Genomic DNA, 57,671 nt, shown 5'->3' on the forward strand with positions numbered 1-57,671 from the left:
AACCGCATACTACAATGCTGAATAAGCTTCCTATCGCTGATAATATTCTCTAAATACCCCACCAAACACAACTTAAAAAATACAACGGGATCAATACTTTTTTGCCCACTTTCACCATAAAAAGGCTTGGTTAACTTATACAAGTAATTTAAGTCTAAAACCGACTTCAATTGTCTATAAAAGTTATGTTCAGGTACACGTTCACTCAGCAAAAACTGAGTAAATAACTTCTCTTGATATGTTTTTTTACCCTGCATACCTAAAAATACGAAATTCAGGCTTTTACTTAAAATCTAATTAATTATATTTATCAACAGATTAGTTGTGCAACAGGCACAAAATAGAAAGTGAACAAGCAGATTTAAATAAAAAAATAGTCGAAGCTTTTCAGAATAATTTTGACTTTTGTCCAACCTACTTTTTCTTTAGTGATTATTCTTCAAGTATTAGAAAGGGTGATTTTAACAATGTAGAGTTTCTTAACGAAAAGTTACTTCCTGACACAACTATATTGCTCAGTAATAGAAGTTTTTTGATCGCAGAGTTTGGGAGAATAGAACAAGATACAGCAAAATATTTTGATGGTTATTATTATACATCAGGAGATAATGGACTTGAGAGAAAGACAAGCTATTATGGTGGTCCAAATATGAGATTTGGCGCGTTGGTTATTAAAAACGACCAGTTTATGCAATTAAGACGACCATTCCCGTATTATGTTAGAACATTTGACTCATTACCAATTAAGCGAAGCCCCAAAAATGTTGTAAAAAGAATGAATAAGAAACTACAACGGTTTTATAAGAAGAATAAATAACTGGTACTAACCGCATATTTGAAATAGCCTAGGTCTCGTGCTTAGGAGATAGTTTATTGGTTGAAAAAGGATTGGAACGATTTTGAATTAGATAACTTAAAAATATGCGTGGGTTTTATCTATTAAAGTCTATGAAATTTACAGCAAGGACAACTATTCCAGATTTAATGGAGATTTGTGGTGTAAAATAGTGCGCGTTTTAAACTTTGCCTTAATAATTACCATTTGATTTCCCGTATCGGGCAAATTTCTTTCTTCTTCATCCAACTCCGCAATGCGCCGACCATCCAAACCAAATATCTCCACCGACATTAAATGTCCGTCATTCATTATTTGATTGTTGCTGATTTTTAATGATTCGTTTTGAACCGGATGATTAATTAATCCAACCACAGATTCAATGGATAAAAGATAGGATTTAGCAGAAACTTCTTGATCTACATGCATTCCACCAGCTATAATCCAACTTCGCGGTCCTATTTGAGCAACTCCCCTAAAATCCATTACGCCGTAGGGTGAACTTTCGGCGAGATACCAATCACCAACCCTTGTATTGTAACGGTTTATACTTGTTAAGGGGTCAACTCCTTCGCCTCCGTCATAAGCAATGCCATTGTAATTATATGAAATAGAAGATCCTCCAAGCCAATAAATCATATCATCTGCTGTTAAACAAGCCGACCGATATTTTCTTACTGGTCCATCTTCCAATTCCGACCAGGTGATGTCAGTTGGGTCGCTTGGGTTAATAATTCCTTTGCGTAATTTCTTTTGAGCGGGAAATGAAATGCCATTACTTGCTCCTCCATAATAAAATATGGTATCTCCAATGATTGTTCCAGAGCCTCCGAATACTTTATAAACATAAGTGTCAGGTGTCGTCGTTCCCATACTCCAATTGTCAAAGGAAGGATTGTAAATTTGAACATTTGGCACGTTACCGGTATTACTCCAGCCGGTAATCACATAGATTAAACTGTCTTTCCAAACGCATTGAACTTGGTCGTCAATCGGTACAGGAATATTTGCGCCATTTTCTAAGTAAGTATCTGTCGATGGATCGTATCGAATAACTTCGTTGGATGAGACTTCGGTACCATCTTCCAAAACAGTATATCCGCCAATGATGTAAATTTTATTTTTAACTGTACTTGCCGCGGATGCAATATTATTTGCGCTGAACGGAATCGGGTCTATTGCTGTCCAATTATTTGTAGAAACATTATATTTATAAGAACGATTAGTGATGCCTGATCCTAATTTAGTTGAATCGATTCCTCCGAAAGAATATACAAATGGTTCACCATCAATCAAAGCAGATTCTACAGCGTTATTACTTATTTTTATTGGTAAATCTGCCAAAGGTGTCCATGTCCACCCTGTTTGACTAATTGTTATCGTTGAAATTGAAAATAAACAAATTAAAAAGTAGATTTTTGACATGGTTCAGTTTTTAATAGTTGAGTTCAATATGATATCCTTCATGTTTCCGCATATTCAAAACACGATCGTTGTCTAATAATAAATATTGACCCTTAATTCCGTTTAAAATTCCTTCAATATGGTGTTGTTTATCAAAGCCAATACTTTTTACCTTAACCGGATATTGATTGACAGGATAATTAATCTGAATGATTTCGTCATCTTCCGACATATATTGAGCCAAATCGGCTGGTAACATTTCTTCAATGGCCCATTTTTCTTCTTCAAGATCATAGTCAGCAACTTCATTTTTTAACATCCTTCTCCAATTCGTTTTGTCTGAGAATTCTTGTTTTAATGCGACCTCAATTTCACCAGCCAATTGTCGGTAAGGCGTTTCGGCTACTCGAATCGCAAAAGATGCGCCTTGATCAATCCAACGAGTAGGTACTTGTGTTTGTCTTGTAACACCAATCTTTAAGCCTGAAGCTACAGCCAAATAAACAATATGAGGTTGTACGTGATTTTTTTGTTCCCATTCAACATCGCGTCCTTCACCTAAATGCCCGACACATAATTCGGGATTGATGATGCAAGGACTTGCCGATGGAGCACTTGTAAAACACGAATAACAGAATCCTTGAGCGAAAAGTTTTTTCATTTCGTTACAATTGGCACATTGCGTAACGGCTTCAAAATTTAAGCTGATTTTTTTTCCAATTAAATCATTCATGAAAATTTCTTCTGTATCGCCTAAAAAGTAATGCACATTTTCGGCTAACTCCGTTCTCATTTTTCGTATTCGTATATTCATTGTAAGTCGCTATAAATGGAATAATTTGTTGTTTTTATCTCTTCTTTGCGAAAGTATAAAAAAATAAGATTTAAATTCTTGTTAGTAAATCTTATTAAACCTTTGGGATGTGTAGCAATATTGATTATTTTAGCGGCTGAATGAATCTATTTGAACATATAGGACGATACTTTGTGATGCTCAAATCGGTATTTGCGCGCCCTGAAAAATGGAAAGACTTCAGTAAGAGGTTCTTTAGCGAGGTGAATGAAATTGTCATCAAATCGATTCCTTTGGTTGCATTCTTATCCTTTTTTATGGGTGCAGTTATTTCATTACAAACAGCAGCGAATATGAGTTCGCCATTATTACCTGATTATACAATTGGGTATATAACAAGACAATCAACGATTTTAGAATTTTCTCCTACTATTATATCATTAATTATTGCCGGTAAGGTCGGCTCTAATATCGCCTCAGAAATTGGCACCATGCGTGTGACCGAACAAATAGATGCCCTCGAAATTATGGGGGTCAACTCGATTGGCTATTTAATGCTGCCAAAAATATTAGCCACTTCAATCTTCTTTCCTTTCGTGATTGTAATCTCAATGGTATTGAGTATCGTCGGAGGTTGGGTAGCAGGTGTACAAAGTGGATTGTATTCTACTCAGGTTTATGTTTTAGGATTGCGTGCGTTTTGGGCAACAGATCAGTACTATTTGTATTATGCTTTATTAAAAACAATCATTTTCGCCTTCTTGATTACTTCTATTGCTAGCTATTATGGATATTATACTAAAGGTGGTGCTTTAGAAGTAGGTCGCTCTAGTACTAAAGCTGTTGTAGCTTCTTCTGTTGCCATATTATTAGCCAATTATGTATTAACTCAATTAATTTTAGGTTAAGATGATTGAGGTAAAAAATCTATCTAAGTCCTTTGGTGATACGCAAATATTATTTGACGTTTCAAGTAAGTTTGAAGCAGGTAGGGTGAATTTAATAATTGGTGCTTCAGGACAAGGTAAATCAGTTTTAACGAAGTGTATAGTAGGTTTACATGAACCTGACGAAGGTTCTGTAATTTATGATGGCCGTGACTTTTCTGCCATGGGTAGAAAAGATAGAATTGAAGTTAGAAAAGAAATAGGGATGCTTTTTCAAGGTAGTGCCCTGTTCGATTCAATGACCGTTGAAGAGAATGTTAGTTTTCCGCTGAAATTGTTTACCAAAATGTCTAAAGAAGAAATTCGTGATAGAGCAAATTTTTGTCTGAAAAGGGTAAATATTATTGATAAAAACGAATTGTTGCCAGCAGAGACAAGTGGTGGAATGCAAAAACGTATTGCTATAGCACGGGCAATTGCAATGAATCCGAAATATTTATTTTGTGACGAACCCAATTCAGGACTTGATCCAAAAACTTCTATCTTAATAGACAATTTAATCAAGGAAATCACGTATGAATATAATATGACTACGATTGTCATAACTCATGATATGAATTCTGTAATGGAGATCGGGGATCATATAATTTTTATCAATCAAGGTCGAAATTGGTGGGAAGGTGATAATAATGAGATTTTAAGAACAGAGAATAAAGAGGTGGTAGACTTTGTCTATGCATCATCTTTTATGAAGAATTTACGAGATAAAATGATCAACAATTAAACTATAAATTATGAGCGAAGAAGAAGAAGGAGGAAAAACCTTCATTAGTGCTGCAAACTCTGGAGGTAGTTCGTTACCACCAGTTCAAAGTGGCGAAACAAAAAAGAAAGATGGAATGTATATTTTCATCATTGTTCTCTTGTTGATTGGAGCAGGTATACTAGGTTATATGCTTTCAAGTAGTAACAAGAAAGTGAATGAGTGTTCTAACGCTAGAGCTGAATTAGAACAAGAGTTGTTCGGAATGAATGAGATGATGCAGTCAGAAGGATTGGCAATGGGGGATAATGTGCAGCAAAATTTGGAAAACATGTTAACCATGTATGGTCAAATGGAAGGTGATAATGCTGATATGAATGATAGTATTACTGCTCAAAAAGCGAAAATACAAGGATTGATTGATGAATTAGAAGCATCAAAAAAATCTGGTAAAATTTCAGCATCTCAAGTATATAAATTACGTAAGGAAACAGAAACTTTACGTTCAATTATGAAAGATTACATTCGTACAATTGATTCGTTAAATACAGCGAATGGTGTGTTAACTGAAAGTTTAAATTCGACTTTAATGAATTTAGATAATATGACGGCACAAAGAAATGAGATTCAGTCTAATAGAGATGAATTGGCGAACAAAGTAAGCGCAGGTTCTAAACTGACTGCTTTTGATTTCTTATCTGAAGGAATTCGTGAAAAAGGAACTGGATCATATAAAGAGAATAACCGTGCAAGTAGATGTACACATGTTCGTTCTTGTTTCACTTTAGGAGAAAATGCAATTGCTGAAGCAGGTAACAAAACTGTTTACATGCGTATTATCACACCTGGTGGATCAGTGTTGAGTTCTAGTAATTCTAATACACTTAAAACCGAAGGTGGTCAATCCTTATTGTATTCTGATAAGAAGGTTGTAAACTATCAAAACATGGCGGTTGATTTATGTATTTTCCATGAACTAACGGTTGAGTTAGAATCAGGGAATTATATAACAGAAATATACTGTGACGGTGTAAAAATTGGTACTGATAATTTCGTATTGAAATAGTGAAAATAATTATAGTTTTATTAATGAATCTGCTTGCCTACAATGTTGTAGCGCAAGCAGATTCTGTTTTATACCAATCCATTGTCGAATTTCAAAAGCAGGAAGATGCTTTTTATAAAGACAAAAAGACTCCTCCTTTATCAAAAAAGGAACGGAAACATTTTACAGGGCATAAGTTTTATCCGATTGATCTTGATTATGTCGTCGAAGCAAAATTGGAGTTGTTCGAAAAAGAAGACACTGTTGTAATGGCGACTTCTGCAGGGAAGGAGAAATTATATACTCCTTACGCTAAAGCGGTTTTTGAGATTCATGATACAGTTTGTGAATTGATCGTTTATCAAAGTCTAAGCCTGAGAAAATTAGAAGAATATAAAGACTATCTATTTCTTCCTTTTAGAGACTTAACATCCGGTAAAACTTCGTATGGCGGGGGTAAATATTTGGATTTGAAGATCTCAGATGGTGACACTGTAGTATTGAACTTCAATTTGGCGTATAACCCTTATTGTGCGTACACAACAGGTTATAGCTGTACCATTCCGCCTAAGGAAAATACATTGAAAATTGGTATATACGCTGGCCTAATGGCTCCAGAAGATCATTAGGAGGCATTCTTGGAAACCTAAAAATGTTCGATTCTAATTTTAACAATTCTATAACAGCTATTTAGCTGTAATTTTCGTTACTTTAGAAGAGTTATATTATTAGGATATATTGAAAAAATAAATTAAAATGAAAAAAGTATTTGGAATTGGAGCTGTAGTTTTCTTATTGATCTCAGCATTTACATATAGCAACGAATTTGTAGAGGTGACTGCTGGTGAGGAAATAAGTAATGGTTTAGAATGGCATACAGATTTGAAAAAAGCACATGATTTATCTCAGAAAACAGGTAAACCTATTTTTGGTTTCTTTACGGGTAGCGATTGGTGTGGCTGGTGTATTAAATTACAAAAAGAAGTTTTTGCAAAAGAAGATTTTGTTACTTGGGCGAATGATAAAGTAATTTTATTAGAGTTAGACTTTCCAAAACGTACTGCACAACCAGATGATCTAAAAATTCAGAATAGAAATTTACAACAAGCTTTAGGTGTAAGAGGTTATCCAACTGTTTGGTTGTTTAATTCATCTGTTAATGATAATGGTGTATTTAATATCGAACGAATTGGTAGTTTAGGTTACCCTTCTGGCGCGGTTAAAGGCAAGGAAGAAGAAAAATTTATTTCTTCAGCTAATATGTTATTGAAAAAATCAACAACTGCTTCAGCAACGTCTGCAAACTAAGTTATTTTAAAATAAAGTTTTATTGAATGTCTTGTCGCTTTGCGATGAGACATTTTTTTTGGTGCAACTTTTCAATTAGCACGCTTTATATGCAGTCATTCTGTATTGAATGTTGCGTGAATACAATTATTACTTGAATTAAGCTGCGAATTAATAGATAGGAGTGTGCTTATTAAGCCAACTTCTCGCTTAGGATTCTTATCTCAATAACAGGAGAAATACGCTCGTAAAGGATGTTGTTTACAGCTTCTAGAATAGGCATTTCAACACCATACTCTTTATTGATTTCTACTAAACATTTAGTCGCATAATATCCCTCAGCAATCATGTCCATTTCCATTTGTGCAATCTTAACAGAGTATCCTTTGCCAATCATATAACCAAAGGTTCTATTTCTAGAGAATTTCGAATAGGCTGTAACCAATAAATCTCCAAGATATGCAGACGATTTTACATCGCGGTGAATAGGATTAACTTCATCTACAAAGTTCTCAATTTCTTGAATAGCATTGGAGATTAATACGGATTGAAAATTATCACCATAACCTAGACCTGCACAAATTCCACTTGCAATGGAGTATACATTCTTTAATACAGCAGAATATTCAGTTCCAAAGATATCGTCAGATACCGTAGTTTTAATATAGCGAGACTCTAATCGCTCAGCTACATATTCAGCCATATCTTCGTCTTGTGAAGCTATCGTTAAATAAGATAGTCGCTCTAAAGCAACCTCTTCTGCGTGACATGGTCCACAAATGATTCCAATATTATCATAAGGCACATCAAGGTGATTATGATAAAATTGTCCAGGAATCTCGTTGATTTCTGGAATGATTCCTTTTACCGCTGAAAAGACATATTTGTCAACCAACAATTCTTTTGGAAATTTTTCGAATAATTCGTATAGGAAAGCAGACGGAGTAGCGATGATAATAATGTCAGATGGCTCAATTATTTCTTTGAGATCTGTACTTACATTAATTCGTTCTAAATCGAATTCTACTGCCTGCAAATATTTTGGATTGTGCCTATATTTTATAATATGTGCCGCTGAAGATTCGTTGTGCATCCACCAATTTACAACCTGTTTTTGACTGGTTAAAATTTTAACTAATGCTGTTGCCCAACTACCTCCTCCAATTACTGCTATTTTTTTATCTGTATCTGCCATGCTCGGTAAAACAAAAATATAAAATTATAGCAATAACTTAACTTCTATTTGTTTTATTCGTCATTCCTTTAACAATTTGTCACGTAGATTTTTGTCTGTTTTTTACCGGATATTATCATGGTTGTTTTAATTTAGAAATTTAACTTCGTAGCATGCAATTGATTATGATTCGAAAAATAGCTGCGCTTATTTTACTATTAACTTTTTCTTCCACTTTCTTATATGGTCAAGACCAGCAGGTGTATAAAGAGATTCGAGGGAAAATTACAGATAAAGAAACCTATCAACCTTTAATTGGTGTTAGGGTTGTACTGCTGGGTGTCGAACCTTTTAATGCGGCAGTGACTGATCTAGATGGTGCCTTTCGATTGACAAATGTTCCTTTGGGAAGACAGTCAATAGAAATTTCTTATATCGGTTATGAAAGTCAGGTAAAAAGTAATATTGATGTCGCTTCTAAGGATATTATTCTAACAATAGAGTTGGTGGAATCTGTGAGTATGATCAATGAAGTAACTGTTGAAGCGCGAAAAAAAGGGGAGGTCATTAATCAAATGGCGACGGTAAGCGCAAGAACGTTTTCTATTGAAGAATCAAACCGGTATGCTGGGAGTAAGAATGATGTGGCTCGAATGGCGCAAAATTTTGCAGGTGTTCAAGGTGCTGACGATTCAAGAAATGATATTGTAATTAGAGGAAATTCTCCTGCAGGTGTCTTATTTAGAATGGAAGGAATTGATATTCCGAATCCAAATCACTTTGCTCGATTTGGAACCTCTGGTGGACCAATTAGTATGTTGAACAATAATATGTTGTCGAATTCTGATTTTATGACGGGGGCTTTTCCTGCAGAATATGGAAATGCAATCGCAGGTGTATTCGATTTGAATATGCGCAAAGGAAACAATGAAGCACATGATTTTATGTTCCAGTTTGGATTTAATGGCGCAGAATTAATGGCTGAAGGACCTATTTCTAGGAAAAAAGGATCGTCTTATGTTGTCAATTACCGTTATTCAACGCTCGAATTGTTTAAATTGATGGGGATTAATTTTGGTTCGTCTGCAACACCGAATTATCAAGACGCTAGTTTTAAATTACATTTCCCTACCAAAAAAGGTTATACCTCTGTTTTTGGAATGGGTGGCGTAAGTGAAATTAATATTTTAGCTGAAAATGCCGATAGTTCTGATTTATTTGCGCTGGATTTTAGCAATACTAGATTTAAATCAAATGTCGGAATTGTTGGGTTGACACATAAAAGAAGGGTAGGGTCTAAGGCTTTTTTGAAGTTTTCAACTGGATTGCAATCAAGTCTGAATAATATTATGAATGATACAGTAGATGAAGCGTATCAAAATGCTTTCACAACCTACAATAGTAATTCAACCATTTCTAAACAGACCAACGATATATTCTATAACCATAAAATAAATGCAAGACATTTTTTTAAAATAGGATTCCATACAGATCTTTATCTTTTAAACTTAAATGATTCAGTCTATAATTCCGGAACGGATAGCTATATAAGTCTGCGCGATTTTAAAGGGAATACCTTCTTTTGGCAACCGTATTTTCAATATCAATTAAGGGCAAGTGATAAGATTAGAATTAACCTTGGTTTACATGCGCAATCTTTATCATTGAATGAAGATTTTATGCTGGAGCCACGTGCAGGTATGTCATGGGATATTACCAAGAAAGATCGTTTTAGTTTAGGATATGGTTTGCATAGTCAAATGCAACCAATCGAATTGTATTTCTATCAAAAAGCAGAGGGTGATGTAACGACAATGCCGAATAAGAATTTAGACTTCACAAAATCACATCACGCGGTTTTGGGATATCAGCATCGTTTTAACCTAGGAATTAATGCAAAGTTTGAAGCTTATTATCAATACTTGTACGATGTGCCGGTCGAACAAAATTCGAGTACTTATTCTATCTTGAATTTTGGGGCGGACTTTGCGAGCATCATTCCTGACAGTTTGCAGTCAACTGGAACAGGTGAGAATTTTGGGGTCGAATTAACGATAGAGAAATATTTGAAAAAAGGGTTTTATTTTCTGATTACAACGTCAATTTATGATTCTAAATATACAGCAAGTAATGGTGAAAGCTATAATACCGCATTCAACGGAAACTTTACTTTTAATACGTTGGCAGGCTACGAATTCCGTTTTAAGGACGGTAAAAATTCGGTGACTTTAGATGCGAAATTCACCCTAAATGGCGGTAAAAAGTTCACGCCAATTCTGCTTGAAGAAAGTAATTTAGCAAAAACAGAAATACGTGATTTTGAAAATGCTTATAGTGCAACTTATCCCAATTACATTCGTGGAGATTTTAGAATAGCCTTTAAAACCATTGGCAAGAAAATCACACAAGAATGGGCGGTGGATATGCAAAATATTACCAATTATAAAAATGTGTTTTACCAAGAATATAGTGTAGCGAGACAAAGTGTGAATACAATTTACCAAACAGGGTTTCTGCCAATTGCACAATATCGACTTTATTTTTAGGCTTATTATAATTGAATCTGTTCTTATTCTTTTATTAATAGCAGCCAAATAGCTATACTTGCAATATGGCTAGAATATTCACTTCCAACTGGAAAGATTACGAATTAATTGATGCGGGTAACGATCTGAAATTAGAACGTTGGGGGAAGATTATCACCATCCGGCCAGATAGAAATGCCTACTTCACACCGCAGTTATCAATGGGTGAGTGGAAGGAGAAAGCACATTTCGAATTCAAAGAAATTACACGGAACAAAGGCGAGTGGAAGGTTTTAAAAAACGATGTTCCACAAGAATGGCAATTGTCGTTTAAATCTTTGGTCTTCAATATAAAATTAACGCAGTTTAAACATGTTGGTTTATTTCCAGAGCAAGCTGTGAATTGGGAGTTTATTCAAGATAATTTAAAACCTGAGGGACGCTTTTTGAATCTGTTTGGTTATACTGGTGGCGCTTCAATTGCTGCAAGAGCTGTTGGGGCAGATGTCTTTCATTGTGATTCTGTAAAACAAATCAATGCATGGGCTAAAGAGAATATGGAATCGTCTAATTTAAATGACATTCACTGGGTACATGACGATGCTTTAAAATTTGCGCAACGTGAACTAAAAAGAGGAAATAAATATGATGGTATCATCATGGATCCTCCAGCATTTGGTTTAGGAGCAAAAAAGGAACGTTGGAAAATTGAAGATAAATTTGCGGAATTATTAGAGACGACGATGGGGTTGTTAAGTAATGATGGCTTCTTGATCGCAAATACCTATTCGCCTCGTTTAAAAGCCAAGCAAATCAATGAAATTGCCAAACAGTATACCGGTGGCAAACGGAAAGTTGAAGTGAATGTATTAGCGAACAAAACAACCTCAGGTAAGTTTATAGAATACGGAGATTTAACACGGATTTACTAAATTATTCTCAATAAAAAACCCGTAACTACTTATTCAAAGCAATTACGGGTCGTAAAATTTATCTTGTCAGACTAGAATGTCCAGCCGTGTTCTTTTTCTAATAATTGTTGAATCAATTCAGTGATTGTTTCATCTTCATAAGACTCAATTACTTCTCCAATAAAAGCGCTCACTAGAATACGTTTTGCGTTTTTCTTCGAAATACCTCTTGCTTGTAAATAGAACAAAGCATCTTCGTCTAATTGACCAGTAGTTGAACCATGCGAACATTTAACATCATCAGCATAGATCTCTAACTCTGGTTTAGAATTAATAGATGCGTGATCAGACAATAAAATATTGCCATTATTTTGGTAAGCATTGATAACTTGAGCGTCTTTTTGCACAACAACACGACCATTAAATACGCCTGTAGATTTACCATCTAAAACATATTTATAGTTCTCATTGCTATAACAATTCGGTACGCGGTGATCAACGAAAGTATGGTTGTCAACATGTTGATTGTTTTTACCAATCACTGCACCGTTCATATAAGTAGAACAGTTTTGACCATTTACCGCGATGTTGATATTGTTTCTAACCAATAAACCATTTAAAGTAACCGTATTAATTTTAAAAGTTGAATTGTCACCTTGCGCTATTTGTTCAGTGGCAACTTGTGTATTACTATCGTTGTCTGACTGAATTTTATGTATCGTAAAATGAGCATTATCTTCAACAATAACCTCAGTAACAAGGTTGTTGAAACAGTTCTCTCCTGATTCTCCTATTTGTGTAATAACAATAGAAGATTTTGAAGATTTACCAGCATGAATAAATAATCTATTATTTGCAAGTACAGCATCGCCATTACTCACATAGATCAATTGTAATTTCTTTTCAATTACAGCCTTATTGTCAATTGTGATTTCAATTCCTTCGTCAAAAAATGCTGTATTTAATTGCGTAAATACATCTTCGTTATTCAGGTTAGCATTAAAATCAGCAAGTTCAGATAAGCCTTCAGCATCTTTAAAGTCAATATTAAATTCCGAAGAATTAAATTGACTTAAGTCTAAACGAACCAAACCATTTTCAATCACAATAAATTGATCAGAAACGATATATTGCTCAATAGATAAATCACGAATGCTTTTTTCAGGTAAAGTATATTTTGAATTCGATATTTTACCGACTCTTGTATATTTCCAATATTCGTCTCTAGTTGTAGGGAAGTCAAGTTCAATTAACCGGTTGTAAGCGGCTAATTGCAGGCTATTTTCAGGGGTTGGAAAACCGTCCAGAAAACTTTGCATTTTTTCAGATAAAACGGTTGTCATCATTATAGTGCTTTTTCTTCAGTTAACCAATCATATCCTTTTTCTTCTAACTCTAAAGCTAGATTTTTGTCACCTGTTTTAACGATTTTTCCATCAGCTAAAACGTGAACAAAATCAGGAATGATATAATCTAATAAACGTTGGTAATGTGTAATTAAAACAACAGCATTATTTTCGTTCTTCAATTTATTTACACCTGCAGCAACAATTCTTAATGCATCAATATCTAAACCAGAATCAGTTTCATCTAAAAACGAAACTTTAGGTTCTAACATAGCCATCTGGAAGATTTCATTTCGTTTCTTCTCTCCACCAGAGAAACCTTCATTTACTGAACGAGAAGCCAATTTAGCATCCAATTCAACCAATTTAGATTTTTCTCTTACCATAGACATAAAGTCTTTTGCAGAAACTGGATCTTCTTTGCGGTATTCTTTAATTTCATTAATTGCTGTGCGCAAGAAATTGATATTTGAAACTCCTGGAATTTCAACTGGGTATTGAAAAGCAAGGAATAAACCTTCTTTTGCACGTTCGTCTGGATCTAATTCCAAAAGATCTTTACCGTCCATCTCAATTGAACCTTCAGTTACTTCATAACCATCTTTACCAGCAACAACTGATGCTAAAGTTGATTTACCAGCACCATTTGGTCCCATAATCGCATGGATTTCTCCGGCTCTTACTGTTAAGTTTAATCCTTTTAAGATTTGTTTTCCTTCGTCTTCAATCTCCGCATGAAGATTTTTAATATCTAATAATACTTTACTCATTTTATCTTATTTCTGCGCTAAATGCAATTATTAAATTAAATTTTTGGTTCACTTTAAGTTGGATTAACCAACACTGTTTTCAAGTGAAATAGCCAATAGTTTTTGTGCTTCAACAGCAAATTCCATCGGTAATTTATTAAGTACTTCTTTTACGTATCCGTTAACAATTAGTCCAATCGCTTTTTCTTCTGTTAAACCTCTTTGTTGACAGTAGAAAATTTGATCTTCACCAATTTTAGAAGTTGTTGCTTCGTGCTCTAACTTCGCTGAATTATTGTTGCATTCGATATATGGGAACGTATGTGCTCCACATCTATCCGACATCAATAAACTATCACATTGCGTGAAGTTTCTTGCATTGGTTGCGTTTTTACCAATGTGTATTAAACCTCTATATGAGTTTTGAGATACGCCAGCTGAAATACCTTTAGAAATCACAGTACTTTTCGTGTTTTTTCCAAGGTGAATCATCTTCGTTCCTGTATCTGCTTGTTGGTGATTATTGGTTACTGCAACAGAATAAAATTCACCAATTGAATTGTCTCCTTTTAATATACATGAAGGGTATTTCCATGTCACTGCAGAACCTGTTTCAACCTGTGTCCAAGAAATTTTAGAATTGGTTTGACAAATACCTCTTTTTGTTACAAAGTTGTAAATTCCACCTTTTCCGTCTTTGTCACCAGGGAACCAGTTTTGGACAGTTGAATATTTTATTTCTGCATCATCCAAAGCAATTAATTCAACAACTGCTGCGTGCAATTGATTCTCGTCTCGCTGTGGAGCGGTACAACCTTCAAGATACGATACATAACTACCTTTATCGGCAACCAATAATGTTCTTTCAAATTGACCAGTTCCTGCTTCGTTTATTCTAAAGTAAGTTGATAATTCCATCGGACATCTTACCCCTTTCGGGATATAACAGAATGAACCGTCAGAGAATACAGCTGAATTTAGAGCAGCATAAAAATTATCACTCGATGGAACAACTGTTCCTAAATACTTTTGAACCAATTCAGGGTGATCATGAACTGCTTCGCTAAACGAACAGAAAATAATTCCTAGCTCACCTAATTTTTCTTTGAACGAAGTAGCAACAGATACGGAGTCCATTACAAAATCAACCGCAACACCAGTTAATTTCTTTTGTTCATCCATAGAGATGCCCAACTTGTCCATGGTTGCTTTCATTTCCGGATCAACATCATCCCACGATTCGTACTGCTTTTTTGGAGCCGAAAAATAAGAGATGTCTTGAAATTTTGGTTTTTCATAATGAACATGTGCCCATTCGGGCTCTGTCATTTCTTCCCAAATTTTGAATGCCTTTAAACGGTAATCTAATAACCATTCTGGTTCATTCTTTTTAGCAGAAATGATACGAACAACTTCTTCACTTAAACCAACAGGTATCTTGTCAGATTCAATTTCTGAAACGAAACCAAACTTGTATTCCTGGTTTTTTAATTCTTCTGCTAATTCTTCTTCTGTATATCCAGCCATTTTATTCCTTAAATACTGTACAATTGATTAAACTATTTGTACTGTTTAATTTTTACTTTTAATTGAGTTTTATGAGACGTTGTTATAATGAAAAACTTTCACCACAACCGCATGTTCGGGTTGCATTAGGATTTGTAAAGACAAAACCTTTTCCGTTTAGGCCTCCACTATAATCTAAAGTTGTGCCTGCAAGATAAAGTACGCTCTTTTTATTCATTACTATTTTAATGCCGTTGTCTTCAAATTCCTTGTCGTCTTCATTAAGTGATGTGTCAAATTTTAATTGATACATTAAACCTGAACATCCACCACCTTCAACACCTACACGAATAAATTGACCGTCTATATTGTCTTCGCGCATCATTCTTAATGCGGTCTCTTTTGCTAAATCTGTTACTGCTATCATGACTTAATTGTTTAGAATTGTTATAAATAAGCTCAATTCATTGTGCAAAAATACCACTTTTAAGGTATAGCAGCAAAGAAAATCTTATAAATCTACACCTTAATTTTTCGACTTTGTATTTAACTTATTGTTTGACAATAAGATACTCGTTATCATTAATTTAGAACCATTCTAAACAGATGGTCTAATTGACATATAAAAACCAATTCATTGGGATATTTTAAAAACACGCCTAATTTTGTAAGACAAATTAGTATTAGATTCACATTATATGAAAACATCAATCGCAAGGAAAGTGCTAATGGCACTGTCGGGTTTTTTTCTCCTATTATTCTTATTGCAACATTTTGTCATCAACTTCTCGTCGGTAATCAGTGTCGAGGGTTTTAATAAGGTGTCTCACTTTATGGGAACCAATCCAATCATTCAATACGGTATTCAACCTATTTTACTTATTGGAGTTTTATTCCACTTAGGAATGGGTATTTATTTAGATGTGGCTAATAGAAAAGCTAGAAATGTGAAGTATGCCATGAATAAGCCAGGTGAGAATTCTAGCTGGTGGTCAAGAAATATGATCATTACTGGAATTACAATCATGTTGTTCTTAGGTCTTCACTTTTACGATTTTTGGTTTCCAGAAATTAATACCAAATTCATTTTAGGCGATATGTCGGGATTGAATGGACATGGTGAATTTAGATATTGGGAGGAGTTACATCATAAATTTGTAGATCCAATTAGAGTTGGTATTTACTGTTTATCATTTGTATTCTTAGCATTACATTTGTTACACGGATTTCAATCGGCATTTCAATCAGTTGGATTTAACCATACGAGATATACGCCGGTGATTAAAAAATTAGGAAATATTTATGCAATCTGTATTCCACTTGGGTTTATATTCATTGCAGTATATCATTACGTTTCACAATAATAATATTTTAAGATGTCAGTTTTAGATTCAAAAACACCAAAAGGCCCCATTAAAGATCAATGGACTAATCATAAGAACCACATCAATGTTGTGAACCCGGCAAATAAACGATCAATTGACGTGATTGTTGTTGGAACAGGTTTAGCAGGAGGTGCTGCGGCAGCTTCATTAGCAGAGATGGGCTATAAAGTAAAAGCATTTTGTTTTCAAGATTCTCCTCGTAGAGCGCATTCAATTGCGGCGCAAGGTGGTATTAATGCTGCAAAGAATTATCAAAATGACGGTGATTCAACTTATCGTTTATTCTATGATACTGTAAAAGGTGGAGATTATAGATCAAGAGAGTCGAATGTATATCGTTTAGCAGAAGTATCTGCGAATATAATTGACCAATGTGTTGCGCAAGGGGTTCCTTTTGCACGTGAGTATGGCGGTTTATTGGATAATAGATCATTCGGTGGTGTATTGGTTTCAAGAACTTTTTATGCTAAAGGTCAAACAGGACAACAATTATTATTAGGTGCTTATTCTGCCATGAACAGACAGATAGGTAAAGGTAAAATTGAAATGTTTAACCGTCATGAAATGCTAGATGTAGTAGTTGTTGATGGAAAAGCAAGAGGTATTATCGCAAGAGATCTTGTAACAGGTAAGTTAGAAAGACATGGAGCACATGCCGTTGTCGTTGCAACAGGTGGATATGGTAACGTATTCTTCTTGTCAACTAACGCAATGGGTTCTAATGCAACTGCTGCATGGAAGATTCACAAAAAAGGTGCATACTTCGCAAATCCTTGTTATACGCAAATTCACCCGACTTGTATTCCGCGTTCAGGTGATTATCAATCAAAATTAACCCTTATGTCCGAATCATTGAGAAATGATGGTAGAATTTGGGTTCCTAAAAATATAGCAGATGTTGAAGCAATTCGAGCTGGAAAGAAAAGTCCAACCGAATTGTCTGAAGATGAAAGAGATTATTATTTAGAAAGAAGATATCCTGCATTCGGTAACTTAGTACCGCGTGATGTTGCTTCAAGAGCGGCTAAAGAAAGATGTGATGCTGGTTATGGTGTAAATAAAACAGGTGAAGCTGTTTATTTAGATTTTAAATCAGCGATTGAACGTTATGGTAAAGAAGCTGCAACGGTTCATGGTGAAAAAAATGCATCGCATGAAAGGATTATAGAATTAGGAGCTGCTGTTATCAAATCAAAATACGGTAACCTGTTCCAAATGTATGAAAAGATTGTAGATCAAAATCCTTATAAAACACCAATGATGATTTACCCAGCGGTACATTATACAATGGGTGGTATTTGGGTTGATTACAACTTGATGACAACTATTCCTGGTTGCTATGCAGCTGGTGAAGCAAACTTCTCTGATCACGGAGCGAATAGATTAGGAGCTTCCGCTTTAATGCAAGGTTTAGCAGATGGATACTTCGTATTGCCTTATACAATGGGTGATTATTTAGCGGATGAAATTCGTACTGGTCCTATTGCAACTGATTCGAAAGAATTTGATGAAGCTGAAAAGAATGTAAGCGGAACAATTGAGCGATTGATGAATATTAAAGGAACTAAATCTGTGGATCATTTCCATAAAGAATTAGGGAAAGTAATGTGGAACAATGTGGGGATGGCACGTAATGCAAAGGGACTTGAAGAAGCGCAAGAGCAAATCCGTAAAATTAGAGAAGAGTTTTGGAAAGACGTTCGTATTCCTGGTGATATGAATGAATTGAATACTGAATTAGAAAAAGCAATTCGTGTAGCTGACTTCCTTGAATTAGGTGAGTTATTTGCTAAAGATGCTTTACACCGAAACGAATCATGTGGCGGACACTTTAGAGAAGAGTCAGTTGAAGTTGGTGGTGAGCAGTCAGGTGAAGCGAAACGTGATGATGAAAACTTTAAATACGTTGCAGCTTGGGAGTGGACAGGTGATCCAAAAACTTCTGTACTACACAAAGAGGAATTAGAGTTTAATGATATTGAATTGAAACAAAGATCTTATAAATAGAAAGCTATGTCAGAATTAGGAATGAACTTAACCTTAAAAATTTGGCGTCAAAAAGATGCTAAGGCTAAAGGTAAAATGGAGACTTATAAGGTGACAGAAATTTCTGAGCACATGTCTTTCTTAGAAATGTTGGATGTATTGAACGAACAATTGATCAATACTGGACAAGAACCTGTCGCTTTCGATCACGATTGTCGTGAAGGTATATGCGGTATGTGTTCTTTATACATTAATGGTGAAGCACACGGACCGGATAGAGGTGTTACAACTTGTCAATTACACATGAGAATGTTCTATAATAATGATACGATTTATATCGAGCCATTTAGAGCAAAAGCATTCCCAGTCGTGAAAGATTTAATTGTAGACAGATCTTCTTTTGATCGTATACAACATGCTGGTGGTTTTATCTCTGTAAATACTTCAGGAAATACGCAGGATGCAAATTCATTGCCTATTCCTAAATTAGATGCTGATAAAGCATTTGATGCGGCAACTTGTATTGGTTGTGGTGCATGTGTTGCGACTTGTAAAAATGCTTCAGCAATGTTGTATGTTTCTGCTAAAGTATCTCAATTTGCGTTATTGCCTCAAGGTAAAATTGAAGCGAAAGACCGTGTTCTAAACATGGTTGAACAAATGGATAAAGAAGGTTTTGGTAACTGTACAAATACAGGTGCTTGTGAGGTTGAATGTCCAAAAGGTATTTCTTTAGAGAATATCGCTAGAATGAATTCGGAATATTTAAAAGCTTCGCTTGTTAGAGAGAAGTAAAATATAAAAAAAATGACTTATTTTAGCCTATTCGATCTTTGTATCGAATAGGCTTTTTTTTGATAGTATGAATAATTTACCCAAACATCCAAATGAAATTAGAAATGCAACTGTTTTACTTTCTGCATTAGATTGGGGTTTTGGCCATGTTACAAGGCTTGTTTCCGTTATAAAAATTTTAAGAGAGCAGGATAATCACTTAATATTTGCTGGTAATACCGCACAAATAGAGTTTCTAAGGAAAGATTTTCCTTTTTTAGAAACTTATAATCTCGACGGCTACAACCTTGATCTAGATTCAAATAAATCTACGTATTGGCAAATTATTAAACAATCTTTTAAGTTTAGAGGCGCTATTAAGATGGAGCATCAATGGTTGGAAGATTTTATTGCTTTGCATCCTGTTGATTATACTATCTCCGATAACCGTTATGGTTTTTATCACGAAGATGTGAATAGCATTTTAATAACGCATCAATTGAATTTGCAATTGCCTTTTTTTGCGAATAGGGTTTCTAAAAGTATACGGAATTATATCAATAAATTTAATGTTTGCTGGATTCCAGACACAAGTGATAGAAAATTGTCGGGTCGTTTATCAAGAGGTAAGTTAAATATCCCAATGGCTTTTATAGGTCCTTTAAATCGTTTCAAAAACTTGAAAAGGGAGAAAAAATACGATCAATTAATTATTCTTTCCGGTCCAGAACCTGAACGAACGAATTTCAAGAATTATGCTTTGCAAGAATTGGAAAAATCGAATAAATCAACTTGCTTTGTTGGTGTTGAAGTTGCTGGTTATGATTCGGTTTTAAATCCTTCAACTTCCGAATTGGAAGAATTAATTGCAGCAAGTGATCTCGTAATTTCTCGTGCTGGCTACACAACCATTATGGAAATGGAAGGTTTACAACAAAAAGCAGAACTTTATCCTACCAAAGGCCAATTTGAACAAGAATATTTAGCGAAGACAGTTGTTTCGTCGGTTATTTCGTTTGAGAAAGTTTAGAAGTTTTTTAATAAGAATACTATTCCTTATAATGAATATAATTGTTCTCAGGATATGGTTTAAAATAATACGCCAGCTTCTTTACTTCCCATGAAATATTTGTAGTTCCATTTACTTCTGGATTATCTTGCCAATATCTGCGAGGTAACCAATTTTCACTTGGCTCTACAGTTTGTCCAGTTTTAAAAATATCCCATGTTGGTCTTGATATGTTTTTATAATGTTCACCAAATATTAATGGATTTGGATTTAAAGGGGTTAGGAGTGTAACTTGTCCCCCAGCTATAAGTTGCTCATCTTTAGCGCTGAAATATTTAACAACAAGAGCTGGGTAAGTTTTTCCATTCGAGATTATTTCTAATTTTTCACGTACATTAATTCCTGTTTGGTTCTCTAGGTCGAAAATCCAATTTTCGGTTGTTACTAAATTAAAATCCATGATTAACGTTGGGTTTTTATCGTTTAGACTTGAGTAGATGTATGATTGTTTTTTGTCAGCAATATAAACATAGAATTTATTAGTACTTGTCCATTCTTGTTTTCTTTGCCAGTCCTCCTTAATTTCGGTTGGTTGAACTGAATTATCGGAAATACTTCCTTTAACAATCCAGCTTTTTAGAATTGGATAAAAAGCTTCGTTATTATTTATTTGAGCTTGTCCCAATTTAAAACGAATATCCCATTTAAATTTTGAAGTTGGGCCTTCATATACAGGTGGTTCTTGGTATTCGCCCCCACCACCACGTGCAAAGTCTCTAATCAGAAAAGTATGAGACATACTAATTTCAGTCTCATACATGGCCGGATCAACTATTTCTTTTGATGTATCGTCTTCAACAATCTTTTCATCCTTGCGGCATGCAGAAATTAGAATGATTACTGAGAGGATGAATAGGTTTCTTTTCGCGCTCATAACTAGTTGGTTAGGTTGGTTATTGAAAAGAACGATAAAGTTTTTAATTTATTGTGTGTGCATTAATACATAAGGTAAATCAATTCGAACAAGAATATTTAGCGAAGACAGTTGTTTCGTCGGTTATTTCTTTCGAACAGGTTTAATTGATTGTTAAATTTTATTGAACGCCTTAGCGTTATTGATGTTCCTTTTGCGATTTATAATTAATACGCACAATTACAAGCCAAGTCGAATTCGAATGTGCACCAAGGCATGGCCGAATGCCATTTTTTTTGAAAGGCCTCATTATAATTATACCCGCGTAAGTCAAGGAATTTCAGCTTTTTTAGGTTGACTAAGTTTTCAGGTAAATCCTCAACAGGATTAAACCATAATTCTAAAATCTCCAGACTTTTTAACGAATCGATGTCCTCAGGTAAAGCAGCCAAATTATTTTTACCCATATAAATTTCTTTTAACTGCGTCATTTTTAATAACTCCACAGGGAAATCATAAAAATCATTCTTTGATAAATCGATGATCTCAAGCGCAGGAAAATAAAAGTAGGGAGGAAGGGATTTTAATTTGTTTTTAGTCAGCCTTAATTCTTTAAGTGAAGTAAATGCAAGAATTTCTAAAGGTATTTCAGTTAATTTATCTTTGCTCAGATCAAGAACAATAACAGAATCAGGATGTACATTTTTAGTTTCGTCTAACGATGTATAAACATGATTAGACTGCGTAAAACTATTTAAGCAAAGCCAAATTATTGAAAATGTCAATGCAATTTTCTTCATCCTTTTTTAATTGTGCTTTTAAATCATCAAGTGAACTAAATCTTTCCTCGTCTCTAACCCGATCAAATACCTTAACGTTTAAAGTCTCGCCGTAAATATCTTGATCAAAATTAAAGATATGAATTTCAATCCGATCTTCGCCTAATTCATTTATTGTTGGTCTAGTGCCAATATTCATCATACCGTTAAAAACATGATCACCAAATTTGACTTGTACAGCATAAACTCCCTTTTTAGGAATAAGTTGTAAATCGCTATTCGGTTCGATGTTTGCCGTAGGATAACCAATACCAGTACCAATTTTATCACCAGTAACAACTGTGCCAATGAATTCAAATGGTGAGCCTAAATAAGTATTTGCTGTTGTGATATCTCCGTCAGTAATGGCCGCTCTAATTTTAGTTGAACTTACATTGTGATCTAGTTTTTTAAAGGCTGGTATTTCTTGGACTTTAAAATCGTAAACATCACCGAGTTCTTTTAGCAAACTTAAATTACCTTGCCTATTTCTACCAAAATGATGATTATAGCCAATGGTCATCATTTTAATGCCAATCTTATTGACCAAAATATCTCTGACAAATTCGGTTGCAGTCAATCTAGAAAATTCTTTACTAAAAGGAAATAAGATTAAGTGATCAATACCACTAGCTGCTAATTTTTTTATTCTTTCCTCAATAGGTTGAATTAATTGCATGCCATGATCATCGGGATATAAAACCACACGAGGATGCGGGTGTAAAGTAAATAGAACAGTTTCACCATTCATCTCTTTAGCACTCTTTACCAAGAATTCAATAATTTTTTGATGTCCTAAATGAACACCATCGTAGGTGCCTAGTGTTAGAACAGCATTTTTTATGACCGGTAATTCCTCAACAGAATAGTAAACTTTCAATTCGTAATAAGTTTAAAAAAATAGATTGTTATAGTTCAAAATTAAATAAAATTCTTGCATCATTATTATTTGGAATGAAGAATAATAAAAAGTTTAATTTTTTTAAATAAAAATGATTGTTAATGAACTTGGGAAAATGTGGATAAAAATTCACTTATTTTCGAGTTTATAGTGCTTGATAATAGAAAAAAAACTAAATTTGCACCCAAAATTAAAGTAATTACGCAAAAAATATAGGTAATGTCTACTATCAAAGGTAAGATTTCCAGGGTTATAGGTCCTGTAATTGATGTGAATTTTGAGAACGGAACAGTGCTTCCAGCGATCATGGATGCACTAGAAGTTGTTAAAGAAGATGGAACAAAAGTAGTACTTGAGGTTCAGCAACACATTGGTAATGATGCGATTAGAAGTATCGCAATGGATTCATCAGATGGATTTAGAAGAGGAATGGATGTTATAGCAACTGGTTCTCCAATTTTGATGCCTAAAGGTGATGCCGTAAAAGGTCGTCTATTTAACGTAACTGGAGATTCAATTGATGGACTTCCAAACGTTTCAAAAGAAGGTGGATTACCAATTCACAGAGAAGCTCCAAAATTCGAAGATTTATCGACAGCAACTGAAGTACTTTTTACAGGTATTAAAGTTATCGATTTAATTGAGCCTTATGCAAAAGGTGGTAAAATTGGTTTATTCGGTGGAGCAGGTGTTGGTAAAACAGTATTGATTCAGGAATTAATTAACAATATTGCGAAAGCATATGCAGGTTTGTCCGTATTTGCTGGAGTAGGTGAGAGAACACGTGAGGGGAACGATTTATTGAGAGAAATGTTAGAATCTGGAATTATCACTTATGGTGACGACTTCATGGAAGACATGGAAAAAGGTGGATGGGATCTATCTAAAATCGATACTGAGAAATTAAAAGATTCGAAAGCAACATTTGTTTTCGGTCAAATGAATGAGCCACCGGGAGCAAGAGCACGTGTTGCATTGTCTGGATTAACATTGGCTGAGTATTATAGAGATGGTGATGGCGACGGAAAAGGGAATGATATACTTTTCTTCGTTGATAATATCTTTAGATTTACACAAGCAGGTTCTGAGGTATCAGCACTATTAGGTCGTATGCCTTCTGCTGTAGGTTACCAACCAACATTGGCATCTGAAATGGGTGCGATGCAGGAAAGAATTACTTCAACTAAAAACGGATCTATTACATCAGTTCAAGCGGTATACGTGCCTGCAGATGATTTAACGGATCCAGCACCGGCTACTACGTTTGCTCACTTGGATGCAACGACAGTATTGTCGCGTAAAATTGCTGAGCTAGGAATTTATCCAGCGGTAGATCCTCTTGAATCTTCTTCAAGAATTTTATCTGCAACAGTTGTAGGTGATGAGCATTATGATTGTGCGCAAAGAGTTAAGTTTACATTACAACGTTATAAAGAATTACAAGATATTATTGCTATTCTTGGTATGGATGAATTGTCTGAAGAAGATAAATTGATTGTACAACGTGCACGTAGAGTTCAACGTTTCTTATCTCAACCTTTCCATGTTGCTGAGCAATTTACAGGATTAAAAGGTGTTTTAGTTGATATTAAAGATACAATTAAAGGATTTAATATGATTATGAACGGAGATGTTGATCAATATCCAGAAGCTGCCTTTAACTTAAAAGGAAGTATCGAAGATGTGATTGAGGCAGGTGAGAAAATGATTGCACAAAATTAAGCTTAAAAAATAATGGAATTACAAGTAATTACACCAGACGAAACTTTGTTTCAGGGAAATGTATCTCATGTTGTTTTGCCAGGTTTAGATGGTTCATTCGGAGTTTTAACTGGACATGCACCGATGATTTCGGCTCTTACAAAGGGAACAGTGAGAGTGGAGCAAGTTGTTGCAGAGAATGAAAAACCAAAGAATCCAGGGAAATACAATAAGGAATTTAAAGGGCAACCTACTTTTACTTTTGATATCTTAGGTGGTGTAATTGAAGTAAAAGACAATAAAATTATTGTATTGGCTGAATAACCAATATCTTTAAGAAAAACTAAGGTCCATTCTGGTTTCCGTATGACAGGAATTAGTATGGACCTTTTTTAGTTTATTGAAATAAAATTTAAATGAATTCGTTTTGAAATCGTGCAAATGAAGGTCGATTGCTGTTAACCTTTGTTAATAAAGTAATTTAAACACGGTTAAGACGTATAAAGAGAAATGATTTGTGAAAAAAATCATGCAAATTTGTTCCGCTAAAGAAAATGAACATTAAAGAAAAATTAGATACCGACAATATTCCACAACACGTTGCCATCATAATGGATGGAAATGGAAGGTGGGCTAAGGAAAAAGGTGAGATGCGTCTTTTTGGACATGCTACTGGTGTAGAATCTGTTCGTGAAGCACTAACCGCAGCATCTGAAGTTAAGGTGAAGTATCTAACACTTTATGCATTCTCAACAGAAAATTGGAAGCGTCCCAAAGAAGAGGTTGACGGTTTAATGGATCTTTTAGTGAATACAATCGCTAATGAGGCTGAATCTTTAAATAAGAATAATGTCAAATTAAATGCGATTGGGAAAATTGAAGATTTACCTGATGGTTGCAGAAATGAATTATTGAAGGCAATTGAAGATACTTCAAAAAATACTGGCACAAATTTAATTCTAGCACTAAACTATAGTGCCAAGATGGAAATTAAAGATGCCATCAAAAAAATAGCAAGCGAATATAAAGAAGGTAGTATAGAATTAGATGAAATCACAGATGAATTGGTGAGTGATCATTTATATACTAGTGGTATTCCCGATCCTGAATTGATGATTCGTACAAGTGGTGAAATTAGAATTAGTAACTTTTTACTGTGGCAATTGGCCTATAGCGAATTGCATTTTACTCCTATTTTTTGGCCCGAATTTAAAAAAGAAGATTTCTACCAAGCAATTTACGAATATCAAAATCGAGAACGTAGATTTGGTTTGGTTGGTGATCAATTGAAAGAACAAAAAAATGATGAATAGATTTCTGCTCATATTACTTTTTACACTTACAGGATTAGTTTCAAACGCACAAGATGGACAATATAAAGTTTTGGGTGGTGAGAAATCATTTTTGTCTCCTCAAAAATATACAATTGCCTCTTGTTCTGTTACAGGTGTAGATTATTTGGATGTAAACGCAATTCGTTTAATTTCAGGTTTGACAATCGGTAAAGAAATTACTGTCCCAGGTCAAGATATTTCAACTGCCATTAACTCTCTTTGGGAACAAGAACTGTTTTCAGATGTTCAAATATTTGCACTTAAAACGGTAGGAGATGAGATTTTCCTTCAGATTGATTTAAAAGGTCGTCCTAAATTAAATGGATTTAACTTTTTTGATGAAGATGGAGAACTTATTCGAAAAGGTGAAGCAGATAAATTGAGAGAAGAAATAAACTTACAAAGTGGGAATACAATTACAGAGTCTTTAGTAAAGAATACAGAGAATATCGTTAGAGGTTATTATGCTGAAAAAGGATTCTATAAAGCAAGTGTGAATATTGTTCAAGTATACGATACAACAGCTTTTAATGCAAGAAAGTTTAATATCAATATTGATAAAGGACAAAGAATTAAAATTAAAGAAATTAATATTGAAGGGAATGAAATTGATTCGTTTGATGAGGATGTGAAAATATTTAACAAATACAAAACGATCATCTCAACATCAGATGGAGGGATTCGTAGATCAATGAAGGATACTAAAAGAAAAGGTATTCTTAGAGTGTTTAAACGATCAAAGTTTAATAGAACAGCATACGAACGTGATAAAGCAGCAATAATAGAGAAATACAATGCTTTCGGTTTAAGAGATGCAAATATTTATTCAGATTCTGTTTATTTTATTGATGACAAACATATGGTTATCGATATTAAGATTGAACAAGGAGATAAATATTATTTTGGAGATATTACTTGGGTAGGAAATTCTAAATATACTTCAGGTGCGCTTGATACTTTAATGGGGATTGAAAAAGGAGAGATTTATAATAAAGCTTTATTGGATCAACGTTTATTTATGAGTCAAGATGGACGTGATATTACTTCTTTATACATGGATAGAGGTCACCTTTTCTTCAGTGTTAGACCAATTGAAATGAGTATTGATGAAGAGAATCATATCAATTTCGAAATGCGAATTTCTGAAGGGAAAGAAGCAAGAATTAGAAATGTAATTATTAAAGGGAATAATAAAACGAATGATCATGTAATTCTGAGAGAGATTAGAACGCAACCAGGAGATTTGTTTAATAGAAACGATATTATTAGAACGCAACGTGAGTTGGCAAATTTAGGTTATTTTGATGCAGAACAATTTGGTGTAAATCCAATTCCTAACCCTGCAGATGGAACGGTTGATATTGAATATACTTTAGTAGAAAAATCAAGTGATCAAATCGAACTTTCTGGTGGATTTGGTGGAGGTCGACTAATTGGAACGTTAGGTTTGTCTTTTACGAATTTTTCAACGAAGAATTTCTTTAAAAAAGATGCTTGGGATCCACTTCCAGCGGGTGACGGCCAACGATTGAGTTTAAGAGGTCAAACTTATGGTAGAGGTTATCAATCTTATAATTTATCATTTACTGAACCTTGGTTAGGTGGTAAAAAACCGACTTCATTATCGATCTTTAGTTCTTATTCTTTAATCACAAACGAATTGGAAAAAACTGATGTTTCGTATAGTCAAACGTCAATTACTTCTATTGGTGTTGGATTGGGATCTCGTTTGAAATGGCCTGATGATTATTTCCAAATTTATGGAGAAATAAATTATCAATATTACGATTTGTATCAATCACAATATTTCGAATTTACTGATGGTTATTCTAATAATATTTCAGTGAAAGGAATTCTTACGAGATCATCTGTCGATCAACCAATCTATCCTAGAAGTGGTTCTAAATTCGCTTTAACAGCAAAAGCTACACTGCCTTATTCAGCGTTTGATGGTTATAGTAATGATCAATATGCTGGTCTTTCGGATCAAGAATTAAATAAATATGCTGAGTATTATAAAATTAAATTCACAGGTGAATGGTATGCTCCATTGAGTAAGAATAAGAAATTAATTTTCAATCCTAAGTTTGGTTTTGGTTTCATGGGTGCATATAACAAACATAAAGGCGTCTCTTCTTTCGAACGTTTCTATTTAGGAGGAAGTGGTTTGAACGGAACATGGCAATTTGATGGACGTGAAATTATTCCATTAAGAGGCTATTCAGGAACAACGCCTGTATCAGCTGAAACAGGTGGAACAGTTATTGCAAAGTACTCAATGGAATTACGTTATCCTCTATCTTTAAATCCTTCGGCGACCATTTATGGTCTGATGTTTGCAGAAGCAGGTAATACATGGAATAAGTTTAGTTCTTTCGATCCATTTAATGTAAAACGATCTGCAGGGTTTGGTGTTCGAGTTTTCTTACCGATGTTTGGAATGTTAGGAGTTGATTTCGCTTGGGGATTTGATCCTTTGGATGTTGGATCTGCCGGAAAAGGTATCGCTGATTCTGATCCAGGAGCTAATGCAAAAGGATTTACTTTCGGATTCTTCCCTATTATTGGAATGAACATAGGTGATTTATAATTAAAATTGTAATTTCGCAGACGGAATTGAAAAAATTGATAGAGACAATTATTTTTAATTTATACCGTTTCGTTAAGAATGTTTAACGGGTACAATAAAAATTATTAAAATGAAAAATTATATTTTTGCTTTTTTCTTGGTGTTTCTTACTGGATCATTTGCTTTTGGTCAACGGTATGCTTATGTAAATACTGAAAAAATACTAGATGCAATGCCTGAGTACGAAGAGGCTCAAAAGGAAATGGATAGAATATCTGAAGAATGGTTCAATGAGATTGAAGGTCTTTTTGCAGATGTTGATAAGAAAAGAAAAGAATATGAGGCTGAAGCAATTTTGTTACCTGAAGCTTTAAAGAAACAAAGAGAAAAAGATATTTCTGATGCTGAAACGCGTGCAAAAGAAATGCAAAGTAAAAGATTTGGACCGGATGGTGATTTATTTATGAAAAGGGAAGAATTGATAAAACCTATTCAAGATAAGGTTTTTAATGCCATCCAACAAGTAGCAAGTGCAAGGAATTTTGCGTTTGTTTTTGACAAGGCTAACCAATCGAATTTGTTATTTGCAGATGCAAAATATGACATAAGTGATGCCGTGTTATCAGAAATGGGCATAAAAGTTGGTAAGAATTAAAATATAATAGAAAATTAAATTAAAACAATGAAAAAGTTAATCGTAGGAATCGTTGCAATGTTGACATTAGGAGCGACAAATGTTTCAGCTCAAAATGCAAAGATTGCACATATTGATTATTTAGTGGTTACAGATAGTTTACCATCTAAATTAAAAGCTGACAAAGAAATTGCAGCCTATATTCAAGAAGAGCAAACTGTTTTACAAGAAGCAGAAGCTAAATTGAGAAAAGATGTTGAAATTCATATGGCAGATGCTGAGAATTTATCTCCAACTATTAGACAAATGCGTGAAGAGAAATTGAGTCAAAGACAAAATGACCTTCAGTTGAAAAGTCAACAACTGCAACAAGATGTACAAACATTAAGTGCTAGATATTACAATCCAATTGAAGCGCGTTTAACGAAAGCCGTTGAAACTGTAGCTAAAAAGAACAATGTAACTTATGTGTTAGATCAAGGTCAAACATTATACGCTGCTGGATTAGATTTAACTAAAGAAGTAACAGCAGAAATGTTGAAGTCTGAACCTGTTAAATAAACAGTATTTTTTAAATTTTTGAAAGGTCACGTCCCGTGACCTTTTTTTGTATCTTTATTTTTGTGAATAAACCGATTGGAATATATGATTCTGGAACTGGTGGCTTAACCGTAGCAAAAGCTATTGCCGAAATGTTGCCAAACGAAAGTTTTATATACTTCGGGGATACCGCCCATCTTCCATACGGAGACAAATCGAAGGAGAGTATTCAGCTCTATTCTAAACGTATTTCAGACTTTCTAATAGGAAAGGGTTGTAAAGCATTGGTTATTGCTTGTAATACGGCTTCTGCACATGCTTATGCAACTTTAACTGAAAGACATCCAGAAATACCGATAATTAATGTTGTTGATCCAACAGTTGAGTATTGCGTCAAAGATAAGTCGTATAAAAAAATTGGTATCATTGCAACGAAAGGGACAGTCACTTCAAGAATCTATCCACGGAAAATAAAGAAGGTAAATCCAGAAATACAAGTATTCCAAAATGCAACGCCTCTTTTGGCACCCATGATTGAAGAAGGTTTTTTTAATAATCGAATCTCTCAAACAGTTATAAATTCATATTTGTCAGCTAAAAACTTTAAGGAAATTGATGCGTTGATTCTGGCTTGTACGCACTACCCGCTAATTAAAAAAGAAGTAGAGAGATATTTTAAAGATAATGTGGCGGTGATTGATTCAGCATCTGTGGTAGCAACAGTTACCAAAAATGTACTCATTAAAAACAATCTCCTGAGTTCATCCCAAATACCTAGTCGTCAATTTTTTGTATCCGACTATACAAAAGCCTTCGAAAAAACAGCTAAATTATTCTTTGGCGAAAAAATAACTTTGAAGGAAGATCGGATTTGGGATTAGTTTTGTACCTTTTCTAAAAATTATTCAAGTTTTATTTTAATCTAATTAAATAATTATGACGAATAGATTACTTGCAGTTTTAGCTGGAACAATCGCTGGTGTTTTAGTAATATTTTTAGGTGACATACTGATTCATACATTATTCCCCGCTCCAGGATACTTGGATATGCGCATAAAAGGTGATGTTGAAAAAGCAATCGAACTGATGCCAATTATGGCTTTGGTATTAATGCTCTTTTATTGGTTACTATCTTCGTTTATTGGAGGTTTAGTGGCAGGTAAAATTGCAAAACATAATTGGCAATTACCAACAATTTTTACTGGTATTGTTTTGCTTATGGCTGCAGTATTCAATATGATCAGCATTCCTCATCCAATTTGGATGGTTATCATCGCTATTGTTTTATATGTTCCAGCTGCCTACTACGGTGGGAAAATCATGAATAAAAAAGTGCCCAAAAAGAAAAAACAGAAAAAAAAGAGAAAATAAATGGATTTGGACTGTATTCAATATCGTACGATAAGTAATTCAATTAATGATTTAAAAACTGAAATTGATTCGGTTGCTAGTGCTGGGATTACAACGTTTCGTATTCCGGAACAATTTATGAATGATGTAGCGCATAGTTCATTTGATCAATTGTGTTTTATCGTTGATGTCAATTCGAATATTGAGATTCCAGATGCTTTCGGCGTCCACTTTAAGTCTTTTGCATTAATGGATCAGCGTAAAGCCGATATTGAAAGAGTAACTGGTGCAACAGCGAATACTTTATTGGATTGTAAAAATTTGGATTTACAAGGTTTAAATTATATAGAGGTTCCTATAGATCTAGGTGCAGTTGATGCGAATCACAAGAATATGATACTTGGATCAGAAGGCTTGCAAGCCTTATTGCCAAAAGAAATAGAATATGGTTGGATGTTACTTAGTTTAGCAACGCCAATAATGGCAAGTGGTATTAGGTCAATGAATGAATTGGAAATATTGGTGGATCAAACGGCTATACACGGTGTCATTCTCGATCAATTGATTTATCGCGCAAGTAATAAAAAGGAAACCGTCCAAAAAATTCAAAGTCTCTTTAAATTGTCAAGTACAATTTAATTTTTTTAAATCTAAAATTAACCTTACCTTTAAAGTGATATGATTAACTTTGTATCGTTTCATAAGGGGTGTCCACCTGAGGCGGACTGAGATTATACCCATTGACCTGATCAGGCTAGTACCTGCGTAGGGAAGTGATTTAAAAAGCATTCATTAGAATGTTAATGTTAATTCGAACCAAGAATTAACCCCTTGTTTTTGCGACGGTAAAGAATTGCCAGCAATTGTTGGTTTTTCTATAATTTAATCCAATTCATATGATTGAGGTTTTATTTAATAACGAAGCGACACAGATAACAGAGGGATCTACATTACAATCCATCCTAGAAAGTCGTAAATTAAGTACTAAAAATGGTATTGCTGTTGCTATTAATGCATCGGTTATTCCGCGTGGCGAATGGGAGAATCATGTCCTTCAACAAAACGATAAATTAATGGTAATATCAGCTACTGCTGGTGGTTAAGGATAATAGTGAATACGATGGGACAACCAATCCCAATTTAATATAGAATAGAAATTTTAATATAGATAGAATGAGCAAGAAAGACATCAAAATCCCTAATTCAGAATCGAAGATCACGAGAGATCCATTTACAGGATCTGAAAAGATCTATGTGAAAGGAGAAATCCATAAGGACCTTAAAGTAGCAATGCGTCAAATTAATTTAAGTGACTCGCAAGCTATGTTCACAAAAGGTCAATTTGTAAAGGATAATAATGAACCTGTTGTTGTATACGATACTTCGGGCCCATTTACTGATCCGTCGGTTGAAATTAATGTGAAAGAAGGAATTCCTGCTATTCGTCAGGAATGGATTTTGAAAAGAGGTGATGTTGAAGAATTAGATGAAATTTCTTCTGACTTTGGAAAAGAGAGATTGTATAATTCTGATCTTGATCATTTGCGTTTTGAACACCTGAAAAAACCTTTAATTGCTAAAAAAGGACAGAATGTTTCTCAAATGCATTATGCTAAAAAAGGTATCATCACTCCAGAAATGGAATATGTTGCTATTCGTGAGAATCAAAAAATTCAAGAAATAAAGGAAATTGCACCACAACATCCAGGGAATTCTTTTGGGGCTAGAACGCCAAAGGTTATTACACCAGAATTTGTACGTGAAGAAATTGCTGCGGGTAGAGCAATCATTCCTAATAATATCAATCACCCTGAAAGTGAACCAATGATTATTGGACGTAATTTCTTGGTGAAAATTAATGCAAACATTGGTAATTCTGCTTTGTCTTCGTCTATTGAAGAAGAAGTAGAGAAAATGGTTTGGGGAATTAGATGGGGCGCTGATACTATCATGGATTTATCAACAGGAAAAAATATTCACGAAACGCGTGAGTGGATTATTAGAAATGCACCGGTTCCAGTTGGTACTGTTCCAATTTATCAAGCTTTGGAAAAAGTGAATGGTAAAGCAGAGGATTTAACATGGGAATTATTCCGTGATACATTAATTGAGCAAGCAGAACAAGGTGTTGATTATTTTACAATTCACGCTGGTGTTTTATTGCGTTATATTCCAATGACAGCAAATAGATTAACAGGGATCGTATCTCGTGGTGGGTCTATTATGGCGAAATGGTGTTTGTCTCATCATAAAGAAAGTTTCTTGTATACACATTTCGAAGAGATTTGTGAAATTATGAAGGCTTATGATGTTGCTTTCTCTTTAGGAGATGGTCTTCGTCCAGGTTCAATTGCTGATGCGAATGATGCTGCACAATTTGCAGAATTAGAAACTTTAGGAGAATTGACAAAAATTGCTTGGAAACATGATGTGCAAGTAATGATTGAAGGTCCTGGCCACGTGCCAATGCACATGGTTAAAGAAAATATGGACAAACAATTGGAAGATTGTTTTGAAGCGCCTTTTTATACATTAGGGCCATTGACAACTGATATCGCTCCAGGTTATGACCATATTACGTCTGCAATTGGTGCTGCACAAATTGGTTGGTATGGAACGGCGATGTTATGTTATGTAACACCAAAAGAACATTTAGGTTTACCAAATAGAGATGATGTTAAAGAAGGTGTGATTACTTATAAATTGGCTGCTCATGCTGCTGATTTAGCTAAAGGTCACCCAGGATCGCAACATAGAGATAATGCGATGAGTAAAGCAAGGTTTGAATTCCGTTGGGAAGATCAATTTAACTTGGCTTTAGATCCTGATACAGCGCGTGCTTATCACGATGAAACATTGCCGAGTGAAAATGCAAAAGTTGCGCATTTCTGTTCGATGTGTGGACCACATTTCTGCTCTATGAAAATTACGCAAGATGTTCGTGATTATGCTGCTAAAAATGGTTTAGACGGAACGAATGCTATTGAAGAAGGAATGAAAGATATGGCTGAAACTTTTAAAGAAAAAGGTGGTGACGTTTATTTAGAACCAGAGAAGATAAAATAGATTATAGTTTTTAGGAATGAATAGATGTTTTTTTAGAAAATAGGAAGTTAGGGGATTTCTAATCCTCTAACTCCTGTAGTTCTTTACGAAGTATTTGTCCTTTGCAGGTTTTGTCAGAGGGTCGTCTCTATCGAATTTCATAAAGAAGAACCCCTCGTCCTTCGAAGCCATAGCGTAGGAGGAACTAACCACTAAAAAAAAATGTTAAAAATACTCTTCACATATCCTGAGGCTTTGCCGCATGAAACAGGGTTGGTTAATAACCTAATGGAAGAGGATTGGGATTTTTTGCATGTTCGTAAACCAGATTATTCGAAAGAGGAAATGATCAATTTTTTAGAATTGATTCCAGATTATCACTATAAAGTTGTACTTCATTCGCATTACGAATTGATTCGAGAATTCGATTTGGCAGGCATTAATTTGAATAGAAAAGGGATGAGTGGATTAACAACAGCTGATGAATTGACCAGCGCTTGTGATGTGAGAGAATTAACACTGATTGATAGGGAAGTAAAGGTCTATGGAAAAAAGCCAGATTTGGTGACTTATTCGGCGCATGGTTTTAGTGAAATTCAAAACTTGAATTTTGATACGGATTATGTTTTTTTAAGTCCAATTTTTGACAGTATTTCTAAAGTAGGTTACGCATCTGCTTTTAGTGATGCTGAAATATTGAGTGCTTTTTTAAAGGGCACAAAAGTGAAAGTGATAGCATTAGGAGGAATAGATAATACCAAGATTCCAATCTGTAAATCATTGGGGTTTGATGGTTATGCTATGCTCGGTGATATTTGGAGAAAGTACTTCACATTTGTTGAAACAATACAATGAAAATAAAAGGAATTAACATATTAACCATTGCCGGTTTTGATCCAACAGGAGGAGCAGGAATTCTTGCCGATATTCAAACGTTTAAAGCGTTTAATTGTGTAGGGATGGCTGTACAGACTGCCAATACAATTCAAACTGAAGATGAGTTTATAGCTGTGAATTGGATTGATGACGAAGTTATTGGCCGTCAATTACAATCACTTTTGGATCGTTATGCTTTTACGATTGTTAAAATTGGTCTTGTACCTTCTCTTTCTTTATTGAATGTGTTAATTGATAAAATAATAGCAAAACAACCGAATATTAAGATTGTTTGGGATCCTGTTTTGTCAGCGAGTGCTGGGGTAGATTTTGGTCAAGATTTAAGTGAATTGTCGGTTGTTTTAGAGAAGGTTTTTCTGATTACTCCCAATTGGTCTGAAGCGATTAAATTGTCAGGAAATGATGACGCAATAGTAGGGGCGAAAGAATTAAGTAATATCACAAAAATCCTTCTAAAAGGTGGTCATAATCCTGAAAATTTAGGACGAGATATTTTGTTTGACGATGAAGGCGAGTTGTTTTTTAAGCCGAAACCAGGTAATTATTCTCCTAAACACGGAAGTGGCTGTGTTTATGCTTCGGCTTTAGCTGCTACGATAGCAAAAGGATATCCACAACAAAAAGCTATACTGAAAGCGAAAAGATACATCGAGTATTTTTTAGCAAGTAGCAATACTTTAATTGGTCGACATAAAGGATAGATTATGAAAAGAGTTTTAGGAATATTGAATGTATTAAACGGATTGATTCTAGTGTTTTTTGTGTTGAGAATGTTTGGGTTTATTTCGATTGCTCCGCAGTTTACAATGATGCATTTAATTGTTGTGGTATTAGCCATTTATGGATTACGGATATTCATCGAATCTCAATATGATGTCAGTGATGGGGTAAAAGAGAATAGAATAGCACGAATGTCATATTATCTAGGTACGGCTGCTTTATGTATCGGTGTTTTATTTAAAATTATGCTTTGGCCACTTGCTGGATTTCTTGTTTTAATCGGTTCTTTTGGTGTGTTAATGTCTTATGTGATTGGCCTGATTTTACCAGCGGATCTAAAAACGCGAACTCGAAATGAAGAAATTTTAGACGATTTATAAAATGAGCAAATTATATTATATATCTCAAGGTCAAACGCCTGAGCAACATTTGATAAACATTCAATTGGTTGCTGAGAATGGTGTGGATTGGATTCAATTGCGATTGAAAAATCATCCGAATGAAATGTTCCTTGCAACGGCTCAAAAAGCCTTAGAAATATGTCATCGTAATGGAGCAAAATTATTTATTAATGATAAAGTTGTAATTGCTAGTGAAGTTTCAGCAGATGGAATTCATATTGGTCAAGATGATATCTCACCTGTTGATGCGAAAGTAATTTTTAAAAAGGGGCTTATTGGTGGAACGGCAAATACAATTGAACAATGTATAGAATTGGCAAAAAAGGAGATTGATTATATCGGTTTAGGACCTTATCGTTTTACTGGAACGAAGAAAGAATTAAGTCCAATTTTAGGGGTGGAAGGAATAAGAGATATTATAGTTGAATTACGTGCGAAAGGTTATCAAACGCCTGTCGTATCGATTGGTGGAATAGAAGTTGAGGATTGCAAAGAACTATTTAGTATTGGCGTTTCACGGATTGCAGTTTCAGGTTTGTTGACGAATAAATCAGCGGATGAAATAAAATCTATAGTGAATCAAGTGAATGGATTAATAAAAGAAAGTATTTAAAATAGAAGAGTGATGAGTGATTTAAAAATAGGGGATAAGGTTTTTACATCTCGATTGTTTACTGGAACTGGTAAATTCAAGTCGAATGAGATGATGGAGGCAGCTTTGTTAGCTTCAGGTTCGCAATTAGTGACCATGGCTTTAAAACGGGTCGATTTAAATGACAGTGAAGATGATTTATTGCAACATTTAAAACCAACGAATTTTAGCTGGTTACCGAATACATCTGGTGTTCGAACAGCTAAAGAAGCAGTTTTTGCTGCCGAATTAGCACGCGAAGCTTTACAAACCAATTGGATTAAATTGGAGATCCATCCAGATCCTAAATATTTAATGCCCGATCCTATTGAGACTTTATTGGCGACCGAAGAATTGGTAAAGAAAGGTTTTATAGTATTGCCATATATCCACGCAGATCCAGTTTTGGCTAAAAGATTACAGGATGTAGGTGCGCAAGCTGTTATGCCCTTAGGCTCGCCGATAGGTAGTAATAAAGGAATTAAAACGGAAGACTTTCTTCGAATAATAATAGAGCAGGCGACTGTTCCTGTTATTGTTGATGCTGGAATTGGTGCTCCGTCACATGCTGCATATGCAATGGAACTTGGTGCGGATGCAGTATTGGTGAATACCGCAATTGCAACGGCTAAGGATCCTGTGAAAATTGGATTGGCATTTAAGATGGCGGTTGAAGCGGGTAGAATGGCTTTTGAAGCAAAAATGGGTCAACAGAAAGATCACGCAGAGGCAAGTAGTCCTTTGACTGATTTTTTAAATTAAGATCGAAACAGTACAAAATAGAGGAGAAGCAATGTCATTTAAGAGCGAGATAGAAAAATTAAATTGGGATCAAATATCCAAACAGATTTATGCATCAACTGCGGCTGATGTTGAACATGCATTGAATACGGCAAAGCCTGATTTGAATGATTTTGCAGCCTTAATTTCACCGGCTGCAGCGCCATATTTAGAGCGAATGGCTCAAAAAAGTCACGATTTAACAGTGCAACGTTTTGGTAAAACCATTCAAATGTATGCGCCTTTGTATTTATCGAACGAATGTCAGAACATCTGTACTTATTGTGGTTTTAGTTTAGATGTGAAAATCGAACGGAAAACATTGTCAGATGAAGAGATAATGGCAGAGGTCAAGGTTTTAAAATCGTACGGATATGACCATATTCTTATCGTGACAGGTGAAGCGAATAAAACGGTTGGAATTGACTATTTTAAAAATGCGATTCAATTATTGAAACCTCATTTTTCTCATATTGCAATTGAAGTACAGCCGCTCGAACAAGAAGAGTATGAAGAGTTGATTGGAGTAGGACTGAATACAGTACTTGTCTATCAAGAAACTTACAATAAAGAGAATTATAAAAAACACCATCCGAAAGGTAAAAAATCGAATTTTGATTACCGCTTAGAAACGCATGATAGAATGGGTAAAGCGGGTATTTATAAAATGGGTGTTGGTGTTTTAATTGGTCTGGAAGATTGGCGGACAGATTCGTTTTATGCCGCTGCGCATTTGGATTATTTAGAAAAGAAATATTGGCAGTCTAATTATTCTATTTCTTTTCCGCGATTGCGCCCATGTGCAGGAGGTGTAGAATTGAAGTCGGTGATGTCGGATAAAGAATTGGTGCAGCTAATCTGTGCGTATCGAATTTTTAATCAAGAGATTGAATTGTCTATGTCAACGCGCGAATCTGAAGTGTTTAGGAACAATGTAATTAAATTAGGAATTACATCAATTAGTGCGGATTCTAAAACTGATCCAGGCGGTTATGCCAATCCTAATGTGAATTTGGAGCAATTCGAAATTCACGATAAACGCACAACTTCACAATTCATTCAATCAATTATAGACCAAGGATACGAACCGGTGTTTAAAGGTTGGGACAAAGTCTTACAGTAACGATATAAAAAAAGCCTTGTTCTCAATGAAAACAAGGCTTTTTTATTATTTCTTTATTCGATTATCTTCTAATCAATTTCTCTACCCAAACATCCGAGTTGAATGCAATACGTACGAAATAGATACCACTTGCGTATTCACTTAAATCAAATTCTAAAGTAGGCGCTGTCATTTGATTTTGATAAATCACTGCCCCAAGATTGTTTAATACCACCACATTTAAAGGCCCTGAAGAATCATCATTCCTTGCAATTGTAACATTGCCATTTGTTGGATTCGGATAACATTTAATTTGTGACAATGGGTTAATCTCGTTTATCCCAACTGAATTAATAAGGAAACAAGCCGAAGTGTCAATACAGAAATCTTTTTCAATTACAACGGCATATTCACCATTCTCTGTCGCAATAAATGTTCTGGATTCTTCGCCATCAATAGGTTGCAGCGGGTCGCAAGTAATCCATCTGAAGAAAGTTGATTCACTTTCAGGTTCATTTGATACTAATGTTAATGCATCTTCCCGAGTAATTGTCATGTCAATTGGATCGAGAATGTCTAGATTAGTTGTTACAATACTATCACATCCTGTTTCAATTGAAATTAACGTGTCCATATAAGTTCCAGATTCTGTATATGTAGCAGCTCCAATTGTATAGGTTTCTCCACCACAAAGATTGATGGTTTGTTCGTAAACATTTTCATCACGAATAATCAAATTTGTAGTCACAATACTGTCACAACCTGTTTCTGTTACCAATTCGTCTATATACAAACCAGCTTCATTATGCTCAATGTCACCAACGAATAATGATTCACCGTAACACAATGTTATTTCTTGACTGTATGTAAGTGGATCGTTTACCGTTAAATTCGTTGTAACTGTGCTATCACATCCTTCAATACTTGTAAATACATCTGTGTAAACACCTGTTTCAGTATAAACACTTTCTCCTACAGTGATTTCGTTTCCAGAACATATTGTGAAGCTTTGTTCACTTGTATTATATGGGTACACTGTTAGCATTGTATTCACAATACTGTCGCATCCTGTTTCTGTAATAAAGTCATCAAAATAAGATCCTGAAGCATCATAAATACTTTCACCAATAGCATAGGTTTCCCCGAAACATATAGCTATTTCATTTGTGTATTCGATAGGAGGGTTAACTGTTAAACGTGTAGTTACCATAGAATCACAACCAGTTTCTGTTACGAAATGATCAATATATTCCCCCGTTTCTGTATAAATGCTTACACCAACTTCAACTGAATTACCAGCGCAAATTGTTAATGTTTGAATATTGTTAATTGGAGGATCAATACTTAAATAAGTTGTTACGCTACTATCACACCCTTCTTCAGTTACAAACCAATCGATATATGCCCCGCTTTCATCATAAGTATTCTCACCGATAGTGTAAGTGGTACCGCTACATATGGTAATATCTTGCGTGAAATTGATCGGAGGAGTTACTGTTAAATTTGTCGTTACGATACTGTCACAACCTGTTAAAATAGCAACTAAAGTATCAATAAATACGCCTGTCTCTGTATATTCATTTGCGCCTATATTATATGAAATTCCGCTACAGATTGTAATGTCTTGTGTTATCAAAACAGGTTCAATAACAGTTAAGTTTGTTGTGATGACGCTATCACAAGCATCCATATTGTATAAACTATCAATATAGATTCCTCCATCGAAATAAATACTTTGTCCAACAACTATTGAGTCGTTTCTACAGATCGTTATATCTTGATATACAAATTCTGTTTCACAAACAATTGAACTAAAGAAATAGGCTGCACCGGCATCTTCTAAATAAGCACCTCCATCAGCATCGTAATCCTGTTGCCAAGCTCCAACTAGAACTGTATGACCAGAAATTGCAACTCCTTCTCCAAATCTATCTTCAACTGCTCTGTCAGATTGCACTATTTTATTGATCTCTGCCCAAACACCGTCCTCATCTCGTTGAAAAATATAAGCTGCTCCAGCATTTGACAAGTCATCGCTTCCGTCGGCATCTAAATCCTCTTGTTCCGCACCGAATACGATATAATCGCCATCAATACCTACGTCTATGCCAAAATGGTCACCAGTCGTTCTATCGCTAGCATCTAATTTTTGTACTTCATTCCAAACTCCTCCAATATCTCGAGTGAAGATGTAAGCAGATCCTGCATTTTTTAGTTCAGCTCCGTCGAATTCACTTTCATCTTCAGACCATACCCCAACAACTATAGTACTTGAATCAATATCTACTGCATAACCAAATCGGTCCCATGCATAACGATCGTGATTTAATAATTTCTGCGTTTCTGACCAAACACCAGCAGAACGCTCAAATATATAAGCGGCTCCAGCGTTCCATTGTGTTCCTGAACGATATCCTCCTGTGTCATAATCGTGGTTGTGAGCACCAACAATTATATAGTCACCATCAAGGGCAACAGCGCCTCCAAAAAGATCTGAAATATCCTCATAATCATCATCTCTTCCTGCAGGATAATATCTATCAACTGAACGTTGTGATGCTACTATTTTTTGTGTTTCATTCCAAACGCCTAATTCATCTAAATCAAATATATATGCAGCTCCAGCATGATACATGAAATTCAGCCCGGCAAGGTCATGTCCTTCGTGGTGCGCCCCAACAATAACGGTGCTATCGCTGATGTCAACTGACCAACCAAATTCGTCATCTTCATCTCTATCAGAAGCAATTATTTTTTGCATTTCAGTCCAAACACCGTCTATTCCTCTTTTAAATAAATAGGCGGAACCTGCGCTACTTAATGAATTGTCATCATCCATATCGTGATCCTCTCCATACGCGCCAACAACAATCATTTCACCGTCTATTGCAACGGAATAACCAAACCTGTCGTAATTGTCTTGGTCAGAATTGATTATGCGTTGAACGAATTGCCAATTGTCAATTCCTGTTTTTTCATAAATATAAGCAGCTCCCGTATTCGGATCTGAGCCATCTTCATCATGAGCATAAGAACCAACAACAGCGTAGTTACCATCAATGGCAACTGAGAATCCCATTCTGTCTTCTTCGCCTCTGTTGAAAGCAACACCTTTTAATACTTCTGTAAAATCCTGTGCGTAACTAATTGTAAATACGCATACTGTAAATAAACTAAGTAGCAATTTCATGAATTCTGTTTTATTGATTTTTGGCAATTACCAAAAATCGCTGCAAAGATAATGAAGTTGTTTCGTTCAATCATTAAATTTTATCGATTAATTAATGTTAAATACCGATAAAAATAGACTGAATTCGAATCAATCAAAATTTTGCTTTTATATAAATAGTTTTTTAAGGAAAATGAAACAGCTTTAAATCTTTACAAATTTGCTTTTTTCAATGCCGAATTCACCTTCAATCGATATGACGTACGTTCCTTTTGAATAGTTGGACGTATTGATGTAAGATTTAGGTTCAATTGGTTGAATAGACTCAATTAATCGACCGGTTGCATCAAAAATGCTTAATGATTGATAAGATTGGAAATTATTTCCCTCAATAATGAGGTAATCAGTCGCTGGATTTGGATAGATTTTAAAATTGCTTTTTTCTATGTTAGATATGGACAATACATCTACATAAACACATGATGAAGTGTCCGAACAATCTCCCTCAGTTACTATTACAGCATATGCACCAACAAAAGGAGCATGGTATGATCGCTCATTAGCACCTGAAATTATTTCTATGGGATCGCATTTTATCCATTGGTAGGTTGCGTCGTCAGCTTCTGCAATTAATAAATTCTCAGACTGACTAATACTGTTATTAACAGGGAGCTGGACTGTGATATTAGTCGTGACAACGCTGTCACAAAAACTGAATGAAGTTAAGATATCTGTATATGTTCCGTTTTCTGTGTAGGTCGATCCGCCTATTGTATAAGCGCCTTCCCAACAGATGGTTATGTCTTGAGTAACTGCATTCTCTGGATGGACAAATAAGTCAGTAATAACAATGCTGTCACAACCTGTTATTGTTGTTAAAGTATCTGTATACTCACCTGTTGTTTCGTATGCATTAACGCCAACATAAAGTGGATGTCCAAAACAACGTTCAATACTTTGGTTATAGACAGGGGCTGGTGTAACTGTTAGATTGGTAATGATGATACTATCGCAACCAATAATCGAATGCAAAACGTCAAAATAGGTATCTGAAGTATTATAAATATTGTCATTTACAGTGATCGATTGACCTTCACAAATAGAAAAACTTTGTTCTGTATAGGTCGTTATACATACTTCTTGACTATAAAAATATGCCGCACCTGCGTCATTTAAATTTTCTTCTCCAATTAGATTGTAGTTTTGTTGGGGTGCACCCAATAAAATTTCAGTCGAATAGATACCGACTGCAAACCCGAGTTGATCGTCGATTGCTCTATCCATTGCTATTAATTTTTGATTCATCGACCAAATTCCGCCCTCATCTTTTTCAAAAATATATGCCGCACCTGCATCAGATAAATCAGCTTCGTCCAATGCGTCAGAATCATTTCTAAAAGACCCGATAACCATAAAATTATCATCAATAGCTACGTCATAGCCAAAGCGATCTCCTGAATTTCTATCCGGAGTAATTAGTTTTTGAGATTCAACCCAATAACCCGATTCATTCCTATTAAATACATAAGCGGATCCTGAGTTATTTCTATAACCCGTTCCCGTTAGATTGTGGTCTTCTTCAAATGCGCCAACTACCACGGTAATTGAGTCGATAGCAACTGACCAGCCGAATTTATCACTTAACTGTCTGTCGCTTGCTTCTAATTTTGATACTTGATCCCATGAATCGACAACCTTTTCAAAAATATAAGCCGCGCCCGCATTTGATATTGGGTTAACCCCCATCGAATCTAAGTCTTGATGATAAGCACCAACAACTAAATAGGGTAGGTCTAAAGCAACATCAATACCAAATTGATCTGATAAATCTTCACCATCGCCGCCATCAGGTTCTGTTAAATCAGGTGCTCTGTCTCCGGCAACAATTTTTTGGGTTTCGATCCAGTTATCGTCGACATCTAATTCGAATAAATAAACTGCGCCAGTATGATAAATATATGCGTCTCCAATTTCATCTCTGCTTTCAAAATTAGCACCTACTGCAACCGTTGTCTCATCGATATCAACACTCCAGCCAAATTGAGCGTTTGCAATCCTGTCTGATGCAACAATTTTTTGCATTTCAACCCAAGTATCTTCTGTTCTCTGAAAGATGTAAGCGGAACCGGCACTGCCCATTTCTTCAGCATCAAACTCATTGTGATCTTCGGCATAAGCACCAATTACGGCATAGTTTTGATTGATGCTAACAGACCATCCAAAGCGATCATAATTGTCCTGATCTGAATTGTAAATTTTTTGTACCAACTCCCAGTCTGCATATCCTGTCTTCTCAAAGATGTATGCTGCCCCCATGTTGGGGTTTGCTACTCCAAAGTCAACACCATAGGCACCGATTATTGCAAGGTTTTCGTGTATGTCAATAGAATACCCAAAACGATCTCCTTCGGCTCTATCTTCTGGTATCAATTTTAACAATTCATCAAAGGATTGTGCTTGTACAGTCGAATGAAAATTCGCCAAAAAGATGATTAAAATGATTCGAATTATTCTAGACATCTTAGTTAGATCTTATTATTTTCAATGGTTTGTATCCTTCGCTTAATAAAAGATAAATACCAGTCTGTAAATTAGACATGTCAATCACGTTTTCATTTTGACCATTTGCGATTTTTCTACCACTTAAATCAATCAATTCAAAATCAATATGTGTATTGAGATAAAGTAAATTGTTAGTCGGATTTGGGAAACCGATTAATTCTTTAAGTTCGAGCTCATAATCTGTAATATTGGCAAAATCATTATTCATTTTTGGAGTAGGACTATTAAAAATTCTGAAACTACCTGATCCATTAGGGTATCGCCCGTATGATAAATCTGTTGGTGTAACCGGATATCGAACTTGATCCATTAAATCTCCATTCGAATCGAATAAAAATAGGGTGTCGATTTGATTGGTTAATTTAAAGTTAATATGCGATTTTCCTTGATATGTTTCTTTGTCATGCCAATAGATTAGATAGTCATTTGGGCCGATTTTAGTGCCGTTAGGAATGGTCCATCTTATTCCACTTTTAACGAATTCACAACCTGAAAGATCAACTACATTATCGTTTGGATTGTATAGCTCTGACCAATCGTCAAAATCTCCATAATTATCGGGGATTGTAATATCGTTCGACAACATTACTTCGTTAATCAGGATAGAATTGTAAGCATCTTCTGGTGTAAAAACTGCTGTGAATGTCGAATCGCCAGATGGCATCCAATAAATAGTGTCATTTGTGTTTCCAGATTCTGCCCATTCAACAAAACGGTAACCTGGTTTGGCAATAGCGATTAACGGCAATTGGATGCTGTCTATGTATGTGCCGACCCATGGGTAGATTGATTCATCAACACCTGGTAATAATCTATTAATTTGAATACTATTCACCTGTACTGTTCCCATTTGCTGATCATTCACATCAATAGTTAATTTATTCGTGTCAGGATAATCCCATTTTAACATGATATGTTCACGCACTTTTCCCGGTCGTCTTGATGCAAAACGATTAAAATATTCTTGCATTAAATACCATTGCGAAAGGCTCGGTGCCTCTTCGTATCTTGCTTCTAAGGTTCCTGCTGTGGATGGGTATCTCCATCTGTTTACGTTCTCGAGCATTTCAGGACTGAGTGTTTCATAAGTTGCATGAATTTTTTGATGAAGTGTTTCAGGTTTGAACCAACTATTTGTTAGGTCACTCATCCTATTTATGAATTTAATTTTAAAGTCTTCATTTTCTAATAAATCCCTAAAAAATTCTGAGTATGACGAAAAGATGCCTTCAGTAATTGTTGCGGCAGCAAGCGTGTTTACGGTATAAAATGCATTGTTGCATGAGCCGCCAAAAGCACCGTCTAAATCGTAATAAGCCCACCTAAATTTGCCGTCATAAGGAGAATTTAAACTTGGATTTAAAGGTCCAGATTTTCGCCACATCACAACATTGGAATAAACCCAATCTTCGTTACTAAGGAAGATTTCACCACACATATAATCGATATAATTTTCAATATCAATACGTTCTGCAATGTGTTGATAATGTATTGGATCTGACATGTCGTTAATATCCATATAATCCTCTAAATGTTCCATAGCTGCACTATCCGCTCCTATACCTCCAGATTGTATATTATATTCTTGGTCTAATACAGAGAGATCGTTGTCATCAATACCATAAATATTTTGAAAAAAGTAGTTGTCCATTCGTTCTTTAATTGAATGAATTCCCCAATATTCTCCATTTAGAAATACAATTACATGTTTATGATTCTGTTGGTCTACATTCAAACCTTTAGTGATGGAATTGGCTAGATCATCGCGAGGGAAACAATCTAATCGATGGCCTCCGCCTTTAAATAGAAGTCGCTTAAATTTATCCTGCTCTGTACTCGAGAAAACTTCAAGATTAAAATTTGTAAACTCGCCAGTTTCTCCATACATACGAAGGGTTTTTTTAGGTGCATGTCGACTGCCGCCGCCGTGAACTCTAGATCGCGCATCTCTGTCCATTAATAAAGTCCCGTCAACATCAAAATATTCTATATGTATAATTCGCTCCCATTCTTCTCCCTTTTGACTGTAGTTACCATCTGGTTCATTACCATAAACATAATATCCGCTTTCGTTAGAGAAAATATCTTCATAATCAATATTCAATGAAACAATTGGAAAACTATATCGCTCAGCTCCTAAAGGATCAACCATGAAGCTCTGAGTAACAGTCGGGCTAGGGGCGTAACCAGGTTTAAACGCTCTGTATCGGATGACATTTATTTTATAAGTCTCTTCCGCAGGAGGGACCCAACCTCTGGTAGTCGCTCGAGATGCGTTATATGTTCCAAAAGGATATGTTAAAGATGGGTTCGTAGGAATCAATGAAACTGAATTTGGTACGCCTGTCCTATTATCTATTAATATCGGTCTAGTATACCGGATATCGGAAACCGTTGGATCATTGCCGTTTATCGTGTAGAAAATAACGACATCATCATCCAAATGATTTAATTCTAGTTCGAATGCACTAGTGAATATACCTGCGTCGCGATTTGAAAAAGGCGTTGTCAATATTTGTCCTAAAGAAGATAGGGCAAATGCAGAAAGGCATAATATTGTGAGCGTTTTTTTAAACATATTATTTGTTCTCAATAACCATTTTAATGTCCAATAAAAAATCAATGTCACGCTCTATCTTATTGCCAATTACAACCAAGTCTGCACCAGCATTAAAAGCAATATCAATTTCTTCAATCGTCTGAATACCTCCACCAATTATTAATGGGATATCGATACTTTTCCTAACGGAGCGAATCATCTCTGCTGAAATTGGAGAATTGGCACCGCTTCCTGCATCCATGAAGATAGACTTTAATCCCAATAATTCTCCAGCAATAGCAGTTTTAGCTGCGATATTGTATTGATCACTCGGTATTGGAGTAGTTTGACTGACATAAGCCACTGAAGAGGTTTTTCCTCCATCAATCAGGATATAACCTGTCGGTAAAATGGTGATGTCCATTTTTTTAAGCTGATGAGCAGATTCGATTTGATGTCCAATCAAAAAATCTGGATTTCTTCCAGAAATTAATGATAAAAATAATATGCCATCAGCCTTTTCGCTTATTTGATGTGCTGATCCAGGGAATATTATCAAAGGAATATCAGTACACGCTTTTAAGTGGTTGATGCAATTATTAAAATCGTCAACACTAACTGTACTCCCTCCAACAAAAATGAAAGAAGGTGAAAGGATATTTATTTTCGCTAGTAATTCATCTAATTCTGCAGCGTTATTTCGCTTTTCAGGATCGATTAGAATGGCAATTTTCCGCTTTCCATCATTCATTATGTCAAAAAAATTATCCATTAATTAAATATTATTTTTTCTGTTCTAAGGATTTTGTTGTTTTCTATAATTTCAACTAAAAATATTCCTTTTCCTATAGTTGATTGCTCAATGATTAATCCATTGTTTTGAAAATTAGACGAAAATACTTTTTTACCTTGAATGTTGTAAATCTGAATTTTTAAATCCGTCATATTGTAATCACGGTTGTTAATATTGATACGGATCTTGTCTGTACTTGGATTTGGAAAGAGGTGAATATCTATTGCGCTTTGAATTTTTTCTAATCCAACTGAAGGGGCATATAACCACAAATCTTTGAAGTTCGTTCCATCTGTTCCACCGGTCAAATAAACATTGTTTTCAATAACGAATGTAGCGGCATATCGTCTTTTTTGTCCTCCGAATTCCTCTATTTCTGTCCAAGTGTCACTACTTAAATCGTATTCCCAAATATCTTTAAAGTCATTACCCAATTCATCATGACCAGTTCCTATATAACCTTTGCCATCTATGAAAAACGAAGTAGCATCCTGACGAATGGTATCACTCACATCCGCTTTTCTACTCCAGCTATCTAGACTTGCATCATATTCATAAAAATCTTTTAGAGCGCGACCAGGAACATGACCTGTACCTACATAACCTCGGTTTTCACTAGCGAAACTCACAGCCGCATTCCTCGGTTCTCCAATAAAGTCTGCAACTTCAGACCAGGTATTGGATTCAATATCATATTTGTAAAAATCTGCTAAATATCCTAAACGCGACTGACCAGTGCCGTAATAACCGAAACCATCCAATACAAAAGTAACACCGCCTCTTCTAGGTTCTCCTGGATAATCCGCTCTTCTAATCCATGTATTTACTTCCGGTATATATTCCCATAAATCATTGGTATAACTGTCTTCATGGTCTTCTCCTGCAACAACAAACCCTCTATTTTCGATAGTAAATGCACTTGAATGGAATCTTTTGCCACCGCCAAAGTCAGCAATTTGTGTCCAAGTATTCGAGCCAGGATCGTATTGCCAAAAATCAGCATAAGTTTTTAAAACACCAGAATTAACGTGTCCTCCACCAACATAACCTTTATTACCAATTGAAAAAGCCACAACTCGATGTCTTGCTTCACCACCAACATGTGCTTTTTGATACCATGATCGATATGGATAAACACTAGAGCCAACAAAAATAATGAAGACTAAAATCAATGATTTTTTAATAGTATTTGGCATAATAATTCTAAGTAGTAAACCTAATTACGATCTCGTCTTATAGAAGGTTGGTCGTAATGCGCGGCAAAGGTATAAAGATTCCTAAATTTAATGCTTAACAATTCGTTAAAATTCGTAACATGTTATGCTTTTAGTTTAGATTTTATATTTCTTTAATACAGTACGTTAAGATAAAGTTTTTGAAACATTGTTTATGAAAAGGGACTTGTATTTTGGAGTTGTTGAAGTTAAGTTCTGCCAAGTTCTCATCTCCAATTTTTATGATGTCCATATCATCTCTAAAACTTAAACCGTCTTCACTCCTGAATTTATACAGTGCTTCTTTAATACTCCAAAGTGTTGTTATCGTATTTTGATCTTCTAAATCATATCGAATGAGTTCTTGATCTGATAAAAATTTATGTTTGATGCGATGAATTTTTGGGGAATAATGTTCGATGTCAATTCCTACTGGATAGTGTTTAGAAAATCCAACCGCTATTTTATTTTTAGAATGTGAGATGCCTATATAACCATTCGTTAAACATGGTTTCCCTAATTTGTTATAGGTAATGAATTCGTTCTTTCCAAATTTTGCCCAAAGAATGCGGGTGAAGAAAAATTCTAATTTCCGTTTTTCAGAACTAAAGGAGTCATATTTTATACGTTCAACCTCATTCAATGCGATGAGCTCCTTAGTAAGAATTTCTTGCGCAGGATATGATAAAATCTTGATTTCAAGTTCAGATGTTAGTAATATGTCTTCAATTGTAAATTGCAAAGCCTGCTTTTTATGGTGTAAATTATAAACTAGTTTCGTACTTTTGTACAATCTTAAAGTAAAAAAGTTTAAAAAATGAGTAATACACAAGAAAAATTGAAATACAAAGTTAAAGATATTAGTTTAGCGGAGTTCGGTAGAAAAGAAATTCGTTTAGCTGAAGCAGAAATGCCAGGTTTAATGTCTTTACGTGAGGAGTTTGGGGCGTCGAAACCTTTAAAAGGTTCTAGAATTGCTGGCTGTCTTCATATGACTATTCAAACAGCGGTTTTAATTGAAACTTTGATTGAATTAGGTGCAGACGTTACATGGTCATCTTGTAATATATTCTCAACGCAAGATCATGCAGCAGCGGCAATAGCAGCGGCAGGAATTCCGGTTTTCGCATGGAAAGGAATGAGTGAAGAGGAGTTTGATTGGGCTATCGAGCAAACATTATTTGCTTTTGAAGATGGTAAGCCTTTGAATATGATCTTAGATGATGGTGGTGATTTAACGAATATGGTTTTTGACCGTTTTCCTGAATTAACTAAAGATATTAAAGGTTTATCTGAAGAAACTACTACTGGAGTACACCGTTTGTACGAAAGAATGAAGAATGGTACTTTAGTAATGCCTGCGATTAATGTAAACGATTCTGTTACTAAATCTAAATTCGATAATAAATATGGTTGTAAAGAATCATTAGTTGACGCGATTAGAAGAGCTACTGATACAATGATGGCTGGTAAAGTTGCGGTTGTTGCAGGTTACGGTGATGTTGGTAAAGGTTCTGCTGCTTCTTTAAGAGGTGCAGGTGCTAGAGTAATTGTTACGGAGATTGATCCAATTTGTGCTTTGCAAGCTGCAATGGACGGTTTTGAAGTTAAAAAATTAATCAATGTTGTTGGTAATGTAGATATAGTTGTTACTACTACAGGTAATAAAGATATCATCACTGGAGAGCACTTTGAGATGATGAAAGATAAAACGATCGTTTGTAATATCGGACACTTCGATAATGAAATAGATGTAACTTATTTAAATTCTAAATATGGTCATACTAAAGATGAAATCAAACCACAAGTTGATATGTATACAATCAACGGTAAAGATATTATTCTTTTAGCTGAAGGTAGATTAGTGAATCTTGGTTGTGCAACTGGACACCCTTCATTCGTTATGTCGAATTCATTTACGAACCAAGTATTGGCGCAATTGGAATTATGGAATAATACTTCAGCTTACAAAAATGAAGTGTATATGTTGCCTAAACATTTAGATGAAAAAGTAGCGAAATTACACTTAGCTAAAATTGGAGTTGAATTAGAAGTTCTTTCAGAAGAGCAGGCTAAATATATTGGTGTCGAAGTTGAAGGCCCATATAAACCTGAGCATTACAGATACTAGTAGACAGTATTTAACTATAAAAAAAAGAGATCTCAATTTGGGATCTCTTTTTTTGTTTCTAAAATATTTTGGTGCTAATTATAAACACGAACCGTATAAGCACCATCCCAAGATGTATAATAGTTTTTTAAACCGAATTGGGCAGGTCCTTTTGTGACAACACCACTCGTGATGCTGAAAATGGAACCAGAACACGTGTCTAGTAGTTCAAATTCATTAAGTGGATTTACTTCAACTACAGCACATTCATCTTCTGAGTTGTAAGTACTATGTCTATCAAGTGCAACAAATTTATCAAAGTTCCGATAAATTACGATTCCACGTGAACCTGCATCAATATATGCATGTCCCCCAGGAGCATTTAAAGCTGTGTATGCTGGTAAGTCTAAATTGATAATTATATTTACAGGAACATTAGGAATTGGATAGTCACCCTCTTTACATGAGGATAAAAATAAAATTCCGAAAATGTTACAAATTAAGAAGTATCTTAAATATATTTGTTGCATGAGTAAACTATTTGCTAAGTCTATAACGAAATTATTAATAATTATTGTATCCGTTATAATATTGCCTAATTCTGGTCTTTCTCAGGATAAAGGCGTTAAAAGTGTCAAGTCAAAAAAGAGTAGTGCTAAGTCTAAGAGGGTGAAAAACAGTTATAACAGCCGTAAACGCGCCGGAAAAAAGCAGTGGAAAAATCAAGATAAAGAAACGCGGAAACGTATGAAAAGAGCTGCTAAAAATGCCAAAAGAAGACAAAAAGGTAAACCAATGAAGAATAATAGACTTGTATAAAGTCGTTAAAAATGGTTAACTACCGACTATTGTCTATCGCAATTTGTTCTTATTTTTGTGATAAGAAGGAATTATAAATATTTTAACATTTTTTAAGTTCGTCAACATTATTTATATATATTTACGGGCTATTGTATTTTTAAGATTCTATAACAAAATCGCTTACTTATGCTTAAAAAGCTAAAACTATTATTTGCAGTATTTTTTCTTTCAATGAGTGCTGCTATTGCTCAAACTGGTACTGGTACTATAAGGGGGGCAGTTACTGATGCTGAAACTGGAGAACCATTGCCGTTTGTTAATGTTATTATTAGTCAAGAAGGGCAGCGAAAAGGTGCTGGTAAAACTGATTTTGACGGGAGATTTACTTTGAGTTCCTTAACGCCAGGTGAGTATGATGTTGAAGTTCGTTTTGTGAATTATCAAACACAACGTAATGAAGGTATTGTTGTTAATTCTGATAGGTTAACAATTGTTGATTTTGCTTTAGGGTCGTCATCAGAATTATTAGATATAGTAGAAGTAATTCACTATGAAGTTCCTCTGATCGATCAAGATGGTGGAGCTTCGGGTGCTACCGTAACAAGAGATGATATTTCTAAAATGGCAACTCGTTCTGCAGAAGGAATTGCATCAACAGTTGGTGGTGTATATAAGGAAGAGGGTACTGAAGGATTAAGTATTCGTGGTGCACGTAATGATGCAACTTATTATTATATAGATGGTATTAAGGTAAGGGGTTCATCTGCTATTCCGAAATCAGCAATACAAGAGGTGTCTGTAATTACTGGAGGTGTACCTGCAAATTATGGGGATCTTACCGGTGGTATTATCTCTATTACAACACGTGGGCCTTCGGCTAAATATTTTGGGTCTTTTGAAGGTGTAACTTCTGGTTTCTATTTTAACGGAGATGATCCTTTAGGTTACGATGGAAGAGTTTTTGGTTTGGATAAATATGCGTACAACCTGGTTGAGGGTATGGTTTCAGGGCCGTTATTAATGAAAAAAGATTCAACTGGTAAACCAACAAAACCAATTTTAGGTTTTTTCTTATCAGCGAATTTTTCAGATGTTTTAGATAATAGACCATTAGCAAATGGTGGAGCTTACAGGTTAAAGAAAAGTGTGAGAGATTCATTATTAGATCCTAGCTTATTAGGGCCTGTACGTTCAACAGGTTTAGCTTCAGGAGGTACTTATGATAATGTTTCATATTTGAGAAATTCGGATGATGCGAATTTATCAAGTTTTGAACAAGTGCCATGGAGAATGAATGCGCGAAATAGATCGGCTTCTGCAGCAGGTAAAATTGATGTAAATGCAGGTCCTAATGTGAATTTAACTTTTGGTGGTTCGATGTCTTACAGTAGTGGTAATAGATATAGTTATGAAAATTCATTGATGAATTTTGAAAACTTTGGACAAGCGACTGATTTTGATTGGAGAATTTATGGTCGTTTTACACATCGTTTTAATAATAATGAAGAAGGTTCAACTTCTAAAATTAAAACGGCATTTTATTCTTTAATGGTTGATTATTCTCAATCAAATACTAAAGTATGGGATGAAGATCATCAAGATAAAATTTTCAACTATGGTCACGTAGGTAATTTTAAAACAACAAAAATACCAACTTATGGATTTAATGCAGGTGGGGATAGTTTAGTTCTTACTGGGTTTAGAGATACTTTAGTTGAATTTACTCCATCAGCAAATAATGAGGCTTTATCTGCTATTACTAGCCAGTATTTTGAAATTTATGCAGGTAATACTGAGGGTAATTTTGAGAATTTAAATCAAATCGATCAAGGTGGAGGATTAAGAAATGGAGATTTACCGAATAATGTTTATGGTATTTGGCAAAATCTAGGAACACCTTATAATACTTATGGTTATTCTCAACAAGATCAATTTCGTGTAACTGGTTCTGGTACAATTAACTTGAATAATCATGCTATTTCAGTAGGTTTTGAGTATGAGCAACGTTGGGATAGATCTTATAGTGGTAATCCAATTGGAATCTGGACAATTGCAAGACAATATGCAAATGCGCATATTACAGAATTAGATTTTAGTGAGTCTACAACGAATTATTTTGGTACTTATCCTCAAATAACATATGATAGATTAAATGCATCAAAAGGTGAATATGGTGGTCAAGAAAATAATGATGCTCAATACTTTTTTGATTATAATGTCCGAAATAAATTAGGACTAGATCCTGATGGTACATATTTTATTGATATTGATGATATAGATCCAGATTTCTTCACAGTGGATATGTTTAGTGCTGATGAATTATTAAATTCAGGAAACAACTATTTTAGCTGGTATGGTTATGATCATACAGGTGAAAAAGTAAGTGGTGCTACTGATATTACTGCATATTTTAATGATTATAATGATGATGGCAATTTTGAGAGAAAAGTAGGTGCTTTTCAACCAATTTATATGTCTGGTTATTTAATGGATAAGTTTGCTTTTGATGATATCATCTTTAATGTTGGTGTTCGTGTTGATATCTACGATGCAAATCAACCAGTTTTAACAGATAAGTATTTATTGTACGAAGCTAAAACTGCAGGTGAAGTATCTGCATTTGATAATGGAACTGAAATAGTTCACCCAGACAATATTGGAGATGATTTTGTTGTCTATGTTAATGATGTTGGTAATCCAACTGCAATAAATGGATATAGAGATGGAGACGTTTGGTACAACGCAAGTGGTATTGAAGTTTCAGATGCAAAAGTATTAGAAGGTAGTGAAGGTATTGCTCCTTGGTTAGAAGATCCTTCTTTGACATCTCCAAATGAAAAAGCTTTTAAGGATTATAAACCTCAAGTAAATGTAATGCCAAGAGTTGCTTTCTCTTTCCCAATTTCGGATGAGGCGTCGTTCTTTGCACATTATGATATCTTAACAAAAAGACCTACAACTGGTAATAGATTTGATCCAGTAGAATATCAATTTTTAGAAGCACGTAACCGAATTATTAATAATCCTGATTTGAAACCTGAAAAAACAATTGATTACGAATTAGGATTTCAACAAGTTTTATCTAAAACGTCTTCTTTAAAAATATCAGCTTTCTATAAAGAACAAAGAGATCAAGTTCAATTGGTAAATGTGTTCCAAGCTTATCCAAATACATACCGTACTTATGGTAATAGAGATTTTGGTACTGTAAAAGGTTTAACAATTGCTTATGATTTAAGAAGAACTGGTAATATTAGAATGACAGCTTCTTATACTTTACAATTTGCAAATGGTACTGGATCTGATGCTAACTCAGCTTTGAGTTTAGTGAATTCTGGAGAACCTAATTTAAGAACGATTTTCCCTTATTCTTACGATCAAAGACATGGTTTTAATGTCGTATTAGATTATCGCTATGGAGATGGTACTGATTATAAAGGGCCTAGAATTGGAGATTTTGGTGTCCTAGAAAATACAGGTCTGAATGTTGTAACTCAAATTGGTTCAGGGACACCTTATTCAGGTTCTAAACTTGCATCAGGTCAAGCTTTAATCACGCAAGGTGCTAATCAATTAGATGGAACTTTAAACGGTTCTAGAAAACCTTGGCAATTTAGAGTTGATTTACAATTGGATAGAAATTTCAACTTAGAGTTTGGTAAAGATGAAGATAAGAAAAAAGCGGCTTATTTGAATGTTTATTTAAGGGTAACGAATATATTCAATATTCAGAATGTACTTAACGTTTATAGAGCAACTGGTAATGCTGATGATGATGGTTATTTGACAGCTGCACAGTATCAAACTTCAATTCAATCACAATTGGATGAACAATCATACCGTGATTATTATTTATTAAAAGTGAATAATCCTTATAATTATGGTGTACCGCGTACAATTAGATTAGGTGTTAAATTTGATTTTTAATTGAGTAGTTGAAGAATTTATAAAGAAATTATGAAAAAGTTATTATTAAATATACTGATGTTGGGGATAGCGAATTCTTTGTTCGCTTATCTACATATAGGAGACACGAGACGCGTTGAAATCGAGTCTCGTGCTGCAGGTTGTGCTCCATCTAACGGGAGATTATTCTTGGAATACAATAATGTAAAAGCATTAATTGAAGTTGGGGGATCGCTTTGGCAGAATAGGGCAACATCAACTGGTTCTTATAATTTTCCAAAAGATGCGAATACAAGTGTTATATTCTCTGGATCATTATGGATGGGCGGAGAAGATATTAATGGTCAATTAAAGTTAGCTGCTCACCGTTTTAGAACTAACGGTAATGATTTTTGGGGTGGACCACTTGGAGATTTAACTTTAGGGAGTGGTAATTATAATCCGTTTAACCCAATTGAAGCTGAGTCTAATCTAGTTAAAGATAATGGTGCTGCGGAAGTTTATCCTGCTACTTGTGTTGAATTTGATCAATTTTTTACGATCAGACGAATAGAAGTAGAGCAGTTTATTGCTTGGTGGAATTGTGAGAATGGTATTTCAGATCCAGAAGACTGTGAAGATGTAATTGCTCCAGACGAAGAAGTTATGGGTAGAATTTTAAACTGGCCAGCTCATGGTAAAGAATCTTTAGGACAAGATTTCTATTTAGCGCCTTTTTACGATAATGATAGAGATGGTGATGGTGGAAATGGAATTTATAATCCATTAGAAGATGGTGATTACCCTTGGTATGATGTAGATAAAAAAATAGATTGTAGAACAGATCGTCGTGTAACTTTATTCGGTGATGAAACGCATTGGTGGGTATTTAATGATAAAGGGAATATTCATACAGAAACTGGAGGTGATCCAATTGGAATGGAGATTCGTGCACAAGCATTTGCTTTTGCTACAGATGATGAGATCAATAATATGACCTTTTATAATTACGAATTAATTAACCGTGGTACGCAAACTTTGTTTAATACATATTTTGGTCAATATGTAGATCCTGATGTTGGTGGTGCTGGTGATGATTTTGTTGGTTGTGATGTGGGGAGAGGTTTAGGATATGCTTATAATGGAGATTTAAATGATGACGCTCCATTAAGTGGTGAGCCAACATATGGTGCTAATCCACCAGCTGTTGGTGTAGATTTTTTTGAGGGTCCTTACCAAGATAATGATGGTATTGCGAATCCTATTGGAATTGCTGAGAATGAAGCCTTGAATGGTTTAGGATATGGTGATGACATTGTTGATAATGAGCGTTTTGGGATGCAAGGATTTATGTATTATACGAATGTTGGTAGTGCTAATTATAATGATCCTACAATTGCTTCCCAGTATTATTTATACTTGCAGTCAATCTGGAAAAATAGTGAAGTATTGAAATTTGGAGGAAATGGTAATACAAGTAGTAGTGGTGTGCAAACACGTTTTGCTTTCCCTGGTGCTTCTGATACTTTAGGTTGGGGTACTTATCCTAATCCTTTACCAAGTGCTGATGCTTGGAGTGAAGTGTCTGAAAATAATGATCCTGACGATAGACGTTTTGTACAGTCAGCAGGACCGTTTACTTTGACGCCTGGTGCTGTAAACAATATTACTGTTGGTGTTGTGATTGGTGTAAGTGCGGATAGTGATATCGAAGCGCCATTAAGATCGTTATTTACTGCTGATACGAAAGCACAAAAATTATTTGAAAGTTGTTTCCAAATTCTTGAGCCACCAGTGGCGCCAGTATTAACAGTTCAAGAATTAGAAAATGAATTGATTTTATTTTTATCAACTCCAGCAGGAAGTCCTGCAATTGAGTCTTA

The 57,671-nt window shown here is 34.9% G+C and carries 51 protein-coding genes and 1 riboswitch (1 of these 52 running past the window's edge); of the genes, 33 read left to right on the forward strand and 18 right to left on the reverse strand.

Going from position 1 to position 57,671, the window contains the following annotated elements; genetic code table 11:
• A partial coding sequence (locus T367_RS22240; RefSeq protein ID WP_027420017.1) for a transposase occupies positions 1-257 on the reverse strand: 257 nt, incomplete at its 3' end.
• A 65-nt stretch (positions 258-322) separates the two neighbouring features.
• Between T367_RS22240 and T367_RS0112110 the strand changes: the two genes are divergently transcribed.
• Positions 323-817 (forward strand): hypothetical protein, encoded by a 495-nt coding sequence (locus T367_RS0112110; protein WP_027420085.1) that lies wholly within the window; start codon positions 323-325, stop codon positions 815-817.
• Positions 818-970: 153 nt separating this feature from the next.
• On the opposite strand, the gene T367_RS0112115 is transcribed toward T367_RS0112110, so the two are convergent.
• Positions 971-2,260, reverse strand: a complete 1,290-nt coding sequence (locus T367_RS0112115; protein ID WP_027420086.1) for a Kelch repeat-containing protein — start codon at positions 2,258-2,260, stop codon at positions 971-973.
• A gap of 10 nt (positions 2,261-2,270) precedes the next feature.
• A complete protein-coding gene (locus tag T367_RS0112120; protein ID WP_245593051.1) occupies positions 2,271-3,032 on the reverse strand; it encodes a DUF2797 domain-containing protein in 762 nt (253 codons plus the stop codon).
• A 161-nt stretch (positions 3,033-3,193) separates the two neighbouring features.
• Here T367_RS0112120 and T367_RS0112125 point away from each other — a divergent pair, with 161 nt between their 5' ends.
• The 5 genes from T367_RS0112125 (at position 3,194) to T367_RS0112145 (ending at position 7,035) form a co-directional block, all read left to right on the forward strand.
• Positions 3,194-3,940, forward strand: a complete 747-nt coding sequence (locus tag T367_RS0112125) for an MlaE family ABC transporter permease (RefSeq protein ID WP_027420088.1) — start codon at positions 3,194-3,196, stop codon at positions 3,938-3,940.
• Between the two features lies 1 nt (position 3,941).
• A complete protein-coding gene (locus T367_RS0112130; RefSeq protein ID WP_027420089.1) occupies positions 3,942-4,703 on the forward strand; it encodes an ABC transporter ATP-binding protein in 762 nt (253 codons plus the stop codon).
• Between the two features lie 10 nt (positions 4,704-4,713).
• Positions 4,714-5,748 carry a hypothetical protein gene (locus T367_RS0112135; RefSeq protein WP_027420090.1) on the forward strand — a complete coding sequence of 345 codons (1,035 nt, stop codon included), beginning with the start codon at positions 4,714-4,716 and terminating at the stop codon, positions 5,746-5,748.
• Entirely contained in the window at positions 5,748-6,356 is a 609-nt protein-coding gene (locus T367_RS22245) for a DUF1684 domain-containing protein (RefSeq protein WP_035843588.1), read from the forward strand. Before T367_RS0112135 ends, T367_RS22245 begins: the two co-directional genes overlap by 1 nt.
• 127 nt (positions 6,357-6,483) lie before the next feature.
• Entirely contained in the window at positions 6,484-7,035 is a 552-nt protein-coding gene (locus T367_RS0112145) for a thioredoxin family protein (protein ID WP_027420091.1), read from the forward strand.
• Between the two features lie 172 nt (positions 7,036-7,207).
• On the opposite strand, the gene T367_RS0112150 is transcribed toward T367_RS0112145, so the two are convergent.
• Positions 7,208-8,209 (reverse strand): NAD(P)H-dependent glycerol-3-phosphate dehydrogenase, encoded by a 1,002-nt coding sequence (locus tag T367_RS0112150; protein ID WP_027420092.1) that lies wholly within the window; start codon positions 8,207-8,209, stop codon positions 7,208-7,210.
• A gap of 152 nt (positions 8,210-8,361) precedes the next feature.
• Between T367_RS0112150 and T367_RS0112155 the strand changes: the two genes are divergently transcribed.
• Both T367_RS0112155 and T367_RS22250 read left to right on the forward strand, forming a co-directional pair.
• Positions 8,362-10,734, forward strand: coding sequence for a TonB-dependent receptor (locus tag T367_RS0112155; protein WP_051568523.1), 2,373 nt, complete (start codon positions 8,362-8,364; stop codon positions 10,732-10,734).
• A 65-nt stretch (positions 10,735-10,799) separates the two neighbouring features.
• A complete protein-coding gene (locus T367_RS22250) occupies positions 10,800-11,645 on the forward strand; it encodes a class I SAM-dependent methyltransferase (RefSeq protein WP_035843595.1) in 846 nt (281 codons plus the stop codon).
• A gap of 71 nt (positions 11,646-11,716) precedes the next feature.
• Here T367_RS22250 and sufD read toward each other — a convergent pair whose 3' ends face one another.
• The 4 genes from sufD to T367_RS0112180 all read right to left on the reverse strand — a co-directional run bounded on the left by sufD (position 11,717) and on the right by T367_RS0112180 (position 15,652).
• A complete protein-coding gene (gene sufD / locus T367_RS0112165) occupies positions 11,717-12,970 on the reverse strand; it encodes a Fe-S cluster assembly protein SufD (RefSeq protein WP_035843598.1) in 1,254 nt (417 codons plus the stop codon).
• Entirely contained in the window at positions 12,970-13,740 is a 771-nt protein-coding gene (gene sufC, locus T367_RS0112170) for a Fe-S cluster assembly ATPase SufC (RefSeq protein ID WP_027420095.1), read from the reverse strand. Before sufC ends, sufD begins: the two co-directional genes overlap by 1 nt.
• A 63-nt stretch (positions 13,741-13,803) precedes the next feature.
• Entirely contained in the window at positions 13,804-15,246 is a 1,443-nt protein-coding gene (gene sufB / locus T367_RS0112175) for a Fe-S cluster assembly protein SufB (protein WP_027420096.1), read from the reverse strand.
• A gap of 82 nt (positions 15,247-15,328) precedes the next feature.
• Positions 15,329-15,652: a HesB/IscA family protein gene (locus T367_RS0112180; RefSeq protein ID WP_027420097.1), complete on the reverse strand. Its 324-nt coding sequence runs from the start codon at positions 15,650-15,652 to the stop codon at positions 15,329-15,331.
• A gap of 271 nt (positions 15,653-15,923) precedes the next feature.
• Here T367_RS0112180 and T367_RS0112185 point away from each other — a divergent pair, with 271 nt between their 5' ends.
• The 4 genes from T367_RS0112185 (at position 15,924) to T367_RS0112200 (ending at position 20,400) form a co-directional block, all read left to right on the forward strand.
• Positions 15,924-16,589, forward strand: a complete 666-nt coding sequence (locus tag T367_RS0112185) for a succinate dehydrogenase cytochrome b subunit (RefSeq protein WP_027420098.1) — start codon at positions 15,924-15,926, stop codon at positions 16,587-16,589.
• 12 nt (positions 16,590-16,601) lie between these two features.
• Complete coding sequence (locus T367_RS0112190) at positions 16,602-18,617, forward strand: fumarate reductase/succinate dehydrogenase flavoprotein subunit (protein WP_027420099.1); 2,016 nt, start codon at positions 16,602-16,604, stop codon at positions 18,615-18,617.
• A gap of 21 nt (positions 18,618-18,638) precedes the next feature.
• Positions 18,639-19,391 carry a succinate dehydrogenase/fumarate reductase iron-sulfur subunit gene (locus T367_RS0112195; RefSeq protein ID WP_027420100.1) on the forward strand — a complete coding sequence of 251 codons (753 nt, stop codon included), beginning with the start codon at positions 18,639-18,641 and terminating at the stop codon, positions 19,389-19,391.
• 67 nt (positions 19,392-19,458) lie between these two features.
• A complete protein-coding gene (locus T367_RS0112200) occupies positions 19,459-20,400 on the forward strand; it encodes a glycosyltransferase (protein WP_027420101.1) in 942 nt (313 codons plus the stop codon).
• 19 nt (positions 20,401-20,419) lie between these two features.
• Here T367_RS0112200 and T367_RS0112205 read toward each other — a convergent pair whose 3' ends face one another.
• The 3 genes from T367_RS0112205 to T367_RS0112215 all read right to left on the reverse strand — a co-directional run bounded on the left by T367_RS0112205 (position 20,420) and on the right by T367_RS0112215 (position 22,990).
• Positions 20,420-21,313 carry a hypothetical protein gene (locus tag T367_RS0112205; protein WP_027420102.1) on the reverse strand — a complete coding sequence of 298 codons (894 nt, stop codon included), beginning with the start codon at positions 21,311-21,313 and terminating at the stop codon, positions 20,420-20,422.
• Between the two features lie 206 nt (positions 21,314-21,519).
• A complete protein-coding gene (locus tag T367_RS0112210) occupies positions 21,520-22,092 on the reverse strand; it encodes a leucine-rich repeat domain-containing protein (RefSeq protein WP_027420103.1) in 573 nt (190 codons plus the stop codon).
• Entirely contained in the window at positions 22,043-22,990 is a 948-nt protein-coding gene (locus T367_RS0112215; RefSeq protein ID WP_027420104.1) for a bifunctional riboflavin kinase/FAD synthetase, read from the reverse strand. The genes T367_RS0112210 and T367_RS0112215 overlap by 50 nt, the downstream gene beginning before the upstream one ends.
• A 240-nt stretch (positions 22,991-23,230) precedes the next feature.
• Here T367_RS0112215 and atpD point away from each other — a divergent pair, with 240 nt between their 5' ends.
• From atpD to thiH, 17 genes are all read left to right on the forward strand, one after another.
• Positions 23,231-24,733 (forward strand): F0F1 ATP synthase subunit beta, encoded by a 1,503-nt coding sequence (gene atpD, locus T367_RS0112220; RefSeq protein ID WP_027420105.1) that lies wholly within the window; start codon positions 23,231-23,233, stop codon positions 24,731-24,733.
• Between the two features lie 12 nt (positions 24,734-24,745).
• Positions 24,746-25,036 carry a F0F1 ATP synthase subunit epsilon gene (locus T367_RS0112225; protein ID WP_027420106.1) on the forward strand — a complete coding sequence of 97 codons (291 nt, stop codon included), beginning with the start codon at positions 24,746-24,748 and terminating at the stop codon, positions 25,034-25,036.
• 230 nt (positions 25,037-25,266) lie between these two features.
• Positions 25,267-26,025 (forward strand): isoprenyl transferase, encoded by a 759-nt coding sequence (locus T367_RS0112230; protein ID WP_027420107.1) that lies wholly within the window; start codon positions 25,267-25,269, stop codon positions 26,023-26,025.
• Complete coding sequence (locus tag T367_RS22255) at positions 26,015-28,636, forward strand: BamA/OMP85 family outer membrane protein (RefSeq protein ID WP_051568524.1); 2,622 nt, start codon at positions 26,015-26,017, stop codon at positions 28,634-28,636. Before T367_RS0112230 ends, T367_RS22255 begins: the two co-directional genes overlap by 11 nt.
• Positions 28,637-28,745: 109 nt before the next feature.
• Positions 28,746-29,270 (forward strand): OmpH family outer membrane protein, encoded by a 525-nt coding sequence (locus T367_RS0112240; RefSeq protein ID WP_035843621.1) that lies wholly within the window; start codon positions 28,746-28,748, stop codon positions 29,268-29,270.
• Positions 29,271-29,297: 27 nt separating this feature from the next.
• Complete coding sequence (locus T367_RS0112245; protein ID WP_027420109.1) at positions 29,298-29,810, forward strand: OmpH family outer membrane protein; 513 nt, start codon at positions 29,298-29,300, stop codon at positions 29,808-29,810.
• Between the two features lie 62 nt (positions 29,811-29,872).
• Positions 29,873-30,670 (forward strand): glutamate racemase, encoded by a 798-nt coding sequence (gene murI / locus T367_RS0112250; protein WP_084274410.1) that lies wholly within the window; start codon positions 29,873-29,875, stop codon positions 30,668-30,670.
• A gap of 55 nt (positions 30,671-30,725) precedes the next feature.
• Positions 30,726-31,160 (forward strand): hypothetical protein, encoded by a 435-nt coding sequence (locus T367_RS0112255; protein WP_027420111.1) that lies wholly within the window; start codon positions 30,726-30,728, stop codon positions 31,158-31,160.
• Positions 31,161-31,778 (forward strand): hypothetical protein, encoded by a 618-nt coding sequence (locus T367_RS0112260; RefSeq protein ID WP_027420112.1) that lies wholly within the window; start codon positions 31,161-31,163, stop codon positions 31,776-31,778.
• Positions 31,779-31,832: 54 nt separating this feature from the next.
• Positions 31,833-31,928: riboswitch (TPP riboswitch) on the forward strand.
• Between the two features lie 107 nt (positions 31,929-32,035).
• Positions 32,036-32,242: a sulfur carrier protein ThiS gene (thiS, locus tag T367_RS0112265; protein ID WP_051568525.1), complete on the forward strand. Its 207-nt coding sequence runs from the start codon at positions 32,036-32,038 to the stop codon at positions 32,240-32,242.
• 70 nt (positions 32,243-32,312) lie between these two features.
• The gene (gene thiC / locus T367_RS0112270; RefSeq protein ID WP_027420114.1) at positions 32,313-34,205 is read left to right on the forward strand and encodes a phosphomethylpyrimidine synthase ThiC; all 1,893 of its coding nucleotides are present in this window, start codon (positions 32,313-32,315) and stop codon (positions 34,203-34,205) included.
• Between the two features lie 201 nt (positions 34,206-34,406).
• A complete protein-coding gene (locus T367_RS0112275) occupies positions 34,407-35,039 on the forward strand; it encodes a thiamine phosphate synthase (protein ID WP_084274411.1) in 633 nt (210 codons plus the stop codon).
• Positions 35,036-35,782 carry a hydroxymethylpyrimidine/phosphomethylpyrimidine kinase gene (locus tag T367_RS0112280; RefSeq protein WP_027420116.1) on the forward strand — a complete coding sequence of 249 codons (747 nt, stop codon included), beginning with the start codon at positions 35,036-35,038 and terminating at the stop codon, positions 35,780-35,782. The genes T367_RS0112275 and T367_RS0112280 overlap by 4 nt, the downstream gene beginning before the upstream one ends.
• Before the next feature lie 3 nt (positions 35,783-35,785).
• Positions 35,786-36,181, forward strand: coding sequence for a hypothetical protein (locus T367_RS0112285; protein WP_027420117.1), 396 nt, complete (start codon positions 35,786-35,788; stop codon positions 36,179-36,181).
• Between the two features lies 1 nt (position 36,182).
• Complete coding sequence (gene thiE, locus T367_RS0112290; RefSeq protein WP_035843638.1) at positions 36,183-36,815, forward strand: thiamine phosphate synthase; 633 nt, start codon at positions 36,183-36,185, stop codon at positions 36,813-36,815.
• A gap of 12 nt (positions 36,816-36,827) precedes the next feature.
• Positions 36,828-37,595 carry a thiazole synthase gene (locus tag T367_RS0112295; RefSeq protein WP_027420119.1) on the forward strand — a complete coding sequence of 256 codons (768 nt, stop codon included), beginning with the start codon at positions 36,828-36,830 and terminating at the stop codon, positions 37,593-37,595.
• A gap of 31 nt (positions 37,596-37,626) precedes the next feature.
• Positions 37,627-38,736 (forward strand): 2-iminoacetate synthase ThiH, encoded by a 1,110-nt coding sequence (gene thiH / locus T367_RS0112300; protein WP_027420120.1) that lies wholly within the window; start codon positions 37,627-37,629, stop codon positions 38,734-38,736.
• A gap of 61 nt (positions 38,737-38,797) precedes the next feature.
• On the opposite strand, the gene T367_RS0112305 is transcribed toward thiH, so the two are convergent.
• The 6 genes from T367_RS0112305 to T367_RS0112330 all read right to left on the reverse strand — a co-directional run bounded on the left by T367_RS0112305 (position 38,798) and on the right by T367_RS0112330 (position 49,734).
• Entirely contained in the window at positions 38,798-41,905 is a 3,108-nt protein-coding gene (locus tag T367_RS0112305) for a T9SS type A sorting domain-containing protein (protein ID WP_157454218.1), read from the reverse strand.
• Between the two features lie 183 nt (positions 41,906-42,088).
• Complete coding sequence (locus tag T367_RS0112310; protein ID WP_027420122.1) at positions 42,089-44,404, reverse strand: T9SS type A sorting domain-containing protein; 2,316 nt, start codon at positions 44,402-44,404, stop codon at positions 42,089-42,091.
• Position 44,405: 1 nt separating this feature from the next.
• Complete coding sequence (locus tag T367_RS0112315) at positions 44,406-47,024, reverse strand: CotH kinase family protein (protein WP_157454219.1); 2,619 nt, start codon at positions 47,022-47,024, stop codon at positions 44,406-44,408.
• 1 nt (position 47,025) lies between these two features.
• Complete coding sequence (locus T367_RS0112320; RefSeq protein WP_027420124.1) at positions 47,026-47,757, reverse strand: geranylgeranylglyceryl/heptaprenylglyceryl phosphate synthase; 732 nt, start codon at positions 47,755-47,757, stop codon at positions 47,026-47,028.
• On the reverse strand, positions 47,757-48,974 hold the full coding sequence (locus T367_RS22260; RefSeq protein ID WP_051568526.1) for a Kelch repeat-containing protein: 1,218 nt from the start codon (positions 48,972-48,974) through the stop codon (positions 47,757-47,759). The genes T367_RS0112320 and T367_RS22260 overlap by 1 nt, the downstream gene beginning before the upstream one ends.
• 142 nt (positions 48,975-49,116) lie before the next feature.
• Entirely contained in the window at positions 49,117-49,734 is a 618-nt protein-coding gene (locus T367_RS0112330) for a 4'-phosphopantetheinyl transferase family protein (RefSeq protein ID WP_169736066.1), read from the reverse strand.
• Positions 49,735-49,809: 75 nt separating this feature from the next.
• Here T367_RS0112330 and ahcY point away from each other — a divergent pair, with 75 nt between their 5' ends.
• Positions 49,810-51,123 carry an adenosylhomocysteinase gene (gene ahcY / locus T367_RS0112335; RefSeq protein WP_027420126.1) on the forward strand — a complete coding sequence of 438 codons (1,314 nt, stop codon included), beginning with the start codon at positions 49,810-49,812 and terminating at the stop codon, positions 51,121-51,123.
• A 74-nt stretch (positions 51,124-51,197) separates the two neighbouring features.
• On the opposite strand, the gene T367_RS0112340 is transcribed toward ahcY, so the two are convergent.
• Positions 51,198-51,632, reverse strand: a complete 435-nt coding sequence (locus tag T367_RS0112340; RefSeq protein WP_051568527.1) for a Rieske (2Fe-2S) protein — start codon at positions 51,630-51,632, stop codon at positions 51,198-51,200.
• On the opposite strand from T367_RS0112340, the gene T367_RS0112345 reads away from it, so the two are divergent.
• The 3 genes from T367_RS0112345 to T367_RS0112355 all read left to right on the forward strand — a co-directional run.
• Positions 51,631-51,921 carry a hypothetical protein gene (locus T367_RS0112345; RefSeq protein WP_027420128.1) on the forward strand — a complete coding sequence of 97 codons (291 nt, stop codon included), beginning with the start codon at positions 51,631-51,633 and terminating at the stop codon, positions 51,919-51,921. The genes T367_RS0112340 and T367_RS0112345 overlap by 2 nt on opposite strands.
• 168 nt (positions 51,922-52,089) lie before the next feature.
• Positions 52,090-55,830, forward strand: a complete 3,741-nt coding sequence (locus tag T367_RS0112350; protein WP_084274413.1) for a TonB-dependent receptor — start codon at positions 52,090-52,092, stop codon at positions 55,828-55,830.
• 30 nt (positions 55,831-55,860) lie between these two features.
• Positions 55,861-57,671, forward strand: the 5' end (the start) of a protein-coding gene (locus tag T367_RS0112355) for a T9SS type A sorting domain-containing protein (protein WP_027420130.1). It continues 2,413 nt past the right edge of the window; 1,811 of the gene's 4,224 nt are visible here — the first part of the coding sequence; the start codon lies at positions 55,861-55,863; its stop codon lies beyond the right edge, outside the window.

Source organism: Crocinitomix catalasitica ATCC 23190 (assembly GCF_000621625.1).
Taxonomy (GTDB): Bacteria; Bacteroidota; Bacteroidia; order Flavobacteriales_D; family Crocinitomicaceae; genus Crocinitomix; species Crocinitomix catalasitica.

What these genes read in the sequence shown, in the direction of transcription:
- T367_RS0112285 (WP_027420117.1), top strand. Translation starts at nt 35,786, where the DNA reads ATGAAAAGAGTTTTAGGAATATTGAATGTATTAAACGGATTGATTCTA.
- T367_RS0112345 (WP_027420128.1), top strand. Translation starts at nt 51,631, where the DNA reads ATGAGTAAACTATTTGCTAAGTCTATAACGAAATTATTAATAATTATT.
- T367_RS0112275 (WP_084274411.1), top strand. Translation starts at nt 34,407, where the DNA reads ATGTTAAAAATACTCTTCACATATCCTGAGGCTTTGCCGCATGAAACA.
- T367_RS0112130 (WP_027420089.1), top strand. Translation starts at nt 3,942, where the DNA reads ATGATTGAGGTAAAAAATCTATCTAAGTCCTTTGGTGATACGCAAATA.
- T367_RS0112255 (WP_027420111.1), top strand. Translation starts at nt 30,726, where the DNA reads ATGACGAATAGATTACTTGCAGTTTTAGCTGGAACAATCGCTGGTGTT.
- T367_RS0112120 (WP_245593051.1), bottom strand. Translation starts at nt 3,032, where the DNA reads ATGAGAACGGAGTTAGCCGAAAATGTGCATTACTTTTTAGGCGATACA.
- T367_RS0112205 (WP_027420102.1), bottom strand. Translation starts at nt 21,313, where the DNA reads ATGAGCGCGAAAAGAAACCTATTCATCCTCTCAGTAATCATTCTAATT.
- T367_RS0112190 (WP_027420099.1), top strand. Translation starts at nt 16,602, where the DNA reads ATGTCAGTTTTAGATTCAAAAACACCAAAAGGCCCCATTAAAGATCAA.
- T367_RS0112350 (WP_084274413.1), top strand. Translation starts at nt 52,090, where the DNA reads ATGCTTAAAAAGCTAAAACTATTATTTGCAGTATTTTTTCTTTCAATG.
- T367_RS0112315 (WP_157454219.1), bottom strand. Translation starts at nt 47,024, where the DNA reads ATGTTTAAAAAAACGCTCACAATATTATGCCTTTCTGCATTTGCCCTA.
- thiC (WP_027420114.1), top strand. Translation starts at nt 32,313, where the DNA reads ATGAGCAAGAAAGACATCAAAATCCCTAATTCAGAATCGAAGATCACG.
- thiS (WP_051568525.1), top strand. Translation starts at nt 32,036, where the DNA reads ATGATTGAGGTTTTATTTAATAACGAAGCGACACAGATAACAGAGGGA.
- T367_RS0112230 (WP_027420107.1), top strand. Translation starts at nt 25,267, where the DNA reads ATGAACATTAAAGAAAAATTAGATACCGACAATATTCCACAACACGTT.
- T367_RS0112135 (WP_027420090.1), top strand. Translation starts at nt 4,714, where the DNA reads ATGAGCGAAGAAGAAGAAGGAGGAAAAACCTTCATTAGTGCTGCAAAC.
- T367_RS0112210 (WP_027420103.1), bottom strand. Translation starts at nt 22,092, where the DNA reads ATGAAGAAAATTGCATTGACATTTTCAATAATTTGGCTTTGCTTAAAT.
- T367_RS0112155 (WP_051568523.1), top strand. Translation starts at nt 8,362, where the DNA reads ATGCAATTGATTATGATTCGAAAAATAGCTGCGCTTATTTTACTATTA.
- thiE (WP_035843638.1), top strand. Translation starts at nt 36,183, where the DNA reads ATGAGCAAATTATATTATATATCTCAAGGTCAAACGCCTGAGCAACAT.
- sufC (WP_027420095.1), bottom strand. Translation starts at nt 13,740, where the DNA reads ATGAGTAAAGTATTATTAGATATTAAAAATCTTCATGCGGAGATTGAA.
- atpD (WP_027420105.1), top strand. Translation starts at nt 23,231, where the DNA reads ATGTCTACTATCAAAGGTAAGATTTCCAGGGTTATAGGTCCTGTAATT.
- sufD (WP_035843598.1), bottom strand. Translation starts at nt 12,970, where the DNA reads ATGATGACAACCGTTTTATCTGAAAAAATGCAAAGTTTTCTGGACGGT.
- T367_RS0112260 (WP_027420112.1), top strand. Translation starts at nt 31,161, where the DNA reads ATGGATTTGGACTGTATTCAATATCGTACGATAAGTAATTCAATTAAT.
- T367_RS0112320 (WP_027420124.1), bottom strand. Translation starts at nt 47,757, where the DNA reads ATGGATAATTTTTTTGACATAATGAATGATGGAAAGCGGAAAATTGCC.
- T367_RS22255 (WP_051568524.1), top strand. Translation starts at nt 26,015, where the DNA reads ATGATGAATAGATTTCTGCTCATATTACTTTTTACACTTACAGGATTA.
- T367_RS0112225 (WP_027420106.1), top strand. Translation starts at nt 24,746, where the DNA reads ATGGAATTACAAGTAATTACACCAGACGAAACTTTGTTTCAGGGAAAT.
- T367_RS0112280 (WP_027420116.1), top strand. Translation starts at nt 35,036, where the DNA reads ATGAAAATAAAAGGAATTAACATATTAACCATTGCCGGTTTTGATCCA.
- thiH (WP_027420120.1), top strand. Translation starts at nt 37,627, where the DNA reads ATGTCATTTAAGAGCGAGATAGAAAAATTAAATTGGGATCAAATATCC.
- T367_RS0112240 (WP_035843621.1), top strand. Translation starts at nt 28,746, where the DNA reads ATGAAAAATTATATTTTTGCTTTTTTCTTGGTGTTTCTTACTGGATCA.
- T367_RS0112145 (WP_027420091.1), top strand. Translation starts at nt 6,484, where the DNA reads ATGAAAAAAGTATTTGGAATTGGAGCTGTAGTTTTCTTATTGATCTCA.
- T367_RS0112340 (WP_051568527.1), bottom strand. Translation starts at nt 51,632, where the DNA reads ATGCAACAAATATATTTAAGATACTTCTTAATTTGTAACATTTTCGGA.
- T367_RS22250 (WP_035843595.1), top strand. Translation starts at nt 10,800, where the DNA reads ATGGCTAGAATATTCACTTCCAACTGGAAAGATTACGAATTAATTGAT.
- T367_RS0112295 (WP_027420119.1), top strand. Translation starts at nt 36,828, where the DNA reads ATGAGTGATTTAAAAATAGGGGATAAGGTTTTTACATCTCGATTGTTT.
- T367_RS0112305 (WP_157454218.1), bottom strand. Translation starts at nt 41,905, where the DNA reads ATGAAATTGCTACTTAGTTTATTTACAGTATGCGTATTTACAATTAGT.
- T367_RS0112200 (WP_027420101.1), top strand. Translation starts at nt 19,459, where the DNA reads ATGAATAATTTACCCAAACATCCAAATGAAATTAGAAATGCAACTGTT.
- T367_RS22260 (WP_051568526.1), bottom strand. Translation starts at nt 48,974, where the DNA reads ATGCCAAATACTATTAAAAAATCATTGATTTTAGTCTTCATTATTTTT.
- ahcY (WP_027420126.1), top strand. Translation starts at nt 49,810, where the DNA reads ATGAGTAATACACAAGAAAAATTGAAATACAAAGTTAAAGATATTAGT.
- T367_RS0112115 (WP_027420086.1), bottom strand. Translation starts at nt 2,260, where the DNA reads ATGTCAAAAATCTACTTTTTAATTTGTTTATTTTCAATTTCAACGATA.
- T367_RS0112125 (WP_027420088.1), top strand. Translation starts at nt 3,194, where the DNA reads ATGAATCTATTTGAACATATAGGACGATACTTTGTGATGCTCAAATCG.
- T367_RS0112310 (WP_027420122.1), bottom strand. Translation starts at nt 44,404, where the DNA reads ATGTCTAGAATAATTCGAATCATTTTAATCATCTTTTTGGCGAATTTT.
- T367_RS0112195 (WP_027420100.1), top strand. Translation starts at nt 18,639, where the DNA reads ATGAACTTAACCTTAAAAATTTGGCGTCAAAAAGATGCTAAGGCTAAA.
- T367_RS0112150 (WP_027420092.1), bottom strand. Translation starts at nt 8,209, where the DNA reads ATGGCAGATACAGATAAAAAAATAGCAGTAATTGGAGGAGGTAGTTGG.
- T367_RS0112180 (WP_027420097.1), bottom strand. Translation starts at nt 15,652, where the DNA reads ATGATAGCAGTAACAGATTTAGCAAAAGAGACCGCATTAAGAATGATG.
- T367_RS0112245 (WP_027420109.1), top strand. Translation starts at nt 29,298, where the DNA reads ATGAAAAAGTTAATCGTAGGAATCGTTGCAATGTTGACATTAGGAGCG.
- T367_RS0112185 (WP_027420098.1), top strand. Translation starts at nt 15,924, where the DNA reads ATGAAAACATCAATCGCAAGGAAAGTGCTAATGGCACTGTCGGGTTTT.
- sufB (WP_027420096.1), bottom strand. Translation starts at nt 15,246, where the DNA reads ATGGCTGGATATACAGAAGAAGAATTAGCAGAAGAATTAAAAAACCAG.